The sequence below is a fragment of the Micromonospora sp. DT178 genome (assembly GCF_049841695.1).
In the GTDB taxonomy this organism is placed as follows: Bacteria; Actinomycetota; Actinomycetes; order Mycobacteriales; family Micromonosporaceae; genus Micromonospora.
The window spans coordinates 142708-200378 of sequence record NZ_JBNCKV010000013.1 but is presented as its reverse complement, the minus strand read 5'-3'; the positions used below and the strand labels follow the sequence as shown (position 1 = coordinate 200378).

Sequence of the window (57671 nt, the reverse complement as noted above, 5' to 3'; positions counted from 1 at the left end):
CCGGGACGGTCGGCCCGCCGGGGGAGCGCACGTTCTTCCTCCAGGCGCGCGGCGGTGGCCGGCTGGTCAGCGTCGCGCTGGAGAAGGTCCAGGTGTCGTTGCTGGCCGAGAAGCTCGAGGAGCTGCTCTCCGAGGCGCAGCGCCGCTTCGGCGTGGAGCTGCCCGAGCCGGTGGCCGTCGTCGGGGACAACGACCCGCTGGACACGCCGGTCGACGAGGAGTTCCGGGTCGGCACGCTCGGGCTGGCGTTCGACGTGGACACCGCGACCGTGGTGATCGAGGCCATCGCCGTGGGCGAGGCGGAGGTCGAGGTCGAGCTCGGCGAGCCCGACGACGACGAGGACGCCGAGGACGAGGACGAGGAGCCCGACGAGGACCTCGACCGGCTCCGGGTGCGGCTGACCCCCGAGGCGACCCGCCAGTTCATCGAGCGGGCCCGGCGGGTGGTCAACGCCGGTCGTCCACCCTGCCCGCTCTGCGGCCAGCCGCTGGATCCCGCCGGTCATCTCTGTCCGCGCCACAACGGTTACCACCGGTGACGTCGTCGGATCTCCAGCCCCGACAGGACGGTGAGGCCGCGCTCCGGTTGCTCCGGGACGGCCACCTGGACCTGGAGGGGCGGCTCGTCGACGCCTCCAACACGACCCTGCGGGGCATCCTGACCCTCGACGGGGTCACGGCCCGCTGCGTCTACAAGCCGGTACGCGGCGAGCGCCCGCTGTGGGACTTCCCGGACGGCACGCTGGCCGGCCGGGAGGTCTCGGCGTACGTGGTCTCCCGGGCCACCGGGTGGGACCTGGTGCCGCCGACGGTGCTGCGCGACGGCCCGTTGGGGCCGGGATCGTGTCAGCTCTGGATCGACGAGCCGGAGGAGGCCGAGCCCCTGGTCGGGTTCGTGCCGGCCGACGCGCTGCCGCCCCGCTGGTTCGCGATCGCCGCGGCCCGCGACGACGACGGCACACCGTACGTGTTGGCCCACGCCGACGATCCCAGGCTGGCGCGGCTCGCGGTGCTCGACGCGGTCATCAACAACGCGGACCGCAAGGGCGGGCACGTGCTGGTAGGTCCGGACGACCGGATCTACGGCGTCGACCACGGGGTGAGCTTCCACGTCGAGGAGAAGCTGCGCACGGTGCTCTGGGGCTGGGCCGGCCGGCGGCTGCCGGCGGACGCGGTGGAGATGCTCGACGGGCTCGCCGGCCAGCTGCCCGGGGCGCTCGGCGCCGAACTGGCCGACCACCTGACCCTCCGGGAGGTCGCCGAGGTGGTGGCCCGGGTCGACCGGCTGCGGCACACCGGCCTCTTCCCGCAGCCGTCGCAGGACTGGCCGGCGGTGCCCTGGCCCCCCATGTGAACGCGCGTCGCGCGGCCATCTGGCCCCGCCGTCGCGCCCCCCGAGGCTGTCACGATGATCACTGTGGGCCGGTCCTGCCGCGCCGCGCCGGCTGGTTAGGCTGACGGTCATGGACTCTTGGGCGGGACATGAGGTGCCGCGGCTGCCGGGCAGGGGCCAGCCGCTGTCGTTGTTCGACTCGGCGCGGCAGGGCACCCACACGAGCGATCCGGCCGGCACCGCGACCATGTACGTCTGCGGCATCACCCCGTACGACGCCACGCACCTGGGCCACGCCGCCACCATGATCACGTTCGACCTGGTGCAGCGGGTGTGGCGGGACGCCGGCCGGGACGTGCGCTACGTGCAGAACGTCACCGACATCGACGACCCGCTGCTGGAGCGGGCCGAGCGCGACGGCGAGGACTGGAAGGTCCTGGCGATGCGGGAGACCGCACTGTTCCGGGAGGACATGGAGGCGCTGCGGATCATCCCGCCGGCGCGCTACGTCGGCGCGGTGGAGTCGATCCCCGACATCGCCGACAAGGTCCTCCTGCTGCTCAAGGACGGGGCCGCGTACCGCCTGGACGACGGCACCGGCGACGTCTACTTCGACCTCGCCGCCTCCCCCCGCTTCGGCTACGAGTCCAATCTGACCCGCGAGCAGATGCTGGAGATCTTCCCCGAGCGCGGGGGCGACCCGGACCGGGCCGGCAAGCGCGACCCGCTGGACCCGCTGCTGTGGCGCGGCGCCCGCGAGGGCGAGCCGTCCTGGCCGGGCGGCGAGCTGGGAGCCGGCCGCCCCGGCTGGCACGTCGAGTGCACGGTCATCGCGCTCAACCTGCTCGGCGACCGGATCGACGTGCAGGGCGGCGGCAACGACCTGATCTTCCCCCACCACGAGTGTTCGGCCGCGCACGCCGAGCGGCTCACCGGCGCGGCACCGTTCGCCGCGCACTACGTGCACGCCGGCATGATCGGCCTCGACGGCGAGAAGATGTCGAAGTCCCGGGGCAACCTGGTCTTCGTCTCCCGGCTGCGCGCCGACCAGGTCGACTCGATGGCGGTCCGGCTGGCCCTGCTGTCCGGGCACTACCGCGCCGACCGCGCCTGGACCGACGAGCTGCTCGCGACGTCGCTGGAGCGGCTGGCCCGCTGGCGGCGGGCCGCCGCCGCGCCCGCCGGTCCGTCGGGCGACGAGTTCCTGGCCGGCGTACGGTCCCGCCTCGCCGACGACCTGGACTCGCCGGGCGCCCTGGCGCTGGCCGACGGGTGGGCCGAGGCGACCCTCGCCGGCACCGCCGAAGACCCGGCGGCCCCCGCCCTCTTCGCCGCCACCCTGGACGCCCTCCTCGGCATCCGCCTCTGACTCCACACCCGACCCTCGCCGCACGCCGGGCCGCCGCCCGCCCAGAAGGGGCGTCGGTCGGCCGCGGCGGGGGCACTGGTGGTGGAGTTCACGGCTACGATGCCTCGATGGACACCTCGGCCGCCCGCCGTCTCGATCCCGGCCGGCTCGCCGCTCTGGCCTGCGCCGCGCTCCTCACCCTCGTCGCGGGTCGGCTGCTCGTCGACGGCATCACCCTGCAGAACCGGGCCGGCGAGGAGAGCGCGGCCTCGGCGTCGCGGATCTTCGGGGGCCTGCTGCTCGCCATCATCGCCCTGAGCTGGGCCGGTGGTGTGGCCTACCGGGGTGGCGCCGCCGGGCGGCTGCCGTTCGGTCTGGTGATGTGGTTCTGCGGGGGATTCGGCCTGCTCGGGGGCTACTGGGCGAACCGGTCGGAGGTGCTGCTGTGGGTGATCGCGGCGACGTTCCCGGTCGCCGTGCTCTCGGTCGTCCTGCACGGACGGTGGCGGACCCGGCAGCTCGACCTGGAGCGACGGGCCGAGGAGCGCGCTACGGCGCTGGCCGCCCGAGGCCGACCGACGCCCGGGGTGATCATCGGCGTCGAGCAGACCGGCCGGATGTACGGCGACGATCCCGAGTTGCGGCTGAACGTCCGATTCACCGTCGACAGCCGTGAGCGGAGCGGAACCGCCAGTCGCTTCTACCCGGGGTACGACCTGCCCCGGACGGGTGACCAGGTCACGGTCCGCTACCTGCCCGAGGACCCCTCGGCCCTCGAGATCCAGGAGGACCGGCGCCCGCCGACCCTGGCACCGCCAGCGCAACCGGCGCACCGCGGGCCCGAGTTGGCGGCGGAGCTGGAGCGGCTGGCCCGGCTGCACCGGGACGGCGCCCTGACCAACGCCGAGTTCAGCGCCGCGAAGGGGCGGCTGCTGAGCTGACGGCCCGTCCCGTCAGGGTAGGCGGTCGGGTGGGGGAGTCAGCCCAGGACGAGACCGGGGTCGGGCGCCGGGTCCGGGGCGGGGGCGGGGATCTTGTACTCCTCGGTCAGCGTGGTGACCGGGCCGGGCCAGGTGGCCTGGGCGACCTCGATCGGCTTGCGGTGGCCGTCGTAGGCGACGTGCAGCAGGTGCAGCACCGGGGTGTCGGGGCGGATCTGGAGGATCTCGGCCTCCTCCCGGCTGGGCTGGCGGGCGCTGATGGTGTCGGTGGCCGAGACGTACCGCCGGCCCGTGGCCTCCTCGGCCTCCTGGTAGAGCGGCCGGCCGAACGCCTCGGCGCGCTCCAGCGAGGTGCCGGCGGCGTCGGCGGGCAGGAACCACGAGGCGCCCACCTCGACGGGGGAGTCCTCGGTGCGCACGAGGTGGCGCCGGCAGAGCAGGTCGGTGCCGTCGGCCACCCCGAACGCGTCGGCCACCTCCGGCGGGGCGGGGGCCCGGCCGACGGAGACGAGCTGCTGCCGGTACCGCGCGGCCAGGTCGGTGTGGTAGCCGCGGAAGCCGCCGTAGCGGCCCCGGGAGAGCCGGTTGAGCCGCCGCCGGGTGCCTCGGACGTACGTCCCGGAGCCGGGCTTGGTGATCAGGATGCCCTCGACCCGCAGCTGGTCGACGGCGCGCTGCACGGTCTGCTTCGCCACGCCGAACATCTCGGCGATGGCCGGGATGGACGGCAGCCGCTCGCCCGGAGCCCAGTCGCCGCGGCGGATCTGGGCCTTGAGCTGCGCGGCGATCTGCCGGTGCGGGAACTCGGCCGCCCCCGGATTGATCTGCATGCCCGCCTCCTCGATGACAGCTAGGTTCCTAGGATGCCCTAGAGGTGGTGACCGCGCCAGACCGGACACGCCAAAACACCGGCCCCGGACGACACGCGTCCGGGGCCGGTGGGGCAGGCAGGAGTGCTACCAGGAACCGGCGGTGGGGCCGGCGGAGCCGCCGCGGCGGCGCAGGTACTTCTCGAACTCCTGGGCGATCTCGTCACCCGTCAGCGGGGTGATGCCCGCGTCACCGACGCGTTCCTCCAGCTCGCGCACGTACTCGCCGAGCTCGGCGTCCTGCTCGGCGGCGCTGCGCACCCGCTGCTCCCACTCGGCGGCCTCCTCGGCCAGGTCGGCCATGGGAACCGGCAGGTCGAGCACCTCCTCGACGCGGTGCAGCAGGGCGAGGGTGGCCTTCGGGCAGGGCGGGTTGTTGGCGTAGTGCGGCACGTGCACCCAGAAGGAGACGGCGTCGACCTCGGCCTTGTTGCAGGCGTCGTGCAGCACGCCGACGATCCCGGTCGGCCCGTCGTAGCGGGTGGGGGTGAGCTGGTAGCGCTGGGCGGCCTCCGCGTCGGAGGCACTGCCGCTGATGGGCAGCGGCCGGGTGTACGGCACATCGGCCAGCAGCGCGCCGAGCACGACCACCCGCTCGACCTCCAGGCTGTGGCAGATCTCCAGCACCTGCTCGCAGAAGGTGCGCCACCGCATGCTCGGCTCGATGCCCCGGATCAGCACGACGTCGCGTTCGGTGCCCTCGGGGCTGGCCACCATGAAGCGCGTCGTCGGCCACTCCACCCGGCGGGTCTCGCCCTCGGCCATGGTGATGGTGGGGCGGCTGACCTGGAAGTCGTAGAAGTCCTCCGGGTCCAGCTCGGTGACCTGCCGGGCCTGCCACACCTGCTCCAGGTGCTCGACGGCGGCGGTCGAGGCGTCGGCGGCGTCGTTCCAGCCCTCGAACGCGGCGATCGCCACGGGGGACCGCAGCACCGGCAGTCCGTCGAACTCGGTCATGCCGTCACCTCACCCTGCTCGTCGGGGGCGGCGCCGGGACCCGACCCGGTCGTCCGCCCGCCGGGCGTGGTGCTGTCGCTGTAGTCCTTCACGTCCGTCAGCCTACGTGTCGGGGCGGGATGCGGCCCGTCGGCCGCGCCGGTCGGGCCCAGCGACGGCCGCTCATACCGCGATGAACCGGACAGCGTGATCCCGCTGACACAATGTGGGAAGGCACGTGCGGGGTAATCGATCGGGCGGCGACGGCACTAACCTGATTCCGTGCGGACCTCATTGCTCGACGTACTGGCAGACCGGATTCTCATCGCCGACGGCGCCATGGGCACGATGCTGCAGGCGGCCGACCTCACCCTGGACGACTTCGAGGGCTACGAGGGCTGCAACGAGGTCCTCAACGCCACCCGGCCGGACGTGGTGCGCGGGGTGCACGAGGCGTACCTGGCCGCCGGGGCGGACTGCGTCGAGACAAACACCTTCGGGGCCAACCTGGCCAACCTGGGTGAGTACGACATCCAGCACCGCATCCGCGAGCTCTCCGAGGCCGGGGCCCGCCTCGCCCGGGAGGCCGCCGACGCGTACGCCACCCCCGAGCGGCCCCGCTTCGTGCTGGGCTCGATCGGCCCGGGCACCAAGCTGCCCACCCTCGGGCACGCCGACTACGCGACCCTGCGCGACGCGTACCAGGAGAACGCCGAGGGCCTGATCGAGGGCGGGTCGGACGCGCTGATCGTGGAGACCTGCCAGGACCTGCTCCAGGTCAAGGCGGCCGTCGTCGGCTCGAAGCGGGCCATGGCCCGGCTCGGCCGGACGGTGCCGATCATCTGCCACGTCGCCGTGGAGACCACCGGCACCATGCTGGTGGGCAGCGAGATCGGGGCGGCGCTGGCGGCCATCGAGCCGTTGGGGGTCGACCTGATCGGGCTGAACTGCTCGACCGGGCCGGCCGAGATGGGCGAGCACCTGCGCTACCTCTCCCGGCACTCCCGGATCCCGCTGTCGGTGATGCCGAACGCGGGCCTGCCGGTGTTGACCGCCGACGGGGCGTACTTCCCGCTGACCCCGGTGGAGCTGGCCGACGCGCTGGAGCGGTTCGTCACCGAGTACGGCGTCTCGCTGGTGGGCGGCTGCTGCGGCACCACCCCCGAACACATCCGGGTCCTCTCCGAGCGCCTGCACGGCACGCGCCCGGCGCCCCGCGAGCCGCGGCACGAGGCCGGCGTCTCGTCGGTCTACCACCCGGTGCCGTTCGCCCAGGACGCCTCCCTGCTGATGGTGGGGGAGCGGACCAACGCCAACGGCTCCAAGGCGTTCCGCGAGGCCATGCTCGCCGGCGACTGGCGTGCCTGCGTGGAGATCGCCCGTAGCCAGGCCCGCGACGGCTCGCACCTGCTGGACCTCTGTGTCGACTACGTCGGGCGCGACGGCACGCAGGACATGCGGGAGCTCGCGGGCCGCTTCGCCACCGCCTCCACCCTGCCGATCATGCTGGACTCGACCGAGCCGCCGGTGATCGAGGCGGGGCTGGAGATGCTCGGCGGCCGGTGCGTGGTCAACTCGGTCAACTTCGAGGACGGGGACGGCCCGAATTCCCGCTACGCCCGGGTGATGCCCATCGTCCGCGAGCACGGCGCCGCCGTGGTGGCGCTGCTCATCGACGAGGAGGGGCAGGCGCGGACCGCCGACTGGAAGGTGCGGATCGCGGGGCGGCTGATCGACGACCTCACCGGGCGGTGGGGGATGGACCGCTCGGACATCCTGATCGACGCGCTGACGTTCCCGATCGCCACCGGCCAGGAGGAGACCCGGCGCGACGGCATCGAGACCATCGAGGCGATCCGGGAGATCGCCCGCCGCTATCCGGGGGTCAACTTCACCCTCGGCATCTCCAACGTCTCGTTCGGGCTCAACCCGGCGGCCCGGCAGGTGCTCAACTCGGTCTTCCTGCACGAGTGCCGCGAGGCCGGCCTGACCAGCGCCATCGTGCACGCCAGCAAGATCCTGCCGTTCAACAAGATCCCCGACGAGCAGCGGGAGGTGGCGCTGGACCTCGTCTACGACCGGCGTCGCGAGGGCTACGACCCGGTGCAGAAGTTCATCGAGATCTTCGAGGGCGTGGACGCCGCGTCGGCGCGGGCCGGGCGGGCGGAGGAGTTGGCCGCGCTGCCGCTGGAGGAGCGGCTGAAGCGGCGGATCATCGACGGCGAGCGCAACGGCCTGGAGGCCGACCTGGACGCGGCGATGGCGCAGGGGCGCAGCCCGCTGTCCATCATCAACGACATCCTGCTCGACGGCATGAAGGTCGTCGGCGAGCTGTTCGGCTCCGGTCAGATGCAGCTGCCGTTCGTGCTCCAGTCCGCCGAGGTGATGAAGACCGCCGTGGCGTACCTGGAGCCGCACATGGAGACCGCCGAGGACGGCGGCAAGGGCCGCATCGTGCTGGCCACGGTGCGCGGGGACGTGCACGACATCGGCAAGAACCTGGTGGACATCATCCTGTCCAACAACGGCTACGAGGTCGTCAACATCGGCATCAAGCAGCCGATCAACGCGATCCTGGAGGCCGCCGAACAGCACCGGGCCGACGCGATCGGCATGTCCGGGCTGCTGGTCAAGAGCACCGTGATCATGAAGGAGAACCTCGCCGAGATGGCGTCGCGCGGGGTCGCGGAGCGCTGGCCGGTGCTGCTGGGCGGGGCGGCGCTGACGCGGGCGTACGTCGAGGACGACCTGCGGGCGATGTTCCCCGGCCAGGTGCACTACGCCCGGGACGCCTTCGAGGGACTGTCGCTGATGGACCGGGTGATGACGGCGAAGCGCGGTGGGGCGCCGGTGATCGACCCGGAGCGGGAGGCGGCGCTGGCGGCCCGGCGGGCGCGCCGCGAGCGGCAGCGGGCGATCGTCAGTGAGTCGCTGCCGGAGCTGAACGACGCCTCGGTCCGCTCCGACGTGGCCACCGACGTGGCGGTGCCCGCCCCGCCGTTCCTGGGCACCCGGGTGGTCAAGGGCGTGCCGCTGGCCGACTACGCGGCGCTGCTCGACGAGCGGGCCACCTTCCTCGGGCAGTGGGGCCTGCGGGGGGCCCGCAGCGGGCAGGGCCCGTCCTACGAGGAGCTGGTGGAGACCGAGGGCCGGCCCCGGCTGCGCTACTGGCTGGACCGGCTGATCGCCGACCAGGTGCTGGAGGCGGCCGTGGTGTACGGCTACTTCCCGGCGTACGCCGAGGGCAACGACCTGGTGGTGCTGGACGAGAACGGGCACTCCGAGCGGGCGCGGTTCTCCTTCCCCCGGCAGCGGCAGGAGCGGCGGCTCTGCCTGGCCGACTTCTTCCGTCCGCGCGGCGACGAGCTGGACGTGGTGGCGTTGCAGCTGGTCACCGTCGGGCAGCCGATCAGCGAGTACACGGCGAAGATGTTCGCCCGCAACGAGTACCGCGACTACCTGGAGGTGCACGGGCTGTCCGTGCAGCTCACCGAGGCCCTCGCGGAGTACTGGCACCGGCGGATCCGCGCCGAGCTGACCCTGCCGGGCGGCCGTACGGTGGCCGACGACGATCCGGCGGACCTGGCGGGTCTGCTGCGCACCGACTACCGGGGCTGCCGGTACGCGTTCGGCTACCCGGCCTGCCCGGACCTGGAGGACCGGGCGAAGATCGTGGAGCTGCTGGGCGCGGAGCGGATCGGCGTGCAGCTGTCGGAGGAGTTCCAGCTGATGCCGGAGCAGGCGACGGACGCGATCGTGGTGCACCACCCGGAGGCGAGCTACTTCAACGCCAAGTGACGCCGGCCGCCCGGGCCCAGATCGCACCCTGGGTCCCGCCCATTACCGTGCGGACCACTCCGCTGCCTGTCGGCAGTCTGCCACGCCTGGCATCTCCTGTTGCTGTCCACAGCAACGGCTGAGACGAGGACCGCAGCCAGCGACCGAACCCGAACCATCGCCCGAGGTCGCGTAGGTGGACGGACGTTGCCAGACGGAGCGCCTAGCACTTACGAATGAGGGGTCGGAAGGCGCCGATGCCGGGTCTGGACTTGGCGGATAAGTGCCATGTCCATGGAACGATCGTGGCGTGACGGTCGTGCAGCTGCCCGAGGGTTCATGGTGGGACTGGGATCTGCTTGGGTGGAACGGTTCGGAGCTGAGCATCGCCGCCGGGCACGACCTGACGTACCACCACGGCGTGGAGCTGGTCTTCACCGATGTCCACTACCTCGCCTGTCCGACCCGGTTCTCTGATCCACAGTTCCGTGAGCCGACCTCGGACGAGTATGAGACCGTGCGTGCATTCGTCGGGGAGGTGCCGCCCGCGGTTGTGGCGTTCGACGTTGAAGCCGTGGTCGGTTGGAAAGTCCTGCCTTGTGTTGTTGCGGCAGCCTCCGTCAGGATCGTGACGGGGCTCGTCTACCGCTACTGGCGAGAGGACCTCAAGGAGGGGGAGCGGTTGGCCTCCTTTCTACGACGGCCCGACGGCGGTCAGTGACGGGAGCACAGCAGCGAAGTACTGCACCCGCCTCATCCACAGGCAACCGGGCCAGACCGGGCCCTGCCGGTCGACCACGTCGTCCGGGGCGTCCACACCGCCTCCGCGTGGACTTCACCGCCCCTTGACCACTTGATCTCTCCATCCGAGCATCTGGATGGCGAGCTGGGTTGCGGGCTCTCAGGACAATGTTGGCATGAGTCAATCTATGAGGCGCCTGACCGGAGTTGTCGGGCAGGTCGGACGCCCCCGCTGCCACTGCGCTCTTGACGATTATTTGCACCGCTCCTGGGCGACCTTGGGCAACCGTGGGCCCGGTGGGTGACGGTCGTGGTCGCTACACGTGTGGAATCAGCCTGGTGGCTCGTCTCGTCCTCCCCGTTGACGCCTCATATCCCAGAATGGACATCCCGGGACTCTGAATGGAATCATCAAACATCTTGGCAATCGTGGCGATAGCGACTGCGGTGCTGTCTGCGGTCTACAGCTACCGCCTGTCGCGGCGGGCTCATCACATCTCCACCTACTACGGCGTCATCGGTCTCTTCAGGGAGCTGGATAAGATCTTCATAGAATATCCCGACATTCGGCCGTATTTCTATGACGGGAAGCCTCCCGATGTCGACGATTCAAATCGCCACAGAGTCCGCGCTGCGGCGGAACTGGTCCTGGATACGTTTGAGTGGATCTGGCATCGGCGGAAGGACTTGAACGCCAAGGGCGAAGAGGGCTGGAGGGCGTACATCGTGGACACCTTTTCTTCCAGTCCGGCACTGCAGCAGCACTACGTGAGATCCGCGTCCTGGTATCCAGGGATCACCCGTTTGATCGCTGATCATGCGATTGTCCTGAAGGCTGGAGCGGTCGACTCAGGCGATGTGAGCGTCGGTGAACGTGGCGGCCGGGGCCGCTTCGAGGGTACGCATCAGGGAGTGTCCATCGAGGGGAACGGCGGATGACGCTCACCCATGACCGCCGCGATCGCGGCGTACGGCCGGTGGGTGTCGTCGCTGGGCCGGTGCTGGCGCTCGACGTCGAGGTTCGTCATCGGCCCGAGCTGGTACCTCCCGTGCGGATGGGCTGACTTTGCATGGGCGATGAACTCGGGCACCATGTCGATTCCCATCGCATCTCACCGAGCCATCATCACAATCCCCACCTGGAGTACCAGCGGCCGCATCGATTGCGGCGGTGCGTCGTCGCCGCTCGGCAGCAGGTGCGTCGGAACCCCCAGGTTGAACCAGAGCCGCGGCGTGGGGGCAAGGAGTCGTCCTGGACATACGGGTACCGCAGAATGGCGACGTGAAGACCGAGCGCCGTCGCCGCGGTCCGGATGGAGTTGGTGGACGACCTGGAAGGGCTGCCCGGCAGTTCCGACGGCTGTCTTCTTGCTCTGAGCTTGGAAGTTCCGGTCGGCCTCTGTGCCGGAGACGTCTGGTGGGTTGAGGGCGAGGTGCTGTACGTCCGGCGAGGGGACGCGCCGGCTGTGGCCCATCGAGGTCGCCTCGAATGGCGTCGGAAGTGGTAGCGCGGGGGCCTGCGGCATCGCCGTGAGCGGGGACATCGTCCTCCTCGACGCCCCAGCCCACGCCGGACCTCGACCTCTCGGACGCAGCGATGGATGCTGGTCGTCATTGCGCAGATCGTCTGCGTGGCCGTCCATGTGCACGCCCGGCGGCCACGAGGCGTGGCCGTCCGCGTCTGTGACACCGACCCGGCCGCCGCGGCGACGCCCCACCGCATCGTCCGCTTCCGCAGCACTGCGGCTTCGTTTCGTTCCTGCCATCTGTCGATCCGTCCGAGGCCGGGAGGCCTGCACAGGATCCGGGGCAGTTCACCCTGGTCGGGCCCGGGCGCGGGCCGATGGATCGTGACGCGCCCGTCGCGCAGGGGCGGGTCGGTCAAGGTGTTGACACCGGCGAGGAAGGTGCTCCAGAGTTACTGGACTAGTCCAGTATTCGCACGGTACTCCACACGAAGGTGGATCGAATGGCCACAAGATCGAGATCGAGGGCCGCGCTGTCGCTGCTGACGGTGGTGACGTTGGCGGCCGGCCTGCTGGCCCAGGAATCCGAGGACGTCCAGGCAGCCGGCTTCGAGGCGGCCGGCGAGCGGGCGGCCGGCGAGCGGGCGGCTCACGGCCAGTCCGGCCCCCGCGATGACCTGACCCTGCCCGACGGCTACGCCGATCGAGTGAACCACGCGCTGGAGCAGGGATCCGACCACTGGGGCGAGAAGTTGCTCGGCCTGCCCGACGGTCCGACCCTGGCCAACGTCAAGCCGCTGCTGGTGCCGGCCAACCACGGTGGCACGACGGACGCCGCCTCGCCCTGGTACTACCTGCCCTTCACCTACCCGGCGCCGGACCCCACTCGGTGGGCCGAGGAGCGGGACTTCTCGCTGCACGTCGCCGACGGCAGCGAGCTGATGTCGCAATGGTCGGACTCGCGGGCGACCCAGCGCGTCCGCTTCTTCGTCGGCGCGGACGGGGCCGAGCGCTACGGCCAGGCCGAGGCGAGGTCGGGTGCCCCCCGCCTGACCGGCGGATACCTACCGATCCTCGCCAACTCGTATCGTGACGCCGCCGGGGTCCGCTACGAGCGCGAGTCGTTCGTCACCGAGCTGACCCCGGGTGGCCCGGCAGTCAGCATGCTCCGGTTCGTCGTCAGCGGGCCGGCGAAGGCGCGCCCGAGGCTGCGGCTGAACGTGAGCCGCGACAAGGTGGCGGACGTCGTCGCCACGCCCGGACGGCTGACCCTCGACGGGAAGACCGTGGTCGCGTACAGCGGTGCGGCGACCTGGTCCGCGCCCGACCTGAGCTTCACGCCCGACCTGAGCCGCGGGAAGGCCGAGTTCTATCTGGTCGTGCCGAACGAGCCGGCCGAGCTGCCCGCCGACCGTCCGTCGGCCAAGCTCTACGACGCCGCGAAGTCCCGCACCGGCGCCTACTGGACGGCGCAGCTCAACGCCGGCGCCAAGGTCCGGCTCCCGGAGCGGTACGCCGCGGACGCCATGCGCAGCACGCTGCTGAACAACCTGGTGATGGGCTTCAACCTGACCGTCGGGAACGGCTACGAGTCGCTGGACAAGTCCTTCGCCTGGGTGCCGGAGATCGCGGCGACGGTCACCTCGCTCGGGGACTTCGGCTACCAGGACAAGGCGCGCGCGAACCTCACCGAGATGCTGCGACGCGGCCAGGGCAGCTTCTTCGTGTCCTGGGAGCGCGGGATCAAGCTGCAGACGGTGGCGACGTACTACCTGCAGAGCAACGACGGGTCGTTGCTGCTGGAGAACCTGCCGACGTTCCGTGACTGGCTCGCCGACTTCAAGCGGCAACGCGTCGCGGACCCGAACGGTCTGCTGGCCAAGACCCGCTACGCCTCCGACATTCCCGAGCCGGTCTACGGCCTGCACCACCAGTCGGAGGTCTGGCGCGGGCTGCGCGACGTCGGTGTCGCGTTGCGGCTGATGGGCCGTGCCGACGAGGCGAAGCCGTTCCTCGACGAGGCGGCCGGTCTGCGCGCGGCATTGCTGGGCGCGGTGGAGAAGTCGAAGACGGTGCTGCCGGACGGTTCGGTGTTCGTGCCGATCGCGCTGCTGGATCCGGCGTCGTCGAAGCCGTACGACAAGGTCACCACCGACTTCCTCGGCAGCTACTGGAACCTGATCATGCCGTACGCACTCGCGACCGGGCTGTTCGAGCCGGGTAGCGCGACGGCGACCGGACTACGGGACTACCTCTACAAGCACGGGTCGCTGTTCCTCGGCCTCACCAGGTTCAACCTGTCGACCGCCGATCCCGGTGTCTGCCAGAACATCCGGCACAACCAGTGGCCGGCGGCGCCCGGATACAAGTCCAGCGGCATCGACCAGCAGTACGGCTACTCGCTGATGCGGTTCCTGGCCGACAACGCCGAGTCCGATCGCCTCGACCTGAGCTTCTACGGGATGCTCGCGCACAACTTCACGCCGCACACCTTCGTCGGCGGTGAGGGCGCCACGATCTCGCCGTGCCCGCAGTTCGGTGAGTACTACCGGTCGCAGTACTGGCCGCCGCTGTCGCCGAACAACGCCACCTACCTTGAGGCGGTGCGCGGCCTGCTGGTCAGCGAGGACCTGAACGCCGACGGCGTGCCGACCCGGCTGCACCTGGCGCCGGCCACGCCGCGGCCCTGGCTCGCGGACGGGGAGCGGATCGAGGTCGCCGACCTGCCGACGTCCTTCGGCCCCGTCGGGTTCGCCTCCTCGTCGGAGCTGACGGACGGCCGGCTGACCGTGCGGGTCGACCCACCGCGCGCGGCCACCGGACGGGCGCCGCTGACGGACGTGGTGCTGCACCTGCGTGCGCCGCGCGGTCACCGGCTGACCGGGGTCACCGTCGACGGCCGCCCGGTGACGTTTGACGCCGAGCGCGAGCTGGTCGACCTCGGCCGGCCGACGACGGCGGTCACGGTCCGGGCGACCTACCGGGCGGTGAAGGTGGCCGACGCGCCGGGCGCGGAGGCCACGAAGGTGACGACCCCGCGTACGTTGCTGGAGCCGGGTGAGACGTTTGCGCTGGACCTGGAGGTCGAGGCGCTCGGGCAGGGCACGGTCGGCGGCACCGTCGAGGTCGGCGTTCCGGCCGGGTGGACGGCGCGCGACCCGAAGCTGCCGTTCCGCGTGAGCAGCAACCAGAGACTGGCCTGGTTCGAGCTCGCGACCTCGGTCCGGATCCCCACCGATGCGGCGCCCGGGAGCTACCGGATCGACGTGGTCACCCGTCCGTCCGGTGGTACGGCGCGGACCACCTCGTTGTCGGTCCGGGTCGCCCGACCGGATCCGGCGGACTACGCCGCGCTGGTGAAGCGGGACGCGCCGGTGGGCTACTGGCGGCTCGGCGACGCCCAGGGCCAGCCGGTGGTCGATGCCTCCGGCAACGGAAACGCTGGTGCCTACCGTGGCAGCGTCGGCCGGTCCCAGCCAGGGGCGATCGCCGACTCCGCCGACACCGCGGTCCGGCTGGACGACGGCTACGCCGAGATTCCGGACAGCGCCTCGCTCAGCGTCACCGGTGCCTACACGTTGGAGGCGTGGGTCAAGGACGCGGCGGGTGGACCGCAGGGCATCGTCGAGAAGTACGACGGCGGCGACTGCCTGCCGTCGCGCAACGGCTACGCCCTGCGCCTGGTCAACGGCAACAAACTGCAGGCGCTCACGATCGCCGACGAGGCGCAGTCCGGCGCGTCCAGCCCTCGCAGCGTCCAGCAGGTGCGATGGCACCACGTGGTGGCAGCGTATGACGGGACGACGCTGCGGACCTACCTCGACGGGCAGCTGCAGACGTCCACCCCGGTGGCCAAGGCGCCGACCGACGGCAGGGGCAGCCTCAAGCTGGGCGCCCGTGGAGACGACGCGGCGGACCGCTTCTTCGGCGACCTCGACGAGGTCGCGATCTACCACAAGGCCCTGACTCCGGGTCAGATCGACTCGCACTACGTCAAGGGTGTGCTCGGCAACCCCGGCCCGTCGCCCAGTGCGCAGCGCTCGGGTGGGAGTGCGGTGCAGGGCAGCTCAGCGCCGGCTCCGGCGGTTTCGGCAGCCGGGCAGCCGTCGACGAGCAGGCAGCCGGCGGTCACCGCCCAGTCCTCCTACGCGGCGCAGGTGCTGGCCGACAAGCCGGTCGGCTACTGGCGGCTGGGTGAGCGATCCGGCACGAGCGCCGAGGACTCCTCCGGCACCGGCAACCGTGGCGCGTACGCGGACGCGGTGGCACTGGGCCGCCCGGGCGCGCTGACGGGCGATCCGGACACCGCCGCCGAGCTGACCGGCGGCCACGTCGCCGTACCGGACTCGGCCCCGGTGAGCGTCAGTGGCTCGTTCACCCTCGAGGCGTGGGTGAATCTCAATGACGTCTGCGGTCAGTACGGCGTGGTCGAGAAGTACGACGCGCCCGCCTACAACGGCTACGCGCTGCGCGTCCTGCCCGGAGGCAGGATCAGCGCCCTCACGTTGGGCGCAGCCGGGCAGCTGGCGTCGGTCGAAGGGCAGACGGTGGTCACGCCGGACAAGTGGCATCACGTGGCCGTGGTCTACGACGGGTCGACCCTGACGGTCTACCTCGACGGACGACCCGACGGCTCGGCCGCCACGAAGGTGAGCCCGACCGACGGGGCGGGAAGCCTCAAGCTGGGGGCCCGTGGTGACGACGCCGGTGCCAGGCTCGCCGGGCTGCTCGACGAGGTCGCCGTCTACGACCATGCCCTCACCGCCGACGAGGTCGCACGACACCACTCGGCCGGCACGACGGGCTGACCCCCGACGCCACGTGTGAGGCGTGGCGCGGACATGAGGGCGGCCACCGCACGATCGTCGACGGTCCGTGAGGACCACCGGAGATCGTGCGGTGGCCGCGGCGTAGACCCTGGCCGGTGGCACGTCATCCGCGACAAGGAGGCGTGTCACCGGCCGTCCCGTGCGCGTGGAGCCGGGCCGCACCGCGACGGCGACCGTGCGGAGGCTGCTGTCGACGGGTGGAACGCACGACGTGTTGGTCCCTGGCCGACCGCGGGCCCGGCGACCCCGGCGGGCTCCGGCGGGCGCACGCGTCGCGGAGGTCGTGCCCGTGGTGGTGGCCGTGGCCGCCGACCGGGTCGTCGGGGTGCACCGCGATCCGCAGGCGATGCGGCGGCTGTCGCGCCCGGTCGTGGGGGACGCCGACGGCGTGTGGGTGCCTGGTTGGTGGAGCAGTTCGGCCACCCCGACTGCGTCCTGATCGCCGACGAGGCCGGCCTGCTGAGGGGTGTGCAGTCAGTCGGGGTGCGGCGGCAGCACAGCGGCACTGCCGGGCGCATCGAGAACGCCCAGGCCGGACCGTTCCTGACCTCCGCCTCGCCCCTGGGCCGCGGCCGGCCGACCGCCGGCTCCACCTACCCGGGACGACCTGGTGTGCCCGGCCGGCCCCGAGCCGCGGAGCGGCCGGCGTCCACGACGGGGCGACCGCTGCCGGGAACCGGCCCGGCGATATCACTGCGGCGCTGGCCCGCGGCGTCCCCGCACAGGGATGACCGGCGACGACGTCCACGGCGCCGGGGCTGGGCTCCGGGCCGAGCAGGAGCGTCGCGGCCCGGGTCGGCTCCGTGCGGTCGGCTGCGGCCGGCGTCGTACCGTCGACGCCGGCCGCACCGCGCTGTACGAAGATCGACTGGGTGGTGGCGGCCCCGTGCGAGTCGACGACCACGCCGGCTCACCGCTGAGGGGTGGCCGCGCGGCTGCGGACCCGGCGGCGCGGAAGGACCGGCACCCGAGCTCACCGGACCCACGTAGCCGCGTCGAGCAGCGCCCTGCTCGTGGTGCTGGTGTCCGAGCCCGGATCAGATGAAGATCGTGCGGGCCGGGTCGAGGAAGTCGGTCGCGATGACCTGGGCGGCGCCGTACGGCATGGTGTCGAAGCCCTTGTAGTTGTGCCAGGCCTTGATCTGCCCGTCGGTCTGGATCAGCGCGATCTCGGAGCGGCCGTCGTCGTTGAGATCCATGAACCGCACCCTCGCGGGGTCGGTGAACCCGGCCGCGATGACGACGGTGTAGCCGTACGGCGAGGCGGCGAAGCCGAGGTCGTTGTGCCAGGCCTTGATCTGGCCGTCGGTCTGGATCAGGGCGATCTCGGACCGGCCGTCATCGTCCAGGTCGGTGAACACGGTCCGGGCCGGGTCGGTGAATCCGGTCGCGATGACGACGGAGTTCCCGTACGGCGAGGCGGCGAAGCCGAGGTCGTTGTGCCAGGCCCTGATCTGGCCGTCGGCCTGGATCTGGATCAGCTCGGACCTCCCGTCGTTGTCCAGGTCGGCGAAGCGCACCCGGGCCGGGTCGGTGAATCCGGTCGCGATGACGACGGAGTTCCCGTACGGCGAGGCGGCGAAGCCGAGGTCGTTGTGCCAGGCCCTGATCTGGCCGTCGGCCTGGATCTGGATCAGCTCGGACCTCCCGTCGTCGTCGAGGTCGGCGAAGCGCACCCGGGCCGGGTCGGTGAAGGAGGTCCCGATGACCGCGGCGGCGCCGTACGGCATGGCGTCGAAGCCCTTGTAGTTGTGCCAGGCCTTGATCTGCCCGTCGGCCTGGACCAGGGCGATCTCGGCGCGGCCGTTGCCGTCGAGCGAGGACTTGCGGCTGCCGCCCTGCACCGGTAGGCCGTTGACCCAGCGGAGGTTGATCGAGTACATGTGCCTGCTGCCGTCGGCGACCGCCGCGTGCATCACGACCTTGTCGCCGCCGCCCAGCCCGTCCTGGGCCGTCACGACGTCCGCGCCACCCGGACCGCAGAGTCCCGTGTTGGCCTGGGTCATGAAGGCGTTCGGCGCCGGCGTCCAGGGGCCGGTGACCGTCGGCGCCGTGGCGTACGACGTGTAGTAGCCGCAGCTGGCGAAGGACCCACCGGAGTAGAAGAGCACCATCTTGTCGTCACGCTGGACCAGGTCCGGCGCCTCGATGATCTGGCCTGCCGCGACGGTCAGCATTGCCGTCGTCGGACCGACCAGGGTGGTGCCGTTGTTGGTGACTTGGCTGACCCAGAGCGTGGACGGCCGGTTGATGGCGTTGCCGTCGTTCTTCCAGGTGAGGTAGCGCGTTCCGTTCCGCGCGACGAAGGTGTTCGCGTCGATCGCGCCGCCCTGGCTGAGGGGGCAGATGAGCGGCCCCGATCCGTAGGGCACGAACCCCCCGAGCGGCGAGGACGCGAGCGCCACGCCGATGCACTGACGGCCAGAGGCGGCGTCCTGGGCCGTGTAGGTGAGGGTCAGACTGCCGTCAGGGTTGGGGTGCACGTCGGGTGCCCAGGTCCTGCCGGCGACGGCCCAGCTGCCGGGTCCGCCCGGCATCGCGTCACCGAGGACCTGCCACGGCCCGTCGATGGTGGGCGCGCTGGCCACCGGGAGGTGCCTGAAGTCGTTGGTGGCGTAGGCGTACCAGGTCTGGCCGATGCGGACCACGTCCGGGTCCGCGAACCCTTGTGCGATGAGCTTTCTGGGGCCTTCGGCTACGGCGGTGACGGCGCTCGGGCCCGCCGCGACCGGCGCGGCCGGCACGACGAGGGCGACGGAGGCAAGCGCTGCGAGCATGGCCGCGTGGGCCTGGCCGCGGCGGATGGGCGGGATACGCATGGCGATCTCCCTTCGGGGTCGGCCGTCGATGTCCGCGGCACGACCAGATACCGGCCTAGGCCAGTATCGTGAAGTCCGACCGAGTTGATGTCAATGGCTCGCTACGCGCAGCGACCCGGACCAGCACTGTCGTACGCCGGTAGGGGGTTGACGTGGCCGGGTGTGGCATGGATCCTCGTTATCGGTATAGACCGGTCGGCCACAACCGATCCCAGCGCGGATGCCAGCCCGGCCCGGACGACCCTCCGGGAGCCCCTTTCGCGCGGCCGTCGGCTCCGACCCCGACGGCCGGCCTCGTCCCTGCTGACTCGACCAGACCGGCGGTCGCCATGTCGGTCGGTCCTCGCGGTGGTCCGCTCACCGCACGCCACGCCGGACCCTCACGGAACCACGGCTGGCCCATATCGAATGAGTGGAGGTTCGATGTTTCTGTTGCGCTCGTTTCGCGGCTGTCGCCGCACCGGCGTGTTGGCCGGATCGGTCGTGCTCGCCGTTGGCCTGGTGAACCCCGTGCCGGCTCGGGGGGAGACCAAGGCTCCTGATCGGGTGGGCGTGGCGCGCGTCCTTCCGACGCCGCAGCGCGTGCAGGCGCGAGCGGGATCGGTCGTCCTGCCCGACCACGTCGACGTCGTCGCGGGTGCGGCCGCGGATCCGGCCGCCCGGCAGTCTCTCGTGGACGTGCTCGGCGCGCGCGGGGTCACCGCCAGGGTCGTCGGAAGCGCGGACATGTCGACACCGCGTCCGGTGATCCTCCTCGGCGGACCGAACGAGACGTCGGCCAGCGTCGCCGCGCTGACTGCTCTCGGGGTGCAGGGGCCAGCGGGGCTGCCCGGTGAGGGGTACGTGCTGGCGGCCGGGCACGATCGGCTCGGGCGACCGCGGATCGTCCTCGCGGGGGTGGACGGCGCGGGCACCTTCTACGCGGTCCAGTCGTTGCGTCAGCTGCTCGTGTCGCGAGGCGCCCGGGTGGCCGTCGACGGCGTGGCGGTGCGCGACTGGCCGGGTTACCGGATCCGTGGGGGCATGGAGTCGTTCTACGGACCCGTGTGGTCGCAGGAGGACCGGCGCTCGCAGATCGAGTTCCTGGCCCGGCACAAGATGAACCAGTTCTTCTACGGGCCGGCGGACGACCTGCGTACCGGATCGCACTGGGACTCGCTGTACGACGAGGCGGAACTGGGCCGGCTGAAGGAGATCCTCGACCTGGCGACGTCCCGTCATGTCGACTTCGTGTACCGGATCTCGCCGGAGGCGCCCCTGGCGCCCGGCCGCGGGATCTGCCACGTACGCGACGCCGATCGGGCCAAACTGCTGGCGCGCCTGGCGCAGCTGTGGGAGATCGGGGTCCGCAGCTACGTCATCGCCTGGGACGACGTGTCCGGAAACTTCGCGTGCCAGGAGGACCGGGACGCCTACCAGGGCGATCCGTCGCCGCTCGCGGCGGCCCAGGCCGGGGTCACCAACCTGGTCCAACGCGAGTTCATCGAGAAGCGCCCCGGCGCCAGCCGCATGGTGACGGTGCCGACGGAGTACTGGGGCATGACGCCCACGCCGTACAAGAACCGGTTCGACGAGTTGCTCAGCACCGAGGTCGACCTCTACTGGACGGGCTCGGAGGTGGTCTCGCCGCGCATCACCGAGGACGACCTGCGGGCCGCTCAGGACGTCTGGCCGCGGCACCGGATCATGATCTGGGACAACTACCCGGTCAACGACTACAGCCCCAACAGACTCCTGCTGGGCCCACTGGTGAACCGCGACGCCGGCATGGCGGACGACGTCCTGGGCATCTCGTTCAACGGACTCGTCCAGCATCAGGAGGCCTCGCAGATCCCACTCGGCACGCAGGCCGACTACGCCTGGAACCCCGGGGCCTACGACGCCGAGCGCTCATGGACGCGGACTCTCGAGACCATCGGCGGCGACGCGTACGAGCAGCTGCGGCTCTTCGCGGAGAACAACAAGGCCAGCGCCCTGGACAACACCGCGCGGCCCCAGTTCGCCGCGCTCGTCAACCGGCTCATCGCCGACTACTCGGCGGGCCGAGCGGTGGACGCCCAACTCGACCGGCTCGACCGCGAGCTGCGCCGTCTGGAGGAACTCCCCACCACGCTGCGGGCGCAACTCGACAACCCTCTGCTGCTCAAGCAGATCGAGCCCTGGCTGGACCGGGTCGGCACAACCGGTCAGGCGGGCCGGGCGGCGCTGGCGATCCTGCGGGCGCAGGACCGGGGGAACGGCGAGGCCGCCTGGCTGGCCCGGCGGGAGCAGGCGCGTGCCCGCGGCATCCTCGACAGGACATCGCACCAGATCAGCCCCGGCCCGGTCGACGAGCTGCTCAGCTTCGCGGCCGCGCAGAGCGACGGCTACATCGGTGACCGCTGGTACGGCGACCTCGGGGCCCCCACGGGCCTACCGGCTGCCGCCCAGGGGTCCGCGCTGGGCAACCTGACCGACCGGCGCGACGACACGGCCTACGTCGCGGCCAGCAAGCCGCAGGACGGCGACGCGATCACGGTTGCGATCACCAAGCCGCACCGGCTGTCGGCGGTGACCGTGGTGCAGGACGCGACCGCTCCCGCCGACGGCGTGATCCAGGCGCTGGTCGACGGCGCCTGGGTGGATCTCGGACCGCTCGCTGACGGGTTCACCAAGGTGCCGGCGGCGGACCTTCCGGCCGGCGCGGTGCGGATCCGGTGGGCGTCGGGCAGCGCGGCCCCGCGCGTCTACGAGATCGTCCCGCACTACTCCGACGTGTTCAGCGGTGCCGTCTCGGTCGATCCGCCCGGGTCGCTGATCGCGCCGGGGGAGACGAAGCGGTTCCAGGTCGCCGTCGAGGTGTTCGCGGATCACCGGCTCAGTGGACGGGTGACCGCCACCGGCCCGGACGGCTGGACCCTCGACCCGGCGACGCAGGTGTTCCGTGCCCGGCCGGATGGCCGGACCATCGTCGCGAGCGTGCCGGTGAAGGTGAGCGTCCCGGCCGGCGCGGAGCCGGGGCGCCACCAGGTCACGGTGGCCTTCAACGAGGACGGCGCACCCCCGGTGAAGGTGTCGCTGCCGATCCTGGTCGGGCAGCAGAGCTACCCGAACCTCGTGACCGGGGCGGACCCGGCCGGCTACTGGCGCCTCGGCGACCCGGTTGGCTCCAGCACCGCGGTGGACAGCTCCGCCAGCGGACGGAACGGGACCTACCTCGCCGGCGCCCAGCCGGTCGCCGAGGGCGCGATCACCAGTGACCGGGCGGCGGACCTCTCCGCCGGCTACATCGAGGCGCCGCGAGGCCCGCGGACCGACCTTCAGGGCGCCTTCACGTTGGAGGCGTGGGTGAAGCTCGACAGGCTCGCCCCGGCGCCGGGGCAGGCGGTCATCGAGAGCTACTCCGGGCCGGCGGTCAACGGGTACGCCCTGCGGGTGACCGACGGCGTCCTGCAGGCGTGGTCGCTCGGCGCCGCCGGGAAGGGGCACGGCCTCGTGACCGGCCGTACCCGGCTGACGGTCGACGAGTGGCACCACGTCGCCGCCGTCTTCGACGGGTCGCGACTGACCGTGTACCTCGACGGCGTCGCGGACAACAGCGTCGCGACGTCGGTGCCGCCCGGCAGCGGTACGGCGAGCGTCAAGCTCGGTGGCCGTGGGGACGACACGTCCCAGCGGTTGCAGGGCGACCTCGACGAGGCGGCGATCTACGATCGTGCCCTGACGGCAGCCGAAATCGAGGCGCACCACCTCACCGGTCTGCGCTGACCGGCCCTGCGGATGCGCGTCAGCCGCCCTGGGACGGGGGGCTGACGTGCATCTGGATGGCGTACCGGTCGCCGCGGTAGAGCGAGCGGCCGTACTCCACGACCTTGCCCATGTTGTCGACCGAGATGCGCTCTATCAGGAACGCCGGGGTCTCCTCGCCGACTTCGAGCCGTTTCGCCTCGGTGTCGGTCAGCCGGGCGATGGTGACGGTCTGCCGCGCCGATTCGAGCCGCACCCCGAAGACGTGGCCCAGAACCTCGTACAGCGAGTCGTCGCGCTCCATCACCTTCAGCAGGCTGGGGAACCGTGCCGCGGCGAGGTTCGTCCGCTCCAACGCCATCGGGATGCCGTCCGCCGTGCGGATCCGCTCGATGTAGTGGGTCGGGTCGCCCGGGGCGATGTCGAGGTTGGCGGCGACCTGGCGGGCGGCCGGGCGGGTGCGGGCGCGGTACGACTTGGCACCCGGTGTCATGCCGCGCATCCGCATGTCCTCGCTGAACGAGCGGAAGATCTCCGAGTGGGTCAGCGTGGGGTGCTGCACGAAGGTCCCACGCCCGGGCACGCGCCGGACCATTCCCTTCGACTCCAGCGCGTCGATGGAGCCCCGGACGGTCATCCGGGCGACTCCGAACCGTTCGGCGAGGACCCGCTCCGAGGGGAGCAGCGCACCGTCCCGCGAGTTCAGGACCATGGCGGTGAGGACGTCCCTGATGTGCTCGCCCTTGCCGCCGTTGCGCTCCGCCGGCAGGGACTCAAGGGCCCCGTCGCTCGGCTCATGTCGCGTCCTTGGCACGAACCAGTTCTCCTTCCTACGCAATTCAAGCCATCGTACGGGCAAACGCCCGGACGGCTGGTGAGGTCGGCGTAACCGTTGACCTCCGGTCTATACCAGTATTAGCCTCGGCTGGTCCGCCACGTCCAGCGGGGTGGCGGCCACGACGATCGGAGATGCGATGCCCAGAAGACGCGGTGTGCTGGGGGCGGCAGCGCTGCTCGCCATCACCCTTACTGCGTGTGCGCCAGGCAGCGGGGGCGGCGGCGACGACGCCGTCAACCTGAAGGTCTGGGGCTGGCGGCAGGAGGATGTCGCGGCATACAACAAGATCTTCCAGATCTACGAGAAGGCCCACCCGGGCGTGACGGTGGAGTACCTGCCCTACAAGAACACCGAGTACGACACGATCCTCAAGACCGGCCTCACCGACTCCAGCGGCCCCGACGTCGCGCAGCTGCGCTCCTACGGGCTGCTCCAGCCGCTGGTCGCCGCCGGCAGCCTGGTGCCCCTCGACGACCAGGTCGACAAGCTCGGCGGCTTCCCGAAGCCGGTCCTCGACGGCGCGAAGGGCGAGAAGGACGGGCGCGTCTACGGCGTTCCGTTCGCGCTCCAGACCCTGCACGTCATCTACAACAAGAAGATCTTCGCCGACAACGGCATCGCCGCCCCCACCACGTGGGCGGACATGATCGCGGGCTTCGACAAGCTCAAGAAGGCCGGCGTCACCCCGCTGGCGAACACCGTCACCGACAAGTGGATGCTCCCGATCGAGCAGGAGATCTTCGGCGCCACGACGTACGGCGGCCCCGACTACCTGACCAGGATGCTCGACGGCTCGGCGAAGTTCACCGGCACGCCCTGGGTGAACTCCCTCGAGGCGTGGAAGAGCACCCAGAAGTACTGGCCGGCGCAGGCGTCCGGGGTGAGCTACGCGGACGCGCAGGCACTCTTCACCTCCGGCCGGGCCGCCGCGTTCCCCGGCGGCGTGTGGGAGATCGCCGGGTTCAAGAAGGCCAATCCGCAGCTGGACCTGGGCATCTTCAACGTGCCGCCCGCGCCCGGCGCGGCGGTCGACAAGACGCTGGTTCCCGGCTACGTCGACGGGTCGTTCGGCGTCTCGGCGAAGTCGCCCCGGCGGGACGCGGCTCTGGAACTCGTGCGGTGGATGGCGACCGAGGAGTTCGGCCGCGCCCTGGCCACCGAGCTCCACCAGATCTCCGCGGTGCCGGGCGTCCAGCCGCAGGACGAACTGCTGGCCCAGGCACTCCGGGAATACCAGGCGAACCCGAGTCCGTACGTCACCTACGCGTACTTCTCCGGCGGCACACCCACCGCCTGGGACCTCGCCTCCGAGGCGTTCTCCGACTACGTCCTCGGTCGACGCAGCGCCGCTGACACGGCCGCCCACGTCCAACGAGGGGTCGATCAGTGGTTCCGGCCCAAGAACTGACGGTCCGTCCTGCCCGGCGGTCACGCCGCCGGGCGGGACGGGTCTCGGCAGGGTGGATCACGACCTTCTGCCTGCCGGCCCTCGCGCTCTACGGCCTCTTCGTCGTGGTGCCGCTCGTCACCGCCTTCTACTACGGGCTGTTCCACTGGGACGGCACCCGGCAGGGGGAGTTCGTCGGGATCGGCAACTACCAGGAGGTTCTCGCCCGCTATCCGTTACGCGACGAGATCCCCGCCGCGCTGGGGCACAACGTCCTCTTCTTCGTCGGCACCATGGCGATCCAGAACACCGTCGGACTGGGCCTGGCGGTGCTCCTGCACCGCAATCCCTGGGGCAAGCGGCTGTTCCAGACGCTCTTCTCGCTTCCCTACCTGATTAGCCCGCTGATCGTCGGGTACATCTGGTCGCTCCTGCTGAGCCCCACCTTCGGCCCGATCAACTTCGCGCTCCGCGCGGTCGGCCTGGACGCGTGGGCGCGTCCGTGGCTCGGTGAGCCGGACCTCGCCCTGCCCGTACTGATCCTCGTCAACGCCTGGCAGTGGATCGGCGGACCGATGCTCATCTTCGGCGCCGCCCTGGGCGGCATCCCCCAGGAGCTGGAGGAGGCGGCCGCGATGGACGGCGCGTCCGCGACCCGGGCGTTCTGGAGCATCCGGTTCCCGCTCCTGATGCCGGCGGTCGGCGTGATCACCGTGCTGACGTTCATCGGGTGCTTCAACATCTTCGACCTCGTCTACGCGCTGGGCGGCTCCGACGGCGGACCCGGCGGCGCGATGGACGTACTGGGCCTGCTCTACTACCGGACCGCCTTCCAGGGCGGCAGCAACGCGATCGGAGAGTCTTCGGCGTTGGCCATGCTCATCTTCGTGTTCATCTTCGGGGTCTCCCTGGCCCTGGAGCGGGTGCTGCGCCGCCGGGAGGTCCACTAGATGACGACCCTGCGCGCCGCCCCCCGCACGGCACAAAAAGCCAGGGGCGATATTGAACCTCCGCGTGGCACCCGCCAGCGTTCGCTGCTGCGCACCGCCGGCGGCCAGTTCGTCCTGTGGGCCTACGCCGCGATCGCCTTCGGCCCGCTGCTGCTGGTGCTGATCGGATCGCTGCGGAGCAACGCGGAGATCCTCCAGGCACCGGTCGGGCTGCCCAGCTCGTTCGACCTGAGCAACTACACCCGGGCCTGGCAGACCGCGTCGATCTCGACGTACTTCGTCAACTCCCTGACCGTCACCTGCGCCTCGGTGGCGCTGTGCGTCAGCGTGTCGGCGATGGCCGCCTACGCCCTGTCCAGGTGGAAGTTCCGGGGCCGCGCCCTGCTGGCGGCGTTCTTCCTGTCCGGGTTGATGATCCCCGCGAAGCTCGGCCTGCTGCCGGTGTTCTACATGTTCCAGTCGATGGGTCTGATCGACAGCCGGATCGGGTTGGTGCTGCTCTACGCGGCGAGCGGAATCCCGTTCTCGATCTTCGTGATCATGGGCTTCATGCGGGGACTACCCGGTGAGCTGGAGGAGGCCGCGCGCATCGACGGGGCACACGAGGGCCGGCTGTTCGTGTCGGTCGTCCTGCCCCTGATGCGGCCGGCGCTCGCGGTCGCCACGGTCTTCCAGTTCGCGCCGACCTGGAACGACTTCTTCTATCCGTTGGTGCTGCTGCGCAGCGGGGACAAGTACACCGTCCCGGTCGGGCTGACCCGGTTCTTCGGCGAGTTCGCCGCCGACCGCGGCACCCTCTTCGCCGGACTCGTGATCGCCCTGGTGCCGCTGGCCGTGGTGTTCGCCCTCGCGACCAAGCAGATCGTCGCGGGCCTGACCGCAGGGATGTCACGTTGACGACGACGATCACCATCGACGGCGGCAAGTCGGAGCTCCGGCTGCTGCTACGTGCCGCGGCGGGCCGCCAGCTCGGCGTCGGCCCGGGCTTCTCCTACCAGCCCCACGAGGACGGCGTCGACCGGATCCTGGCCGCGGTTCGTGGCGCCGCGGCGACGATCTCCCTTCCCGAACAGGTGGCGGGCGTGGTGGCCGGCCTGACCGGCGTGCCGGGGGAGTCGGCGGAACGCCGACGCCTCGCCCTCGCCCTCGAACGGCAGTTCGGCGGTCCGGCCGTGGTCGTGGAGGACAGCATCCTCGCGCACGCCGGCGCTCTCGGCGGCCCCGGCGTACTGCTGTGTGTCGGGACCGGAACGACCGTGCTCGCCGTGGACGCCGACGGCGACCACGCCCGGCTCGACGGATGGGGTCCCCACCTCGGTGACCGGGGCAGCGCGTACGCCATCGGGCTGGCCGGAATGCGCGCCGCGACCGCGTCGTACGACCGGGTGGGGCCGGCCACCGTGCTGGTCGACCGCCTCGTCGCGGCGCTCGGCGGCGTCGACCTGGCCGCGCTGCAGCGGTACTACCGGGACCCGGCCATGATCTCGCGTACGGCGGCCTTCGCCCGCGAGGTGCTCGACGCGGCCGCCGGGGCCGACCCGGTGGCGGGCCGGATCTGCGCCGGGGCCGCGGCCGACCTCGCCGACGCGGCACAGGCGGCAACCGACCGGCTCGGTCTCGGCGGGGCAGCCCGCCGGGTGTCCTTCAGCGGACGGCTGCTGACGCCGGGCAACCCTCTTCACCAGGCGCTGTCGGCCGAACTCGAGGCCAGAGGGCTGCCCCTGGTGACGCCCAGAGCGGAGCCGCTCGACGGCGGTCCGGCGCTCCTGAGCGGTGCCGCCCCCTACGCGCGCCTGCTGGCGCGCCAGGGCGGCGCCGCGTGAGGGCCGGGCACGGGGTGGCGCGACTCGAGGTTGTGCCCGGGGAACCCATGGGTGGGTACGCCGACCGCTCGGACGGCGTGCGGAGCGTGCTCGACCCGCTGGAGGTCCATGTCGTGACCTTCGCCGACGAGGGCCACCGGTTCGCCCTGGTGGTCGCGGACCTCATCTGCGTCAACGTCGACGTCGTCGACCGGATCCGGGCCGCCATGCGGGACGTCGGCGTGCAGTCCTGCTGGGTCGCCGCCACCCACACCCACGCGAGCCCCGAGGCGGGCTGCAGTCCCGGCGGCGACGCCACGCCACGGCACGTCGCCGACCGGCTCGAAGCCGCGTCCCTCGTGGCCGCGCGGTCTGCCGTGGCGTCCGAGCGTGCCGCCCGACTCGGCTCCGCCCGCACGCTGGTTCCCCAACTGGCCGGTCACCGTAACGTCGCTGATCCGGCTCCCCTGGACATTCCCGTCGACACCATCGTGGTCACCGCGGGTACCGAAGTGGTGGGGCTGGTCGTGGTCTCACCGGTCCACCCGACCATCCTTCCCGCCGACAACAACCATGTGAGCGCGGACCTCAACGGCGGCATCCGCCGGGCGCTGGCCACGCCGGACCGGTGGGTGGTCGTCGCCACCGGAGCGGCCGGCGACATCAGCACCCGGCACACCCGTCAGGGGCGGGGGCTCGACGAGGCGGACCGGCTCGGCGCCTGGCTGGCCGACCGGGTCGAACCGGTGTCGCCGCGCGCCGGCGAGGGTGCCGCGCCGCCGGTACGCCCTCCGGTTGTGCGGACGGTGACGCTCGCGCCGAAGCAGCCGGCGGAACTCGACGTCGCCGCGCGTCAGACCCCGCCGCCGGGGGGCGGGAACGAACGCATCCACCGGGTCATGCAGCAGGGGCTGCGGATCGCGGCGGAACAGGCCGCCCGGCAGCGCACGGAACCGTACGTGATCGACGTGGAGGCGGTGGACCTCGACGGCGTCACGGTCGTGGCCGTTCCCGGCGAACTGTTCCTGGAACTGGGCGAGACGATCCGTGCCGCGGCGCCGGACCCGGCACGGGACGTCGTGGTCCTCGGCTACGCGAACGGCTACCTCGGCTACCTACCCACCCGTGACACGCAACCCTGCTACGAAACCTACGCCAGTCCGGTCACCTCGGGCAGCGGCGAGATCGTCGTCGAGGCCGCCGTGGCGGCCGCCACGGCGGCCGTCGGCAACCGGGACCACTCCAGGAGGATCAATGCCTGAGCCTGCCTACGCCAACATCGCCCGGACCGCACTCGAACAGGTCCTGTCAACGCAGCTCGACGCCATCGAGGCAGCGGCCGGGCTCGTCGCCGACGCCATCGCCGCCGGTGGTGTCCTGCAGGCGTTCGGGACCGGCCACTCGCGGATCGTCACCCTCGAACTCGCGGGGCGTGCCGGCGGGCTCGCCGCCGTCAGCATGCTGGCGGTCAAGGATCTCGTGATGTTCGGTGGCGCCGAGCCGGGGCCGATCCTCGATCCGACGTACGAGCGCGAGCCCGGCCTCGCCGAGCGGATCTACCAGCTCGCCGCACCCTCCGCGCACGATGCCTTCCTGATCGTCTCGAACTCCGGAATCAACGCCGCCGTCACCGAGATGGCGGTGCTGGCCCGCGAGCGCTCCCATCCGATCGTGGCGGTCACCTCACTGGCACACACCCGCTCGGACGGTGCCCGTGCGACCCAGGGACCGCATCTCGCCGACCTGGCGGATGTGGTGATCGACAACCGGGCGCCGGCGGGGGACGCGGCACTGGAGATCACCCCAGGAGTTCGGATCGGGGCGGTCTCGTCGTTCACCGGAGTCCTCATCGCGCAGCTACTCACCGAACTGGTCTGCCGCCGGTTGCTGGGCCGCGACATCGACCCGCCCGTGCACGTATCCGCGAACCTCGCGCGGGGCGACGCGCACAACCGCGTCCTCTACGAGCGGTACCGCGATCGGGTTCGCCCGATCGAACCCTGATCAGCCGGGACGAAGGCTCCCGGGCATGAGCCTCCTGGTCGAGTTGGCCCTTCAGCGGGTCGTCGACCGGCTCGGTGAGCCGGCGGATCGGTGTGAGTGGGTGCTCGCCCGGGCGTGGGATGCGGTTGCGGCACGACGGCCGTCGCGACCGCACTCCACGCTCGGCCGGCCAGCGGTCGGGCTCGGCGGTTCGGCCGGCCGTAGGAGGAAACCTTCAGATCTCAGATCAAAGGACGTAGACATCTTTCATGTTTTATCGATGTCCCGCTATATTGCCGAGCAGTGTCGATCTCTCCCGATGACGAGGTGCACATGTTCGACAACCCGACGCTTCGGCGGCGTACCCTGTTGGCTGCCGTCGCCGGCGCCGCGGCCGTCCCCATCGTCGCCGGCCCCGCATGGGCGGCGTTGCCGAAGGTCTACATCGACCCGGGCCACGGCGGCACCGACCCCGGCGCGGTCGGCAACGGGCTGCAGGAGAAGGCCCTGACGCTCGACATCTCCCTGCAACTGCGCAACATCCTGCTGGCCAACTGGGGCGTCGACGTCCGCATGTCCCGGACGACCGACATCACCCGCAGCCTGGCGTACCGCACGGACGACGCCAACGCGTGGGGCGCGAACCTGCTCGTGAGCGTGCACATCAACTCCGGCGGCGGCACCGGCTTCGAGAGCTACCGGTACCCGACGGCGGGCGCGGCCACCGTCAACCTGCACAACGCGCTGCACCCGAGGGTGATCGGCGCCATGCGGACGATCGGCGGGGTCACCGACCGAGGGCTGAAGACCGCGAACTTCCACATGCTGCGCGAGGCGGCCATGCCCGCGGTGCTGACCGAGAACCTCTTCATCGACAGCGTCGCCGACTCGAACCTGCTCAAGCGGGCGGACTTCATCACCGCCGTCGCCCGTGGGCACGCCGAGGGCATCGCCGCCTACCTCGGCCTCGGCACCACCAACCCGCCGCCCACGGGCGGCACCATCGTGGACAACGCCACGGCGGGACGGTTCACGGCGAGCACCAACTGGGGCACCTCCTCGTACTCGGCCCAGCGCTACGGGGCCGACTACCGCTTCGCCAATCCGACGCCCGCCAGCGACGCCGCCTGGTTCAAGGTGAACATCCCGACGGCCGGCGACTACCGGATCGAGGTACGCCACCCGGCCGACCCCGGTTACAACAGCGCGGCCCCGCACGTCGTCGTCACCGCCTCGGGCAACCGCACGGTCAACGTGGACCAGCGCTCCAGCGGCGGCGTGTGGCGCTCGCTGGGCACCTTCGGACTGGCCGCCGGTGACCGCAACCTGGTCGCGGTGAGCCGGTGGACCAGCACCCCCGGCTACGTGGTGGCCGACGCCGTCCGGGTCACCAAGGTCTGATTGCACCGCCTGGGGGCGGACCGGGATCGGGTGACCACAGGATCCCGGTCCGCTCGCACGTCAGTGCCAGTTGTGGAACTCGAGCACCTGGCAGACCAGGACCGCGCCGCCGGTACGGGCCGACAGCTCCTCGGCGCGCAGCGCGACCGTACCGAGCGGACGACAGCCTCCGCGCCGCCGAGGGCGGGCATCGACGCGGACGCCGGGCCGGCGATCGACGGGCGTCACCCGGGCCGCCGATGACACGCCCGAGACCGACATGTGGCGTGTGACAACGACGCCAACCCTATATATGGTGTCGGCGCAGCTGGTTCGGCCGCTCATCCGGAGCGGTCGAGGCAAGAGGGAACCCGGTGGGAATCCGGGACTGCCCCGCAGCGGTGAGTGGGAACGACCGCCGTCATCAGCACTGGGCCGCCAGCGGCCTGGGAAGCGACGGCCAGTAGGAGACCGGCGAGCCCGGTCGCGCCCGCGAGTCCGAAGACCTGCCAGTGCGCCGTACGCCCGCATCCGGGTGTGCGGCGGTCCGAGGCCTCGTGGGACGGCCGACGCCATCCCGACGCGTGCCTGCGCGCGTCGTCGTCGGTGTCCGCTCCCCGCGTGCCCAGGAGTTCCGTCTGGGATCAAGGCTCGCGAGGAGTGAGTGGTGACAGTCACCGAGGTTGTTCCGGCCGACGGCACGGCGGTCGACGATGCGGCCGTGGCGGGCCAGCGGCGGCCGCAGATGCGGGTCCGCAAGCGCGACGGCGGCACCGAGGTGGTCGACGTCAACAGGATCGTCCGCGCGGTCGAGCGGTGGGCCGACGACCTCGCCGACGTCGACCCGCTGCGGGTGGCGACCCGGACGATCAGCGGCCTGTACGACGGGGCGACGACGGCCGAACTGGACCGGCTGTCCATCCAGACCGCCGCGGAGATGATCGGTGAGGAGCCGCAGTACTCGCGGCTGGCGGCCCGCCTGCTGGCCGGGTACGTCGACAAGGAGGTCCGCCGGCAGGGCATCGGCTCCTTCAGCGAGGCGATCCGGCGCGGCCACGCCGAGGGCCTGATCGGCGACGACACCGCGGCGTTCGTCGCGGCCCACGCGAGCGCCTTCGACGCCGCCGTCGACCCGCGCGGCGACCTGCGCTTCGAGTACTTCGGGCTGCGTACGGTCTACGACCGGTACCTGCTTCGCCACCCGACGAGCCGGCTGGTGCTGGAGACCCCGCAGTACTGGCTGCTGCGCGTGTCCTGCGGCCTGTCGCAGGCACCGGACGAGGCGATCGAGTTCTACCGGCTGATGTCGAGCCTGGCGTACCTGCCGAGTTCGCCGACGTTGTTCAACTCCGGCACCCGGCACACCCAGATGTCCTCCTGCTACCTGGTCGACTCCCCGCGCGACGAGCTCGACTCCATCTACCAGCGGTACGCGCAGGTGGCGAACCTGTCGAAGTTCGCCGGCGGGATCGGCATCGCGTTCTCGCGGGTCCGCTCGCGGGGCGCGCTGATCAGGGGCACCAACGGGCAGTCCAACGGGATCGTGCCGTGGCTGCGGACGTTGGACGCCTCGGTGGCGGCGGTCAACCAGGGTGGTCGGCGCAAGGGCGCGGCCTGCGTCTACCTGGAGCCGTGGCACCCGGACGTCGAGGAGTTCCTCCAGCTGCGGGACAACACCGGTGAGGACGCCCGGCGCACCCACAACCTGAACCTGGCCAACTGGATCCCGGACGAGTTCATGCGGCGGGTGGAGTCCGACGGGGTGTGGTCGCTGTTCGACCCTGACGTGGTGCCGGAGCTGCCGGACCTGTGGGGGGAGGAGTTCGACGCGGCGTACCGGGCCGCCGAGGAGCAGGGCCGCTACGTGCGGCAGGTCCCGGCGCGGGAGCTGTACGGGCGGATGATGCGCGCCCTCGCACAGACCGGCAACGGGTGGATGACGTTCAAGGACGCCGCGAACCGGCTGTGCAACCAGACCGCCGAGGCGGGCAACGTGGTGCACCTGTCCAACCTGTGCACCGAGATCGTCGAGGTCTCCAGCGACGCCGAGACCGCCGTGTGCAACCTCGGGTCGGTCAACCTCGCCGCCCACCTGGGCGCGGACGGCATCGACTGGGAGCGGCTGCGCGCCACCGTCCGCACCGCCGTGACGTACCTCGACCGGGTCATCGACATCAACTACTACCCGACGGCGCAGGCGGCGGCGAGCAATCCCCGCTGGCGTCCCGTCGGGCTCGGCCTGATGGGCCTGCAGGACGTGTTCTTCGCGCTGCGGCTGCCGTTCGACTCCCCGGCCGCCCGGGAGCTGTCCACCCGGATCAGCGAGGAGCTGTACCTGACCGCCCTGGAGACCTCCGCCGACCTGGCGCGACGCGCGGGCGCCCACCCGGCGTACGGGCAGACCCGGGCGGCGCGCGGGCAGCTGCAACCCGACCTGTGGGGCGTGACGGGGACCCAGACGGCGAGGTGGAGCGCGCTGCGGGAGCGGGTCGCCGCGTACGGGCTGCGCAACTCGCTGCTGGTGGCGATCGCGCCGACCGCCACCATCGCCTCGATCGCCGGTTGTTACGAGTGCATCGAGCCGCAGGTGTCCAACCTGTTCAAGCGCGAGACCCTGTCGGGGGAGTTCCTCCAGGTCAACACCGCCCTCGTGCGGGAGTTGAAGGCGCGTGGCCTGTGGACGGAGCGGATCCGCTCGGCGATCAAGCGCGCCGAGGGCTCCGTGCAGGACGTCGTGGAACTGCCGGCCGAGGTGCGGGAGCTGTTCCGTACCGCGTGGGAGCTGCCGCAGCGGGCGCTGATCGACCTGGCCGCGGCCCGCGCCCCGTACATCGACCAGTCGCAGTCGCTGAACCTGTTCCTGGCCGCGCCGACGATCGGCAAGCTCTCCTCGATGTACCTGTATGCCTGGAAGGCCGGGCTGAAGACGACGTACTACCTGCGTTCGCGGCCGGCCACCCGGATCCAGCAGGCCACCGTCGCGCCCGTCGGGCCGGCCCGCGCCACCGGCGTCGTCGCGGCGGTGGCGACCGTCGACGAGGCGCTGGCCTGCTCCCTGGAGAACCCCGAGTCGTGCGAGGCCTGCCAGTGACCACCACGACCACCAGCGAACCGAGGACCACACACATGCTGCTCGACCCGGGGATGGACCTCACCCTCCGCCCGATGCGCTACCCGCACTTCTTCGACCGCTTCCGCGACGCCATCCGCAACACCTGGACGGTGGAGGAGGTCGACCTGCACGCCGACCTCGCCGACCTCGACCGGCTCTCCCCGGCCGAGCGGCACCTGGTCAGCCGCCTCGTCGCGTTCTTCGCCACCGGCGACACCATCGTCGCCAACAACCTCGTGCTCAACCTGTACCAGCACGTCAACTCGCCGGAGGGCCGGCTCTACCTGTCGCGGCAGCTGTTCGAGGAGGCCGTGCACGTCCAGTTCTACCTCAACCTGCTCGACACCTACGTGCCCGACGAGACCGAACGCTTCGCCGCGTTCGCCGCCATCGAGAACATCCCGTCGATCCGGCGCAAGGCGGAGTTCTGCTTCCGCTGGATCGACTCGCTGGGCGAGTTGCGGCAGCTGCGCACCCGACAGGACCGGCGGGCCTTCCTGCTCAACCTGATCTGCTTCGCCGCCTGCATCGAGGGGCTGTTCTTCTACGGCGCCTTCGCCTACGTCTACTTCCTGCGCTCCCGGGGGCTGCTGCACGGCCTGGCGTCGGGCACCAACTGGGTGTTCCGCGACGAGTCCATGCACATGGCCTTCGCCTTCGACGTGGTGGAGACCGTGCGCGGGGAGGAGCCGGACCTGTTCGACGACGAACTGGCCGGTCAGGTGCGGCAGATGCTCGCCGAGGCCGTCGAGTGCGAGGTCCAGTTCGCCGAGGACCTGCTCGGCCAGGGTGTGCCCGGGCTGTCCCTGACCGACATGCGCGAGTATCTGCAACACGTCGCCGACCGGCGGCTCGCGCAGCTCGGCATCCCCGCCCACTACGGCTCGACCAACCCGTTCGCGTTCATGGAGTTGCAGGACGTCCAGGAGCTGTCGAACTTCTTCGAGCGGCGCGTGTCGGCGTACCAGGTCGGGGTGAGCGGCACGGTGGCCTTCGACGACGACTTCTAGTACGGCGGCCGCCGCGGATCACGTCGCCTCCATCGAGAGGTCGAAGGCGGCGTCGCGGACGTCGGCGACCGGGTGCCCGCGCAGCAGGTGCAGCAGGTCCCGCCAGGGTGCGGACCAGCCGTACGCCCGGCCGGCGCCGGCCAGGGCCACCGCGAACAGGCCCGTGGTGGCCTCGCCCCGGGCGGCGAGGGAGCGGGCCGTGGCGAGCACCGCCTCGGCGTCGAGGGCCGTCGGGGAGGTGGTGCGCCCGCCGAGGAGGTGGGCGAGCCGGGCGGCGAGTGCCGGCCGGCCCGCCACCAGTTCCGCGATCGTGAGGATCTCGGCGGTGAGCTGCCCGGATGCCGCGTCGCCGAGCGGCAGCACGCTGGTCAGCAGGGTGCCCGCCTGGGCGACGTACGCGCGGTGCCGGCCCAACTCGTCCGCCGCCCGCCGGACCGGCGCCGGGTCGCGCTGTGGCCCGAGGGCGCGGGACACCGCGGCCACGACGGCGTCGATCCGGCGCCTGGCCGGGCGGTCCCCGGTGGGGCCACCGGGGTTCGCGTCGGCGTCGTCGATGCGCACGAGGTCGCGCAGGGCGGCGGCGAGCACATCCTGCTCGGGGCGGTCCGGGTGGCGCAGCACCGCGTCCACCATGGGGTGTACCCGCTGCCAGTCGTACTGCCCGCCCAGGTCGGTGAGCGCCGCCAGGATCAGGTCGGTGAGGTCGGGTGCCCAGGGCAACCAGTGCACGAGCTGGGGCCAGGCGAGCCGCCCGACCTCACGGTCGGGGCTCGCGCAGGCCCGGGCGACGAGGGCGGCGTAGCGGGGGCGCTCCGGTGCCGCGACCCCGTCGGGCGGGGTCGCCAGCACGGTCAGCGACTCCTCCCGGCTCCCGACGACCGCCTCCTCGAGGATCGGCCAGCTCTCCGGCGCGTGCAGCCGCTGCCGGGCGGCGGCGACGATCGCCGCCCGTACGTCGCGGTGCTGGCCGGGCTGCCGCCACGCCGACACCAGTACGGCCATCGCCTCCGGCGGACCGAAGCGGCCGAGCAACCGGACCGCCTGCTTGCGGCTGGTCACCTTGCCCCGCCCCAGGGCGACGTCGGACAGCGGGGCCACCAGGTCGGCCGGGCGGGTGAAGCGGACGGCGCGGGTGGCGGCGTACAGGGCGACCCTGGCCCGCTCGTCGTCGGCGTGGGACAGCAGCAACGGCAGTGCCTGGTCGGGCCGGTCGGTCCACGGCAGCGCCTCCAGGGCCGCCTCGGCCAGGGTGACGTTCGGCGAGTCGACGTGGCGCAGCACCAGCTCGCGCCCGGCGTCGGGCACCGGCGCGGCGGCCCGCACGGCGGCGGCCCGGTGGTGCAGCGGGGTGCCGGCGTCGGCGGCGAGCCGCGCCTGCAGCCGTACGAACGCCTCCTGCTGGTGGGGCGTCCACCGCTCGGCGTGCACGGGCCGGCCCGGGATCCAGCGGGTGCCGGCGGTGAGGAACGCGCCCTTCGGCGGGTGCCGCAGCACCCGGTCGAGCAGGTCGGTGCGTCGGGCGCTGACGGTCCGCCACACCGTGGGCAGGGTGATGGTCGAGCTGTCGGAGTGCAGCACGTACGCCACCCGCTGCGCCCGGGTGCCCGGGTCGGCCAGCCACAGCTCGACGGCCTCCCGCACGACGGCGGCGACGGTGCCGGGGGTCGTCGCCCGGCGCAGCAGCTCCTGGAGTTCGGGCACGTGCCAGGCCCGCCGCCCCAGGGCCCGGGTCACCGCGAACAACGCGGTGAACTGGCCCCGGGCCATACCGGCCTCGACCCATCCGCGCAGCCGGGCGAAGACGAGCGTCTCCTGGCCGCGGCGCAGCGTCTCGTCGAACCGCCCGAGCGGCGGCAGCCGGTGCCCGCCGAAGAGCCGGTCGAGGGTGTCCAGCGCCCAGCGCAGCAGGGCCGGTTCGTCGACGTGCCGACCCAGCACGCGGGCGGCGAGGGTGCCGAGCGCGGCGAGGGTGCGCGTCGACGCGTCGCGGGTGGTCGTGGCGTCGGCGGTGATCCGGGTCAGCACCTCGACGGCGTCCGCGCGCAGCAACGGGGCCAGGTTCGCCAGCTCCGCCAGCGCCACGGCCCGGACCGGGTCCTGCTCGTTGCGCAGCCGATCCAGCCTGGTCAGGACCTCGGCCGCCGCCGCGGGGTCGCGGCTGCGCCGGGCGGCGGCCAGGAGCAGTTCGTACGCGACGGCCCGGTCGCGCGCGTCGGCGGCGCGCAGGGCGGGGGTGAGCGCCGCCGACGCCGCCGGCCAGGGCAGCAGGGCGCTCCACGAGCGCACCTGCGCCTCGTCGTGGCGGACGTCGTCGAGGGCGAGCACCCGGCGTGCCTCCCGCTCCCGCCAGGCGTGCGGCAGCACCTCCATCAGCGGCGCGTCGGGGATCCGGGCGGCCGTGTCGACGTCGGCGAACACCGCGTCGTACAGGCCGCCCCGCCGGGACGGGGGCAGCGCCGCCAACAGCCGGTCCAGTGAGTTGTTGCGGCCGCGTACCCGCCGGCCGAGCGCGACCAGGTCCGCCTCCGGCAGCCGGACGAGCCGACGCAGCAGCGTCGGGGGCAGCCACTGGTAGCCCACCCAGTCCGCGCGCGACGGCGCGGTCAGCAGGGCCAGCACCCGGCGCGGCGCGGGCGCGGCGAGCGGCCCGTAGTCCGCCAGGTCGCCGGGGAGGTACCCGGTGGGCGCGTACCGTTCGAGCAGCGTCAGCGCGCGTTCCGGTCGACGCCGACCGGCGAGCAGGACCCGAGCGCCGTGCGTCGACCACCAGTGGTCCCGCTCGCCGGGGTGGATGTCCGGCAGCGTCGACTCCGCGTGGTCGAGCACCACGTCGCCGTGGCGACGGGCCAGGCAGACCGAGTTCGACAACGCGTGTTCGACGACCGGCAGCAGCCGGCGGACGGTGTCCGCCCCGCAGGCGGGCAGCAGGGCGACCGCCTCGACGGCACCGAAGCGCCCCAGCACGCCGTCGACCAGGCCGTCGGCGACCGCCGGCCGACGTAGGTGCCGCAGCGACCGGTAGACCAGGTGACGCAGGTCGGCCGGCGCGTCCCGGACGAATGCGCGCAGGTCGTCGCCGGCGAGCCAGCCGGCGCGCAGGCCCGCCTTCACGGCGACCGCCCGGATCGTGCCGTGCGGGTCGCCGAGCGCCGCCCGCACCGCCGCGTGGTCGCCGACGATCCCGGCGGCGGTGACGGCCAGGAACCGGTGGTACGACGACGCCTCGCCGCGCAGCTCCGCGAGGATCTCCGGCAGCTCACCCCTGCCGGCCGCCTCGCGGGCCCGGCGGGCGAGCGTCGCCATCCGCTCCCGGTGGGCGAGCGCGTCCAGGTCGCCGAGCAGCCGTCGTGTTGATCTCCGCACGTCGCTCATTGTGTCGGTCGGGGGGCCGTTCCGCCGACCCGTTTCCCTCCGGCGCCTGCCGGCGGCGGCGCGACGGCGCGCAGCGAGGTGGTCGTGGCGACCGCGACGCCGACCGCCGCGAGCAGCACCAGCGACGCGAGGCTGGGCAGCGCGGCGGTAGCCGGAGCGGCGAGCGCCACCACCAGCAGTCCGAGCATCCGACGCCGGCAGAACCGGCCCGTCGCGCGTCTCCAGATCAGTTGGTCGCCGGCGAGGAAGACGAACACGCCGCCGTGCAGGGCGGCGTGTCCCAGCGACGCCAGCGGCGCGCCCGGCCGCTGCGCCACCTGCGCCAGCGTCGTCGTCAGGCCGAGGGCGACCAGGATCAGACCGGCGACGGTCAGCAGGTGCAGGTAGGTGTAGGCGTCCCGGGCCAGCGCCGCCCCGCGTGGGCCGGTCGACACCTGCGACAGCCGCCGGTCGAGGACGCGGTCGGTGCCGACGTACGTCCACCACAGGGCGGCGAGCAGGGTGACGATCAACGCGACGGTGACCAGGGACGCCGCCGAGATCGACGTGTCGGCCAGTGCGACGCCGGTGGAGATGAAGCCCTCCCCGAGGGCGACGAGCACGACGAGGTTGTACCGGTGCGTCCACTGCTCGATGGAGCGGATCCCCCAGTCCCGTGCGCCGGTCAGGTAGCCGCCCGCCAGGTCCACCACCACCGCGGCCGTCCAGCACGCCGCGCTGAGCGGCGAGATGGGCTGGCCGATCGGGGGAAAGGTCAGCGTCGCGCCCACCAGCAGCGCCAGCGCCGCGGCGGTGGGTACGGCGGCCCGGGTCGCCTGGGCCCGCAGCGCCGGATCGCCCCACGCGACCCGGAAGAACGAGGCGAGGTGCAGCACCCGCAGCGCCACGTAGCAGGTCACCACGATCAGCGGGCCGGGCAGTCCACCGGGTACGCGGCTGAACGCCTGCGGGATGGCGACGCCGAGCACGAAGGCCGACGCGCCCGCCGCCAGCACCGTCGCCCGCACCAGGGGGGTGAAACGGGGCGCCACGCTCTCCAGCCAGGCGTACAGACACCAGGACCACCACAGCAGGGCCAGGACACCGAGGCCCTGCGCCAGCCCCGCCGGGGACGGCTGGCGGGTCACCAGGACGGTGATCTGGATGAACGCGTACACGACGATCAGGTCGAGGAAGAGCTGGTGCGGGCGGACCACCGCCGCCCGCCGCACCGTGCCGGCGATCGCCTCGTGCAGCCGGCGGTGCCGACGCGCGAAGACGGTACGGTCGGCGACCATGGCGGCGCCCAGGCAGGCGGCGAGCACCGCCAGCGATCCCAGCGCCGGCGCGTGCAGGGCCACCGGTGCGGCGGCGAGCAGCAGCCCGATGCCGAGCACCACGCTGCGCCCCACCAGGTTGAACCCGCGCTTCTCGAAGGCCAGCAGCCCGAGCAGGTAGAGCAGCGCCCCGCCGTGCAGGGCGAGCACGCTGCCCGTGCCCCAGCGGCCTGCGGTGCTCACCTCCGTCGCGCTCAGGGCGTGTTTGAGGCCGAGCGCGAGCAGGATCAGGCCGCCGACCATCGGCAGGTGCAGCAGCGCGTAGCCGTCGCGGCCCACCAGCGACGTGACGCCGCCGGGCAGACGCCGCAGCGACTGTTCGGCGGCGAACCGGGCGAGGTCGAAGTAGGTCCACCACAGCATGATCACCACGACGACGCCGAGGGCCGATCCCATGAGCACCGACCAGGTGATCGGCCGATCGCCCACCAGGCCCCGGCTGGTGCCGATCGAGATGATCGTCTCGCCCAGGGCGACGAGCACGATCAGGCTGTGCCGTTCCGCCCAGTGGCCGACGGACCCGAGCTGCCAGTCGCCCGAGCCGAGCCCCGCCAGGCCGGCGTAGTCGACAGCGGTGGCCACGGTGAACAGCACCACCTGCGCGAGGTGCACCGGCGGCCAGTCCGGCAGCAGCGCCGGCAGGGACGCGGCGGCCAGCAGCAGCGGCGAGGTGACGCACAGCGGCAACCACGCGCGCCGGGCGAACAGGGGCCGGTCGCCGGCGTTCAGCCCGGCGAGGGTGGTGACCGCCACCGGCACGAGGCGCACCAGGACGAACGCGACGGCGAAGACGAGGGGACCCCACAGGCCACCCGGCCGGTCCGCGAACGCCACCGGCAGGGCGACACCGACCACGAAGATGCCGGCCGCCGCCCCGAAGACGACCAACGGCATGATCCCCCGGTCGAAGCGCACCGTGTTGCCGAACCAGGCGTACGACGCCCAGCACCGCCACAGCAGCGCGACCACCAGGAACCCCTCGAACAGCCCGACGGGGTGGAAGTTCGCCGACATCAGCTCGGTGACGTTGAAGAACGCGTAGACGAAGACCAGGTCGAGGAACAGTTCCAGGCGGGTCACCCCACCCGGACCGGGCTGGATCCGCCCGGACACCGCGGCGCGGATCCGCCCCGTCCCCGACGCCCTCATCGCCACCCGACCACTCTCCCAACCGGCGGGCGGGCGCCACGCGGGATCGCCGAAGCCGAGCCGGGGGCGTCGGGAGTCGTCGGGCGTACCGCCGACCGCCCGGGGGCGGGCGCCTTGCCGGCGTCTGCCATGCTCGGGCCGGTGACGACCGGTCGCCCCAGCACTCCCCGCACCCACCGCCGCGTCCGCAGCCGCCGCACCCGGATCGTGCTCGTCTCCGGCGCGGTCGCGGTGGTCCTCGCCGTCGCCGTGTTCGTCGTCGCGGTGGTCGTGCCGCTGGTGCGGCCGGCGGGTCCACGCCCGTTGTTCCAGCTTCCCGTCGCGTGCGGGGAGACGTGGCAGCTGGGCACCTATCCCGGTCACGACGACTACGACGTCGACCTGTTCCCGACCGAGGGCAGGGCGTGGGGGCGGCCGGTGCTCGCGTCCTACGCGGGGGAGGTCACCGTGGCGGGGATCAACGGGTCGCTGGGTGGCCGTACGCCCGACGACCCGGACGGACCGCGGGGCCGCGGCGGCGGCTACTGGGTGAAGATCGACCACGGCGGCAAGTGGGAGACGCAGTACCTGCACCTGCTCGAACCGCCGCTGGTCCGGGTCGGTCAGCGGGTCGCCCAGGGTGAGCAGATCGGGCGGGTGGGCAGCACCGGCAACTCCGGGGCGCCGCACCTGCACTACGAGCAGCGCCGGGGCTGGGAGAAGGTCGAGGCGTACTTCGACGGGGTGCCGTCGGGCATCACCCACGACGACACCGAGTACACGGTCAAGCGCAAGAGCAACAACTGCGTGCCCGGATGACCGCCGCCGGTCGCCGGCGGGAGGTCAGTGGCCGCGGTTGCCGGCGGCGTCCGTGTCGTAGGTGTCGTGGTGGGGGAACTCGTTGACGTAGCGCTGCCGACCCAGCGGCGTGAGGTCCAGGAAGTTGTACGTGTTCAGCAGCGGGTCGAGGCCGCGGCCGTACACGGAGTAGGTGTGCAGGATCCGGTCGCCGTCGCGGACGAAGACGCTCAGGCCGTGGCTCTCGCCCCGCAGGTGGTGGGTGAGGCCCTGCGCCGCCAGGGTCTCGGCGTCCTTGTAGTTGTATTCCACCGGGGCGACGGCCGGGTCCATGGTGACGTGGAAGTCGTAGTTGAAGTCGCTGCCGTGCGAGGAGTACCAGGGAAAGCGCCAGCCCATCCGGCTCTTGAACGCCGCGATGGTCGAGAACGGCGCGCGGGCGACCACGGCGAGCGTCGTGTCACTGGCGTGCAGATGGGTGAGGTGCCCGAAGTTGTCGACCAGCAGGGAGCAGCTCGTGCATCCCTCGGCCCATTCCGGGTCGAACATGAAATGGTAGACGATCAACTGTCGTCGTCCCTCGAACATGTCGGCCAGCCGGACGGGGCCGGCGGGTCCGGTGAAGGAGTAGTCCTTCTCGATGGCGACCGCCGGCAGTTGGCGCCGGAGCGCGGTGGCCCGGTCCCGCAGGCGGGTGATCTCCTTCTCGTGGTCGAGCAGCTCCTTGCGGGCGTCGATCCACTCGTCCCGGGACACGACCTTCGGTTCAATCATCGAGGACACGCCTTTCCGCTGGAGCGCCTGGCCCATTCTTGTCGGGCGGCACGGAACGACACCAGCCTCCGCCCGGTGCCTTGGGATTCCCATTTCCGGATTCCGTTCCGGCGATTCCGCCGGCCGGTCGGGGACGATGTGCAGGTCGGCCGGTCCGCCCTCGACGCCCGGCCGTCCCGCGTGCCGGGAAACGGAACCGGCGTGAGCCGGTGAAGTGCGCACTCTCGAAGAAGGCCCGTGTCGCTCCTGGCGCTCGGGTGCGACGACGGGAGCCGCCCGCACCCGGCCCTCCCGCGGTCGGGGGCGACGCCTCGCCGCCCCCGGCGATACGGTGTGGCGCGTGTCCGAGTCGAACATCGGGGCGTTGCGGGCCGTCACGGTCGACGGAGTGGCCCTGGCCTACCGCGTCGCCGGCGACCCGACCGACCCACCCATGGTGCTGCTGCACGGCCTCGGCGAGGACGAACGCGACTGGCACGGCGTCCTGGCCGCGCTCGCCGCCCGGCACCGGGTGTACGCGCTGGACCTGCGCGGCCACGGCCGCAGCGACCACCCCGGCCGGTACTCGCTCGAGTCGATGCGCGACGACCTCGTCGGGTTCCTCGACGCGGTCGAGGTCGAGCGGTGCGTGGTGATCGGCCACTCCATGGGTGGGGCCGTGGCGATCCTGCTCGCCGAGGCCGCCCCGCACCGACTGACCCATCTGATCCTGGAGGACGTGGCGGCACCCCGACCGGGCGCCCTCGAACGGCCGCCCCTGCCCCCGCCGGACGCGCCCACGCCGTTCGACTTCGCCGCCGTCAACGCCATCCGTGCCCAGCTCAACGACCCCGACCCGGCCTGGTGGGACCGCACCGACGCCGTCGACGTGCCGACCCTGGTGGTGGGCGGCGGCCCGGACAGCCCCATCCCGCAGCAGTTGCTCGCCGAGATGGTCGACCGGATGCCCGACGCCACCCTCGTCACGATCCCGGCCGGGCACGACGTGCACGCCAGCCGGCCGGCGGAGTTCCTGGCCGCGGTCGACGGCTTCCTCGCCGCCCGCGCCCGGCACTGAACCGCCCGACCCGGAGCGCCCGACCGCCCGGGCGGCAGCCGGCGAGCCGTCCGGCGCCGCCCCCGCCGGACCGGCACGGCGACCGCACTAGTCTTGCCCGGCGGGTCCGGGTCGAAGGGAGCAGGTCAGATGGGGGAGCGGTCGGTGCGGGAGGCCGCGGCGCTGTTGGCGCAGGCTCGGCGCGTCGTGGTCTTCACCGGCGCGGGCGTCTCCGCGGAGAGCGGTGTGCCGACCTTCCGCGACGCCCTGACCGGCCTGTGGCGCAGCTTCGACGCGCAGCGGCTCGCCACGCCGGAGGCATTCGGCGACGATCCCGCGCTGGTCTGGGGCTGGTACGAGTGGCGCCGCGCCACCGTGCGACGGGCCCGCCCGAACGCGGCTCACGTGGCCGTGGCCGCGATCGAGGCACGCGTCCCCGGCACGGTCGTCGTCACGCAGAACGTCGACGACCTGCACGAGCGCGCCGGCTCGGTCGCGCCGATCCACCTGCACGGCAGCCTCTTCGCGCCGCGCTGCTCGGCCTGCGCCCGTCCGGCGCCGGTGCCGGATGAGGCCGCGGAGGAGCCGGGTGAGGGCCGGCGCGTGCCCCCGCCCCGGTGCGCGCGCTGCGCGGGCCCCGTCCGACCCGGGGTGGTGTGGTTCGGTGAGGCGTTGCCGACCGCCGCGTTGGAGGCCGCCGTGGAGGCGGCGTCCACGTGCGACCTGTTCGTGACCGTGGGCACCTCGGGCCTGGTGTATCCCGCCGCCGAGATCCCGCAGGTGGCTGCCCGCTTCGGCGCCACCGTGCTTCAGGTCAACCCGCAGGAGACGCCCCTGGACGCCGTGGCGGACGTGAACCTGCGCGGCCCGGCCGCCCAGGTGCTTCCCGCCCTCGTGCACGCCGCCTGGGGTGCCGACCCGGCGTGACGACGCGCGGGAGCGTCCGGTGCGGCAGACCGCCCGGCCGGCGCCCGCCGGGTCAGGAGGGCCGGCGCATCCCGAGCTGGTCCAGCCAGCCGTCCACGTCGAATCCCTGGGCCTCGGCCCGGTCGAGCCACTCGGCGGCGCGGGCCGGGTCGGTGGGCACTCCGGAGCCGAGCAGGTACATCACCCCGAGGGTGGCCGTGGCCCGCGGGTTCCCGGCGTTCGCCGCCCGCTCGTACCAGCTGGCGGCGACGGCCTCGTCCCGGGGGAACCCCCGCCCGCTGGCGTACCCGGCCGCGACGTTGTAGAGGGCGCGGGGGTGCTCGCGCTCGGCGGCGCGCAGCAGCCACTGCCGCGCCGCCGCCTCGTCGCGCGCCACCATGTCCCCGGTGTCGTGCAGCACGTGCAGCTCGAACATCGCGTCGGCGTTGCCGGCCTCGGCGGCCTGCCGGTGGTAGGCGACCGCCGCCTCGCCCTCGCCCAGCAGGTAGTGCACGATGCCGGACCAGTAGCGCGCCTCCCCGGTCGGGTCGTCGGCGCGCAGCGGCTCCAGCAACGTCAGCGCGTACCGCCCGACCCGGTCCACGGCCTCCCGGCCTACGGCGGCGAACAGGTACGCGCCCTGGCGGTTGCCGTGCCCGGCGGCCTCGGCGAAGCAGCGCAGGGCCGCGTCCAGGACGTCGTTCCCGCTGGTGGGGAACGGGTGCGGCGAGGGCCATGCCGGCGGCTGCGCGACCGGCAGGTCGAGCAGCCGGCGTCCCAGGGGCACCCACACGTCGGTCCGGCCGGCCCGCGCGGCGGCCAGGTAGCCCCGGAGCAGCACCTCGTACGCCTGGACCGGCAGGATCCCGATCATCACGTCCCCGCGGACGATCCGGCCGTCGATCTCCCGGCACAGTCCTTCGAGGTGCGCGGCGTCGAGCGGGTCGGCGGCCATCATCCGCTCGGCCTCGGCGAGCAACATGTCACCGGGGGCGGACGGGGCGGTGGCAGGGTTCAAGGTCACGTCGACACCCTACTGTCGGCGTCCACGCGTCCGCCGCACCCGTCCCGGGTGCCTGCCCGGGCGGGATCTGTCACACAACCGTCATCCGCCCGAAGCATGACCGCGCATCCCGGCCGGCAGGTTGGGCTGAACGGGAGCGCACGCCCGCGTGGGCGACGGCGCCGCACGGATGCGGTGGAAGGAGGGGACCGCCACGATGAGCGTCGTCCGGAGTGACGAGCACACGACGCTGGTCTGCGACGTCTGCGGCGAGACGGTCGTCGAGGCGGCGGGCGACCCGACCGGAATGGTCTGGGAGCTGGTGTCCGACCACGACTGGACCGGCTCGCCCCTCGCCGACGGTCCGCACCGCTGCGCCCACTGCACCCTGCTGGCGGGTTCCGGTGACGCGACCACGGCCGGCCCGGGCGGGATCCTCGGCATCGACCATCGCGGGGACGCGACCGTCATCACCTGCGCGGGGGACATCGACGTCGAGGGCGCGGGCACCCTGCGTGCGGCCCTGCGGCACGCCGCCGACATGGGCGGACACATCGTCGTCGACCTGACCAACGTCCGCCTGATCGACTCCACCGGGCTGGGGCTGCTCGTCGGCGCCCACCGTGACTGCGCCGCACGGGGCGCCACGCTGAGCCTCGCCGCGCCGTCGCCGTTCCTGCGGATCGTCCTGCGGACCCTGCGCCTGGACGAGGTGCTCACCGCGTACGACAGCCGCGCCGAAGCGGTCGCCAGGGTGACGGGCGCCGGCTGGACCGCGGCGCCCGGACGCCGGCCCTGAATCCGGCTGCCGGACGCCTCGGTCACACCCGGCTCCACCGCTGGTTGGCGCCGCCGTGGCAGGACCAGAGGATGACGGCGGTGCCGTTGGCGGTGCCGCCGTTGTCGACGTCCAGGCACAGGGACGGGAAGCGGACGTTGCCGACCGTGCCGTTGCCGTGGAACGTCCACTGCTGGTTCGTGCCGCCGTTGCAGTCCCAGATCTGCACCCGCGTGCCGTTGGCGGCCGTCGTCGGGACGTCCAGGCACTTGCCGAGGACGCGCAGCGTCTGGCCGCTGCGGGTGAACTGCTGGTTGGCGTTGCCGTGACAGTCCCAGACCAGCGTGCGGGTGCCGTTGGCGGTGTTGGCGTCGTCGACGTCGAGGCAGCGCCCTGCTGACTCGCTGCGCAGCCGGAACGTGGTCGGGGGCGGCGGGTCGGTGGTGCCGCCACCGCTGACCCGGTACACCACCGTGCCGTGCGCGGGAACGCTCGCGGAGATCGTCCCGGTGGTGGTGGAGGTGGTGTCGCTCCACGCGTCGCGCAGGGTGAACGAGGTGCCGGTCTTGCCGACCGCCGCCGTCGTGGTGGACACCGTCGTGGTGGAGCTGCCCTGGTTGAACAGGGCGACCGCGACGTCACCGTCGGCCAGCCGCTTCGCCAGGACCCGCCGGGTGCCGTCGTCGGACACCTGGACCGCCTGGAGTCCGAGCGGGTCCTGGTTGACCGCGACCAGGTTCTGGTTCCGCAGGATGGCCAGTGTGGCCGCACCGGCCGAGCGCAGGTCGTTGCCCATCATGAGCGGCGCCGCCATGATCGACCAGAGCGCGAAGTGGCTGCGCATCTCGGTGTCGGTCATGCCGCCGTTGCCGACCTCCAGCATGTCCGGGTCGTTGAAGCCGCCCGGTGCGGCGTACCCGGCCAGCGGCACGGTGACGTCGACGATGTTCTGGACCCCCATCGGGTAGCCGTTGCTCTGGCCGGTGTTCCACGCGTTCGTGATGTCCTCGGTGGTCCGCCAGAGGTTCGCCACGTCGCTCCAGTCGCGCTGCGGCCCGGTCTTCTCGTGGATGCTGTTCGGGTTGATGCTGTAGACGATCGGTCGGCCGGTGGCGGCCAGTGCGTCGCGCATGATGCCGAACCGGGCGACCTGGTCGTTGATGGTCCCGGTCGGCGAGCACCAGTCGTACTTCAGGTAGTCCACGCCCCAGGCGGCGAACTGCCGGGCGTCCTGGTACTCGTGGCCGAGGCTGCCGGTGGAGCCGGGGAAGGCGTCGAAGTACTGGGCACAGGTCTGCTCCAGCGGCGCCTGGTAGATGCCGAACAGCAGGCCCCGCGAGTGCAGGTGGTCGCCGAGCGCCTTCATCCCGCTGGGGAAGCGTTGTGGATGCGCCCGGAGGTTGCCCTGCGCGTCGCGGTTCGGGTCGAACCAGCAGTCGTCGACGACGACGTACCTGTATCCCAGGTCGCGCAGCCCGTTGGCGACGATGGCGTCGGCCGTCTGGCGGATGAGCGTCTCGTTGATGTCGCAGCCGAACGTGTTCCAGGTGTTCCAGCCCATCGGCGGCGTCCGGGCGACGCCGTTGTCCAGCGCCTGCGCCGGACGGGGTGTGACGACCCCGTCGGCAAGGGTCGTCGCGAGGGCCACCGCCAGGACGCCCAGGGCAGCCGTCAACCTTCGCTTCGGCGTACGCACGTGTCTCCTCCTCGGTCGGCGGATCGAGCGGCGCCGGGATGCGTCGGAGAGAGGGCGGCCCGCGCGGCCGGGCCCTGCCCACGCCGGCGCTGACGACGCGAGTGCGGCGGTCGGTTCCTGCGCGGTGGCTGCCGGGCGACGACGCGCCGATGGCGCATATGTTATCGCTGACATCGGTTTGTGTAAATGCCATGGGGCCGGCCGCCCTCGACCGGTCGACGGCTCGGTGCGGCGCCCGGTCCGCTGTCGCTCGCCAGCGAGGTCAGGCGCGTCGCCGGCGCGTGACGGCTGGCGGGAGGCCCGTGGCGCGGGGAACGAGCGTTCCGCCGATCTTCCCCGTTACGGAGCCGTTGCGCGGAGATATCTTGACGATATTGGATGTGAGCGTTAACACTAGGCCCGTCGTCGTGCGGAGGTGGGCATGAGCAGTGTGGACGGTGGCGGGGACCGGTACGTGGTCGGAGTCGACTACGGCACCCTCTCCGGGCGGGCCCTGGTGGTCAGGGTTCGCGACGGTGCGGAGGTCGGGGGCGCGGTGCACGAGTACCGCCACGGCGTCATCGAGTCCGCGCTCCCCGGCGGCGGCCCCGCGCTGCCCCCGGACTGGGCCCTGCAGGACCCGGAGGACTACCGCGACGTCCTGCGCCACGCCGTCCCCGCCGCCGTGGCCGACGCCGGGGTGGATCCGTCCCTGGTCATCGGGATCGGCACCGACTTCACCGCCTGCACCGTCCTGCCGGCGCTCGCCGACGGCACCCCGCTGTGCGAGATCCCGGAGCTGCGCCACCGGCCGCACGCCTGGGTGAAGCTGTGGAAGCACCACGCCGCCCAGTCGCACGCCGACCGGATCAACGCGCTGGCCCACGAGCGGGGCGAGCCCTGGCTCGGCCGCTACGGAGGGAAGATCTCCGCCGAGTGGCAGTTCGCGAAGGCGCTGCAGATCCTGGAGGAGGACCCGGAGATCTACCGGCGCGCCGAGCGTTTCATCGAGGCGGCCGACTGGATCGTCTGGCAGCTCACCGGCGAGGAGACCCGCAACGTCTGCACCGCGGGCTACAAGGGCATCCGGCAGGACGGTCGGTACCCGTCGGCGGACTACCTCGGCGCGCTCAACCCGGGCCTGGCCGACTTCGTGACCAAGCTGGACGGTCCGCTGCTGCCCCTGGGCGACCGGGCCGGCAGCCTCAGTGCCCGCGCCGCCGCCTGGACCGGGCTGCCGGCGGGCATCGCCGTCGCGGTCGGCAACGTCGACGCGCACGTCACCGCCGCCGCCGCCCGGGCACTGGAGCCCGGCCGGCTGGTGGCCATCATGGGCACGTCCACCTGCCACGTCCTCAACGGCACCCACCCGGCCGACGTGCCGGGCATGTGTGGCGTCGTCGACGGCGGCATCAGCGCCGGCGCCTGGGGCTACGAGGCCGGCCAGAGCGGTGTGGGCGACATCTTCGGCTGGTTCGTCAGGCACGCCGCCCCCGCCGGGACGGACTCGCACGAGCGGCTGACCGAGTTGGCCGCCGCCCAGCCGGTCGGCGCCCACGGCCTGGTGGCGCTGGACTGGTGGAACGGCAACCGTTCGCTTCTGGTCAACCACGACCTCAGCGGGCTGATCGTCGGGCTGACGCTGGCCACCCGGCCGCAGGACGTCTACCGGGCGCTGTTGGAGTCCACGGCGTTCGGGACCCGGATGATCGTCGAGGCCTTCGTCTCGGCCGGGGTGCCGGTGACCGACCTCGTCGCCGCCGGTGGTCTCACCTCGAACCGGCTGCTGATGCAGATCTACGCCGATGTCATGAACCGCCCGCTGAGCGTCATCGGCTCCGCCCAGGGCCCGGCACTGGGATCGGCGATCCACGCGGCCGTCGCCGCCGGGGCGTATCCCACGGTCCGCGAGGCGTCGGCGGCGATGGGCCGGGTCGACGAGGGCGTCTACCAGCCGGACCCGCACAACGTGCGGGTGTACGACGCCCTCTACGCCGAGTACCGCGCGCTGCACGACCACTTCGGCCGCGGCGCCGACGACGTGATGCTCCGCCTGCGGGCGATCCGGAACGCGGCCGTCGACGCGGCCGTGGCGCAGCCCGACTCGGTTCTGGAGGTGGTCGGATGAACAGCGAGGTGGCCCGGCAGGTGGGCGCGCTGCGGGAGACCGTGGCCCGCCTGCACGGTGAGCTGACCCGCTACCAGTTGGTGGCGTGGACCTCCGGCAACGTCTCGGCGCGGGTTCCCGGTCAGGACCTCCTGGTGATCAAGCCCAGCGGCGTCGACTACGACGACCTGGCGGCGGACACCATGGTCGTCTGCGACCTGAACGGGACCGTCGTCGACGGAGGCGGGGCCCCGTCCAGCGACACCGCGGCGCACGCCTACGTCTACCGCGCCATGCCGGAGGTCGGCGGCGTCGTGCACACGCACAGCAGTTACGCCACCGCCTGGGCGGCCCGGGGCGAGGCGATCCCGTGCTGGTTGACCGCCCAGGCCGACGAGTTCGGCGGGGAGATCCCGGTGGGGCCGTTCGCGCTGATCGGCGGGGACGACATCGGCAAGGGGATCGTCAGCACCCTCTCCGGGCACCGCTCACCCGCGGTGCTCATGCGCAACCACGGGGTCTTCACGATCGGCAGGGACGCCCGGGCGGCGGTGAAGGCCGCGGTGATGTGCGAGGACGTCGCCCGCACCGCCCACCTGGCGCGCGCGGTCGGGCACCCGCTGCGGATCGCCCAGCCCGACATCGACTCGCTGCACGACCGGTACCAGAACGCCTACGGCCAACGGCCGGTCACCGGCTGACGAACCTCCTGACGACACCACCCCTCCCGCACCGCACACGCCACCACACCCGGACGCGCGCCCGCAGGCCAGTGTCCGGCCCACCATCCCGAGGAGAACCGATGAGAACCAGGAGAACGGCACGCACCGTCATCGCGGTCGTCGCCACCGTGCTGCTCGCGGGCAGCGCGACGGCCTGCGGCAACAGCGACACCGGCGCCGGCGGCGACAGCGGCGGCGGTGACAAGGTCGTACTGGGCTTCTCCCAGGTCGGCGCGGAGAGCGGCTGGCGGACGGCGAACACCACCTCGATCAAGGAGGCCGCCGCCGCGGCGGGCATCGAGCTCAAGTTCGACGACGCGCAGCAGAAGCAGGAGAACCAGATCAAGGCGATCCGGAACTTCATCCAGCAGAAGGTCGACGTCATCGCCTTCTCGCCGGTCGTCGAGTCCGGCTGGGACACCGTCCTGAAGGAGGCGAAGGACGCCGGCATCCCGGTCATCCTGACCGACCGGTCCGTCGACTCGGCCGACAAGTCGCTCTACAAGACCTTCCTCGGCTCGGACTTCGTCAAGGAGGGCCGCCTGGCCGGTGAGTGGCTGGTGGAGCAGACCAAGGGCGCCAGCGGCCCGGTGAACATCGTCGAGTTGCAGGGCACCACCGGCTCGGCGCCGGCCAACGACCGCAAGGAAGGCTTCGCCAAGGCGATCGCCGCCAACCCGAACCTGAAGATCGTCGCCTCCCAGTCGGGTGACTTCAAGCGGGCCGACGGCAAGCAGGTGATGGAGCAGTTCCTCAAGGCGAACCCCGACATCGACGTGCTCTTCGCGCACAACGACGACATGGGACTGGGCGCGCTGGAGGCGATCACCGCCGCCGGCAAGACGCCCGGCAAGGACATCCTCATCATCACCATCGACGCGGTGAAGGACGGCATGCAGGCCCTCGCCGACGGCAGGTTCAACTTCATCGCGGAGTGCAGCCCGCTGCTCGGCCCGCAGCTGATGGACCTGGCGAAGAAGGTCCACGCCGGCGAGGAGGTGCCGGTCCGGATCGAGACCGAGGAGACCACCTTCACGCAGGAGCAGGCCAAGGCCGCCTTGCCCGACCGCAAGTACTGATCGACGCCGGGGTCGCCGTCCGGGCACGGCGACCCCGACCAGTCGCTCGCTCCTGTCCTGCCGACACCATCCAGAAGAGGTCCGATGGGATGACGGATAGCCGTCCGGTCCTGACCATGACCGGGATCAGCAAGACCTTTCCCGGGGTACGCGCGCTGCACGATGTCGACTTCCGGCTGTTCCCCGGCGAGGTCCACGCTCTGATGGGCGAGAACGGCGCCGGCAAGTCGACCCTGATCAAGGTGTTGACCGGCGTCCACGGCATCGACGACGGCACCGTCACCCTCGACGGCGAGCAGGTCGCGTTCCGCGGCCCGATGCAGGCGGCCGCCTCCGGCGTCAGCACCGTCTACCAGGAGGTCAACCTCTGCACCAACCTGTCCGTGGCGGAGAACATCTTCATCGGCCGGGAGCCGCGCCGCCTCGGTGCCATCCGGTGGGGTGAGGTGCGCAGGCGGGCGCGGGAACTCCTGGCCCGGCTGGACCTCGACATCGACGTCACCGCACAACTGGGAACGTACTCGCTGGCGGTGCAGCAGATGGTCGCCATCGCCCGGGCCATCGACGTACGGGCCCGGGTGCTGATCCTCGACGAGCCGACGTCCAGCCTGGACGCCGGCGAGGTCGCGCAGTTGTTCCGGATCATGCGGCAGCTGCGTGACGAGGGCATGGCGATCCTCTTCGTCACCCACTTCCTCGACCAGGTGTACGGCATCGCCGACCGCATCACGGTGCTGCGCAACGGCACGCTCGTGGGGGAGTACCGGACCGGGGAACTGCCCCAGTTCAGCCTCGTCGAGAAGATGATCGGCAAGGAGCTCGACGTGCTGGAGCGCCTCGACGAGCAGCAGCGCCGGGCGGCCGTCGTCCGGTCCGACGAGCCCCCGTTGGTGGAGGCGTCGGGCCTCGGCCGCCGGGGCGCGGTCGCTCCGTTCGACCTGCGGATCCACGCCGGCGAGGTGGTCGGGCTCGCCGGCCTGCTCGGCTCCGGGCGCACCGAGGTGGCGCGGTTGCTGTTCGGCGCCGACCGGGCCGACCACGGCAGGGTCGTCGTCGACGGCGGCGCGACGACGTTGCGCAATCCCGTCCAGGCCATCGACCGCGGCGTCGGGTTCTGCTCGGAGAACCGCCGCGCGGAGGGCATCGTGCCCGAGCTGTCGGTGCGGGAGAACATGATCCTCGCGATGCAGGCCGCGCGCGGCTGGCTGCGACCGGTTCCCCGCCGACGCCAGGACGAGCTGGTTGAGAGGTACGTCAAGGCGCTCAGCATCCGGCCGGCGAACCCGGACCTGCCCGTGCGTAACCTCTCCGGTGGCAACCAGCAGAAGGTGCTCCTGGCGCGCTGGCTCATCACCGAGCCGCGCCTGCTGATCCTCGACGAGCCCACGCGCGGGATCGACATCGGCGCGAAGGCCGAGATCCAGAAGCTGGTGGTGCAGCTCTCCGACGGCGGTATGGCGGTGCTGTTCATCTCCGCCGAGTTGGAGGAGGTGCTGCGGCTGAGCCACCGCGTCGCCGTGATGCGTGACCGGGCGATGGTGGCCCACCTCGACAACGACGGCACCCTCGACGCCGACCGCGTCATGCAGACCATCGCGAGTGGCACCGGCGGCGCGGAGGCCCACGGATGAACACCGTCGCCGGCCGCCTCCGGCCGCTGGCCGGCCACCGGCTGTTCTGGCCCGCGCTGGTGCTGGCGGTCATGATCGCCGCCAACACGATCCACCGACCCGGCTTCCTCGCCATCGAGGTCAAGAACGGGCACCTCTACGGCACCCCGGTCGACATCCTCCGGCTGAGCGCCCCGCTGATCCTTGTCGCGCTGGGCATGACCCTGGTGATCGCCACCGGCGGGATCGACCTGTCCGTCGGCTCGCTCTGCGCGACGAGCGGCGCCATCGCCTGTCTCCACATCAGCCAGGCGTCCGACCAGGACAGCCCGTCCACCGTGTTCACCGCGCTGGCGCTGGCCTTCGGCGCCGCGCTTGTGCTCGGCGCCTGGAACGGGGTGCTGGTCGCCGTCATCGGCATCCAGCCCATCATCGCCACGCTGATCCTGATGGTGGCCGGCCGGGGGCTCGCGCAGCTGGTCACCGAGGGGCAGATCATCACGATCAACTCCGGTCCGTACCGCGCGATCGGGCTCGGGCACTTCCTGACCCTCCCGCTGGCCGTCTTCATCGCCCTGGCAGCGGCCCTGCTCATCGCCGCGTTCACCCGTCGCACCGCGCTCGGCCTGATCGTCGAGTCGGTCGGTGGCAACGCCGAGGCGAGCCGGCTGGCCGGCATCCGCTCCAGCCGCGTCATCTTCCTGGTGTACGTGGTCAGCGCCGCCTGCGCCGCGGTCGCCGGGTTCATGATGACCGCCAACGTCTCCAGCGCCGACGGTAACGCCGCCGGCCTCTGGGTGGAGCTCGACGCGATCCTCGCGGTGGTCATCGGCGGCACGTCCCTCGCCGGCGGCCGGTTCTCCCTCGGCGGCACCATCCTCGGCGCGCTGATCATCCAGACCCTCACCACCACGGTCTACGCGATGAACATCTCGCCACAGACGTCGCTGCTGTTCAAGGCGGTCGTGGTCATCGCCGTCTGCCTCATCCAGTCGCCGGCGTTCCGGGCCAGGTTCAGCCGCCGCCGGGGCGGGGCCACGCCCGGGCCGACGGTGCCACGGCGGGAGAAGGCGCAGGTGCCGTCATGAGCAGTACGTCTCTGACCACCGCCCGTGGCCGGCGTCCCCGCGTGCCCCGACGGCACGTCCCGGTCCTGGCCACCCTCGCCCTGCTGCTGGTCATGTACGGCGTCGGCGTGTCCCAGTACCGGGCGTTCTCCAACGCGCAGGTGGTCCTCAACGTCTTCATCGACAACGGCTTCCTGCTGGTCGTCGCGGTCGGCATGACTTTCGTGATCCTCACCGGTGGCATCGACCTGTCGGTCGGCTCCGTCGTCGCGATGACCGCCATGGTGTCGGCGTCACTGCTGCAGAACGGGGTGCCCGCGGCCCTGGTGCTGCCCGTCGCGCTGCTGATCGGCCCGACACTCGGGTTCCTGATGGGCTGCGCCATCCACTTCTTCGAGATCCAGCCGTTCATCGTCACCCTCGCCGGGATGTTCTTCGCCCGCGGCATGTGCACGTTCATCAGCGACGCGTCCATCCCCATCACCGACGGCTTCTGGACGGCGGTCTCCCAGGAGCGCATCGGCGACCCGCGCGGCAACTTCGTGTCGGTCGTCGTGCTGATCGCGTTCGCGGTGGTGCTGGTCGCCGCGTACGTGCTGGCGTACACCCGCTTCGGCCGCAACGTGTACGCGATCGGCGGCAACCCCCAGTCGGCGCTGTTGATGGGCCTTCCGGTCGGCCGAACCCGGATCGCCGTCTACACGGTCAGCGGGCTCTGCTCGGCCGTCGGCGGCATCCTGCTGTCGTTCTACACGCTCTCCGGCGCACCGCTGATCGCCGTCGGCATGGAGCTGGACGTGATCGCGGCGGTCGTCATCGGCGGCACCGTGCTCACCGGCGGGTCCGGCTACGTGTTCGGCACCGTGCTGGGTGTGCTGGTGCTGGGCGTGATCCAGACCCTGATCACCTTCGACGGGAGCCTGAACTCCTGGTGGACGAGGATCGTGATCGGTGGCCTGCTCTTCGCCTTCATCCTCCTCCAGCGTCTCATCGGCATCCGCCTCAAGTGACCGCCCATCTCGCGGAAGGCAACGCATGGCAACGCACCCGCAACCCGAGGTCTGGTTCCTCACCGGAAGCCAGGGCCTGTACGGCGAGGAGACCCTCCGGCAGGTCGCCGACCAGTCCCGGCAGATCGCCGCGCAGCTCGACGACTCGCCGGGGATCCCGGTCCGGGTGGTCTGGAAGCCGGTCCTGACCTCCAGCGCCGACATCCTCCGGGCCTGCCGGGACGCGGCAGCGCAGGGAGCCGTCGGGGTGATCGCCTGGATGCACACCTTCTCGCCGGCCAAGATGTGGATCGCCGGCCTGGACGCCCTGCGGACGCCGCTGCTGCACCTGCACACCCAGGCCAACGTCCTCCTGCCGTGGGACGAGATCGACATGGACTTCATGAACCTCAACCAGGCCGCGCACGGCGACCGCGAGTTCGGCTTCATCCAGACCCGGCTCGGCGTGGCCCGCAAGACCGTCGCGGGGCACGTGAGCGACCCGCGGGTGATCGCCCGGGTCGGCGCCTGGGCGCGCGCGGCGCTGGGATACTCGGCGATGCGGTCGCTGCGGCTGGCCCGCTTCGGCGACAACATGCGCGACGTCGCCGTGACCGAGGGCGACAAGGTCGAGGCGGAGCTGCGGTTCGGCGTCTCGGTCAACACCTACGGCGTCAACGACCTCGTGGCGGTCGTCGACCAGGTGGCCGAGGCGCGGGTCGACGAGCTGGTCAAGGAGTACGACGACACGTACCGGGTCGACCAGCGGCTGCGGCCCGGCGGGGCGCGGCACGACGCCCTGCGGTACGCCGCGCGCCTGGAACTGGGCCTGCGCTCGTTCCTCGACGAGGGCGGCTTCCGGGCCTTCACCACGAACTTCGAGGACCTCGGCGGTCTGCGCCAACTGCCCGGCATCGCGGTGCAGCGGCTGATGGCCGACGGTTACGGCTTCGGCGGCGAGGGCGACTGGAAGACCTCCGTCCTGGTCCGCACGCTCAAGGCGATGGCGGTCGGCGTCCCGGGCGGGACCTCGTTCATGGAGGACTACACCTACGACCTCACCCCGGGCGACGAGCTGGTGCTCGGCGCGCACATGCTCGAGGTCTGCCCGACGATCGCCGGCGACACCCCGACCGTGGAGATCCACCCGTTGAGCATCGGTGGCCGGGAGGACCCGGTGCGCCTGGTGTTCAGCGCCGCCGCGGGCCCGGCGGTGGTGCTCGGCATGGCGGACCTGGGGGACCGTTTCCGCCTGGTGGCCAACGAGGTGGACGTGGTGGCGCCGCCGCGCCCGCTGCGGAGGCTGCCGGTGGCCCGGGCCGTCTGGCGGCCCCGCCCGCACCTGGCGGGCTCGGCGGAGGCGTGGATCACCGCCGGCGCGCCCCACCACACCGTGCTGTCGCAGGCCGTGGGGGTCGAGGAGCTGCACGACCTGGCCCAGATGACCCGTACCGAACTGGTGGTCATCGACGCCGGCACCCAGCCTCGCCGCTTCGCCGACGAGATCCGCTGGAACCAGGCGTACTACCGCCTCGCCCGGGGGTTCTGAACCGAATCGGATCGACGAGATCGGTGGTCCCGGTTCCTGTCGTCTCTCGAAGGAGGATCATGGTTGGCATCGGTGGATCCACCCGGGTCGCGTCACGGCGCCGGGGGTCGTTGATCCGGCTCGCCGCCGTCGCGGTGGCGCTGCTGGTGGGCGGCGGGCTCGCCGCGGTGTCTCCGTCGCCGGCGTCGGCGGCGACGGTGGACACGAATGCGTGGTACGTGTTGGTGAACCGCAACAGCGGCAAGGCGTTGGACCTGTACGACAGGGCCACGGGCGACGGTGCGCGGATCACCCAGTGGTCGCGTAACGACGGGAACTGGCAGCAGTGGCAGTTCGTCGACTCCGGTGGCGGCTACTACCGGTTGAGGTCGCGGCATTCGGGCAAGGTGCTCGACGTCTACAACTTCTCCACCGCCAATGGCGCGAGCATCGTGCAGTGGGCCGATCACAACGGAACCAACCAGCAGTTCCGGCTGGCCGATTCGGCGGGTGGGTACGTGCGGTTGGTCAACCGG

The 57671-nt window shown here is 72.0% G+C and carries 41 protein-coding genes and 1 riboswitch (2 of these 42 only partly in view); of the genes, 30 read left to right on the top strand and 11 right to left on the bottom strand.

The genetic code is table 11. From position 1 onward, the window contains the following. From ACLQ22_RS22975 to ACLQ22_RS22960, 4 genes are all read left to right on the top strand, one after another. Positions 1 to 539: the 3' portion of a DUF3090 domain-containing protein gene (locus tag ACLQ22_RS22975; RefSeq protein WP_425694134.1), read on the top strand. 46 nt of this gene lie to the left of the window's left edge; the window shows 539 of its 585 coding nt (coding positions 47-585); its start codon lies off the left edge, out of view; it ends in the stop codon at positions 537 to 539. After that, the gene (locus ACLQ22_RS22970) at positions 536 to 1354 is read left to right on the top strand and encodes an SCO1664 family protein (protein WP_425694133.1); all 819 of its coding nucleotides are present in this window, start codon (positions 536 to 538) and stop codon (positions 1352 to 1354) included. The genes ACLQ22_RS22975 and ACLQ22_RS22970 overlap by 4 nt, the downstream gene beginning before the upstream one ends. A gap of 109 nt (positions 1355 to 1463) precedes the next feature. Next, entirely contained in the window at positions 1464 to 2702 is a 1239-nt protein-coding gene (gene mshC, locus ACLQ22_RS22965) for a cysteine--1-D-myo-inosityl 2-amino-2-deoxy-alpha-D-glucopyranoside ligase (protein ID WP_425694132.1), read from the top strand. A gap of 107 nt (positions 2703 to 2809) precedes the next feature. After that, the gene (locus ACLQ22_RS22960; RefSeq protein WP_425694131.1) at positions 2810 to 3622 is read left to right on the top strand and encodes a DUF3592 domain-containing protein; all 813 of its coding nucleotides are present in this window, start codon (positions 2810 to 2812) and stop codon (positions 3620 to 3622) included. Positions 3623 to 3660: 38 nt separating this feature from the next. Here the strand turns inward: ACLQ22_RS22960 and ACLQ22_RS22955 are convergent, their stop codons facing one another. Both ACLQ22_RS22955 and ACLQ22_RS22950 read right to left on the bottom strand, forming a co-directional pair. Beyond that, on the bottom strand, positions 3661 to 4452 hold the full coding sequence (locus ACLQ22_RS22955; RefSeq protein ID WP_425694130.1) for a GntR family transcriptional regulator: 792 nt from the start codon (positions 4450 to 4452) through the stop codon (positions 3661 to 3663). A 126-nt stretch (positions 4453 to 4578) separates the two neighbouring features. Continuing rightward, positions 4579 to 5448, bottom strand: coding sequence for a PAC2 family protein (locus ACLQ22_RS22950; RefSeq protein ID WP_101409578.1), 870 nt, complete (start codon positions 5446 to 5448; stop codon positions 4579 to 4581). A gap of 261 nt (positions 5449 to 5709) precedes the next feature. Here ACLQ22_RS22950 and metH point away from each other — a divergent pair, with 261 nt between their 5' ends. The 3 genes from metH to ACLQ22_RS22935 all read left to right on the top strand — a co-directional run bounded on the left by metH (position 5710) and on the right by ACLQ22_RS22935 (position 10884). Then, a complete protein-coding gene (gene metH / locus ACLQ22_RS22945; protein WP_425694129.1) occupies positions 5710 to 9225 on the top strand; it encodes a methionine synthase in 3516 nt (1171 codons plus the stop codon). A 289-nt stretch (positions 9226 to 9514) separates the two neighbouring features. Beyond that, positions 9515 to 9925: a hypothetical protein gene (locus ACLQ22_RS22940; RefSeq protein WP_425694128.1), complete on the top strand. Its 411-nt coding sequence runs from the start codon at positions 9515 to 9517 to the stop codon at positions 9923 to 9925. A 440-nt stretch (positions 9926 to 10365) separates the two neighbouring features. After that, on the top strand, positions 10366 to 10884 hold the full coding sequence (locus tag ACLQ22_RS22935; RefSeq protein ID WP_425694127.1) for a hypothetical protein: 519 nt from the start codon (positions 10366 to 10368) through the stop codon (positions 10882 to 10884). On the opposite strand, the gene ACLQ22_RS22930 is transcribed toward ACLQ22_RS22935, so the two are convergent. Next, entirely contained in the window at positions 10851 to 10973 is a 123-nt protein-coding gene (locus ACLQ22_RS22930) for a hypothetical protein (protein ID WP_425694126.1), read from the bottom strand. The genes ACLQ22_RS22935 and ACLQ22_RS22930 overlap by 34 nt on opposite strands. Before the next feature lie 941 nt (positions 10974 to 11914). Between ACLQ22_RS22930 and ACLQ22_RS22925 the strand changes: the two genes are divergently transcribed. Then, positions 11915 to 16219: a LamG-like jellyroll fold domain-containing protein gene (locus tag ACLQ22_RS22925; protein ID WP_425694125.1), complete on the top strand. Its 4305-nt coding sequence runs from the start codon at positions 11915 to 11917 to the stop codon at positions 16217 to 16219. 1058 nt (positions 16220 to 17277) lie between these two features. Here the strand turns inward: ACLQ22_RS22925 and ACLQ22_RS22920 are convergent. After that, the gene (locus ACLQ22_RS22920) at positions 17278 to 19059 is read right to left on the bottom strand and encodes a family 43 glycosylhydrolase (RefSeq protein WP_425694124.1); all 1782 of its coding nucleotides are present in this window, start codon (positions 19057 to 19059) and stop codon (positions 17278 to 17280) included. Between the two features lie 87 nt (positions 19060 to 19146). On the opposite strand from ACLQ22_RS22920, the gene ACLQ22_RS22915 reads away from it, so the two are divergent. Further along, entirely contained in the window at positions 19147 to 22806 is a 3660-nt protein-coding gene (locus ACLQ22_RS22915) for a beta-N-acetylglucosaminidase domain-containing protein (protein ID WP_425694123.1), read from the top strand. Between the two features lie 19 nt (positions 22807 to 22825). Here the strand turns inward: ACLQ22_RS22915 and ACLQ22_RS22910 are convergent, their stop codons facing one another. Then, entirely contained in the window at positions 22826 to 23599 is a 774-nt protein-coding gene (locus ACLQ22_RS22910; protein WP_425694122.1) for a GntR family transcriptional regulator, read from the bottom strand. A 160-nt stretch (positions 23600 to 23759) separates the two neighbouring features. On the opposite strand from ACLQ22_RS22910, the gene ACLQ22_RS22905 reads away from it, so the two are divergent. The 7 genes from ACLQ22_RS22905 (at position 23760) to ACLQ22_RS22875 (ending at position 31146) form a co-directional block, all read left to right on the top strand. Then, on the top strand, positions 23760 to 25031 hold the full coding sequence (locus tag ACLQ22_RS22905; protein ID WP_425694121.1) for an ABC transporter substrate-binding protein: 1272 nt from the start codon (positions 23760 to 23762) through the stop codon (positions 25029 to 25031). Beyond that, complete coding sequence (locus ACLQ22_RS22900) at positions 25010 to 25960, top strand: carbohydrate ABC transporter permease (protein ID WP_357870387.1); 951 nt, start codon at positions 25010 to 25012, stop codon at positions 25958 to 25960. Before ACLQ22_RS22905 ends, ACLQ22_RS22900 begins: the two co-directional genes overlap by 22 nt. Next, positions 25961 to 26857 carry a carbohydrate ABC transporter permease gene (locus ACLQ22_RS22895; RefSeq protein ID WP_151452719.1) on the top strand — a complete coding sequence of 299 codons (897 nt, stop codon included), beginning with the start codon at positions 25961 to 25963 and terminating at the stop codon, positions 26855 to 26857. It begins immediately after the preceding gene. Further along, a complete protein-coding gene (locus ACLQ22_RS22890; protein WP_425694120.1) occupies positions 26854 to 27783 on the top strand; it encodes an N-acetylglucosamine kinase in 930 nt (309 codons plus the stop codon). Before ACLQ22_RS22895 ends, ACLQ22_RS22890 begins: the two co-directional genes overlap by 4 nt. Positions 27784 to 27830: 47 nt before the next feature. After that, positions 27831 to 29024, top strand: a complete 1194-nt coding sequence (locus tag ACLQ22_RS22885) for a hypothetical protein (protein WP_425694119.1) — start codon at positions 27831 to 27833, stop codon at positions 29022 to 29024. Continuing rightward, positions 29017 to 29766: a sugar isomerase domain-containing protein gene (locus tag ACLQ22_RS22880; RefSeq protein ID WP_425694118.1), complete on the top strand. Its 750-nt coding sequence runs from the start codon at positions 29017 to 29019 to the stop codon at positions 29764 to 29766. Before ACLQ22_RS22885 ends, ACLQ22_RS22880 begins: the two co-directional genes overlap by 8 nt. A 282-nt stretch (positions 29767 to 30048) precedes the next feature. Continuing rightward, positions 30049 to 31146 (top strand): N-acetylmuramoyl-L-alanine amidase, encoded by a 1098-nt coding sequence (locus ACLQ22_RS22875; protein WP_425694117.1) that lies wholly within the window; start codon positions 30049 to 30051, stop codon positions 31144 to 31146. A 60-nt stretch (positions 31147 to 31206) separates the two neighbouring features. On the opposite strand, the gene ACLQ22_RS22870 is transcribed toward ACLQ22_RS22875, so the two are convergent. Next, entirely contained in the window at positions 31207 to 31374 is a 168-nt protein-coding gene (locus ACLQ22_RS22870) for a hypothetical protein (protein WP_425694116.1), read from the bottom strand. 63 nt (positions 31375 to 31437) lie between these two features. Further along, a riboswitch (cobalamin riboswitch) is annotated at positions 31438 to 31652 on the top strand. Between the two features lie 218 nt (positions 31653 to 31870). On the opposite strand from ACLQ22_RS22870, the gene ACLQ22_RS22865 reads away from it, so the two are divergent. Together ACLQ22_RS22865 and ACLQ22_RS22860 are read left to right on the top strand one after the other, a co-directional pair. Continuing rightward, positions 31871 to 34216, top strand: coding sequence for a ribonucleoside-diphosphate reductase subunit alpha (locus tag ACLQ22_RS22865; protein WP_425694143.1), 2346 nt, complete (start codon positions 31871 to 31873; stop codon positions 34214 to 34216). A 35-nt stretch (positions 34217 to 34251) separates the two neighbouring features. After that, a complete protein-coding gene (locus tag ACLQ22_RS22860) occupies positions 34252 to 35247 on the top strand; it encodes a ribonucleotide-diphosphate reductase subunit beta (RefSeq protein ID WP_416608456.1) in 996 nt (331 codons plus the stop codon). A gap of 18 nt (positions 35248 to 35265) precedes the next feature. Here the strand turns inward: ACLQ22_RS22860 and ACLQ22_RS22855 are convergent, their stop codons facing one another. Then, entirely contained in the window at positions 35266 to 38610 is a 3345-nt protein-coding gene (locus tag ACLQ22_RS22855; RefSeq protein ID WP_425694115.1) for a hypothetical protein, read from the bottom strand. 5 nt (positions 38611 to 38615) lie between these two features. Next, the gene (locus tag ACLQ22_RS22850; protein ID WP_425694142.1) at positions 38616 to 41084 is read right to left on the bottom strand and encodes a low temperature requirement protein A; all 2469 of its coding nucleotides are present in this window, start codon (positions 41082 to 41084) and stop codon (positions 38616 to 38618) included. Between the two features lie 141 nt (positions 41085 to 41225). On the opposite strand from ACLQ22_RS22850, the gene ACLQ22_RS22845 reads away from it, so the two are divergent. Continuing rightward, positions 41226 to 41882, top strand: coding sequence for a M23 family metallopeptidase (locus ACLQ22_RS22845; protein ID WP_425694114.1), 657 nt, complete (start codon positions 41226 to 41228; stop codon positions 41880 to 41882). 24 nt (positions 41883 to 41906) lie between these two features. Here the strand turns inward: ACLQ22_RS22845 and ACLQ22_RS22840 are convergent, their stop codons facing one another. After that, the gene (locus ACLQ22_RS22840; protein WP_425694113.1) at positions 41907 to 42635 is read right to left on the bottom strand and encodes a DUF899 domain-containing protein; all 729 of its coding nucleotides are present in this window, start codon (positions 42633 to 42635) and stop codon (positions 41907 to 41909) included. 433 nt (positions 42636 to 43068) lie between these two features. Between ACLQ22_RS22840 and ACLQ22_RS22835 the strand changes: the two genes are divergently transcribed. Continuing rightward, positions 43069 to 43692: an alpha/beta fold hydrolase gene (locus tag ACLQ22_RS22835; protein WP_425694141.1), complete on the top strand. Its 624-nt coding sequence runs from the start codon at positions 43069 to 43071 to the stop codon at positions 43690 to 43692. 129 nt (positions 43693 to 43821) lie between these two features. Next, positions 43822 to 44598, top strand: coding sequence for an SIR2 family NAD-dependent protein deacylase (locus ACLQ22_RS22830; RefSeq protein ID WP_425694112.1), 777 nt, complete (start codon positions 43822 to 43824; stop codon positions 44596 to 44598). Between the two features lie 52 nt (positions 44599 to 44650). On the opposite strand, the gene ACLQ22_RS22825 is transcribed toward ACLQ22_RS22830, so the two are convergent. Beyond that, a complete protein-coding gene (locus ACLQ22_RS22825) occupies positions 44651 to 45601 on the bottom strand; it encodes a tetratricopeptide repeat protein (RefSeq protein WP_425694111.1) in 951 nt (316 codons plus the stop codon). Between the two features lie 196 nt (positions 45602 to 45797). On the opposite strand from ACLQ22_RS22825, the gene ACLQ22_RS22820 reads away from it, so the two are divergent. Beyond that, positions 45798 to 46379 carry an STAS domain-containing protein gene (locus ACLQ22_RS22820; protein WP_425694110.1) on the top strand — a complete coding sequence of 194 codons (582 nt, stop codon included), beginning with the start codon at positions 45798 to 45800 and terminating at the stop codon, positions 46377 to 46379. A gap of 22 nt (positions 46380 to 46401) precedes the next feature. On the opposite strand, the gene ACLQ22_RS22815 is transcribed toward ACLQ22_RS22820, so the two are convergent. Next, complete coding sequence (locus ACLQ22_RS22815) at positions 46402 to 47919, bottom strand: glycoside hydrolase family 27 protein (RefSeq protein WP_425694140.1); 1518 nt, start codon at positions 47917 to 47919, stop codon at positions 46402 to 46404. Between the two features lie 556 nt (positions 47920 to 48475). Between ACLQ22_RS22815 and araB the strand changes: the two genes are divergently transcribed. The 8 genes from araB to ACLQ22_RS22775 form a co-directional block, all read left to right on the top strand. Beyond that, entirely contained in the window at positions 48476 to 50161 is a 1686-nt protein-coding gene (araB, locus tag ACLQ22_RS22810) for a ribulokinase (RefSeq protein WP_425694109.1), read from the top strand. After that, positions 50158 to 50841, top strand: coding sequence for an L-ribulose-5-phosphate 4-epimerase (locus ACLQ22_RS22805; RefSeq protein WP_425694108.1), 684 nt, complete (start codon positions 50158 to 50160; stop codon positions 50839 to 50841). The genes araB and ACLQ22_RS22805 overlap by 4 nt, the downstream gene beginning before the upstream one ends. A gap of 101 nt (positions 50842 to 50942) precedes the next feature. Next, positions 50943 to 51941, top strand: a complete 999-nt coding sequence (locus ACLQ22_RS22800) for an ABC transporter substrate-binding protein (protein ID WP_425694107.1) — start codon at positions 50943 to 50945, stop codon at positions 51939 to 51941. Between the two features lie 89 nt (positions 51942 to 52030). Next, positions 52031 to 53572: a sugar ABC transporter ATP-binding protein gene (locus ACLQ22_RS22795; RefSeq protein WP_425694106.1), complete on the top strand. Its 1542-nt coding sequence runs from the start codon at positions 52031 to 52033 to the stop codon at positions 53570 to 53572. Continuing rightward, the gene (locus ACLQ22_RS22790; protein ID WP_425694105.1) at positions 53569 to 54639 is read left to right on the top strand and encodes an ABC transporter permease; all 1071 of its coding nucleotides are present in this window, start codon (positions 53569 to 53571) and stop codon (positions 54637 to 54639) included. The genes ACLQ22_RS22795 and ACLQ22_RS22790 overlap by 4 nt, the downstream gene beginning before the upstream one ends. Continuing rightward, a complete protein-coding gene (gene yjfF / locus ACLQ22_RS22785; protein WP_425694104.1) occupies positions 54636 to 55628 on the top strand; it encodes a galactofuranose ABC transporter, permease protein YjfF in 993 nt (330 codons plus the stop codon). The genes ACLQ22_RS22790 and yjfF overlap by 4 nt, the downstream gene beginning before the upstream one ends. Positions 55629 to 55653: 25 nt before the next feature. Beyond that, positions 55654 to 57156: an L-arabinose isomerase gene (gene araA / locus ACLQ22_RS22780; RefSeq protein WP_425694103.1), complete on the top strand. Its 1503-nt coding sequence runs from the start codon at positions 55654 to 55656 to the stop codon at positions 57154 to 57156. A gap of 59 nt (positions 57157 to 57215) precedes the next feature. After that, a protein-coding gene (locus ACLQ22_RS22775) for an RICIN domain-containing protein (protein ID WP_425694102.1) crosses the window boundary here: on the top strand, positions 57216 to 57671 show its 5' portion. 1629 nt of this gene lie beyond the right edge of the window; the window shows 456 of its 2085 coding nt (coding positions 1-456); its start codon is at positions 57216 to 57218; its stop codon lies off the right edge, out of view.

What these genes read in the sequence shown, in the direction of transcription:
- mshC (WP_425694132.1), top strand. Translation starts at nt 1,464, where the DNA reads ATGGACTCTTGGGCGGGACATGAGGTGCCGCGGCTGCCGGGCAGGGGC.
- ACLQ22_RS22960 (WP_425694131.1), top strand. Translation starts at nt 2,810, where the DNA reads ATGGACACCTCGGCCGCCCGCCGTCTCGATCCCGGCCGGCTCGCCGCT.
- ACLQ22_RS22955 (WP_425694130.1), bottom strand. Translation starts at nt 4,452, where the DNA reads ATGCAGATCAATCCGGGGGCGGCCGAGTTCCCGCACCGGCAGATCGCC.
- ACLQ22_RS22950 (WP_101409578.1), bottom strand. Translation starts at nt 5,448, where the DNA reads ATGACCGAGTTCGACGGACTGCCGGTGCTGCGGTCCCCCGTGGCGATC.
- ACLQ22_RS22930 (WP_425694126.1), bottom strand. Translation starts at nt 10,973, where the DNA reads ATGACGAACCTCGACGTCGAGCGCCAGCACCGGCCCAGCGACGACACC.
- ACLQ22_RS22925 (WP_425694125.1), top strand. Translation starts at nt 11,915, where the DNA reads ATGGCCACAAGATCGAGATCGAGGGCCGCGCTGTCGCTGCTGACGGTG.
- ACLQ22_RS22920 (WP_425694124.1), bottom strand. Translation starts at nt 19,059, where the DNA reads ATGCGTATCCCGCCCATCCGCCGCGGCCAGGCCCACGCGGCCATGCTC.
- ACLQ22_RS22915 (WP_425694123.1), top strand. Translation starts at nt 19,147, where the DNA reads ATGTCAATGGCTCGCTACGCGCAGCGACCCGGACCAGCACTGTCGTAC.
- ACLQ22_RS22905 (WP_425694121.1), top strand. Translation starts at nt 23,760, where the DNA reads ATGCCCAGAAGACGCGGTGTGCTGGGGGCGGCAGCGCTGCTCGCCATC.
- ACLQ22_RS22895 (WP_151452719.1), top strand. Translation starts at nt 25,961, where the DNA reads ATGACGACCCTGCGCGCCGCCCCCCGCACGGCACAAAAAGCCAGGGGC.
- ACLQ22_RS22885 (WP_425694119.1), top strand. Translation starts at nt 27,831, where the DNA reads ATGGGTGGGTACGCCGACCGCTCGGACGGCGTGCGGAGCGTGCTCGAC.
- ACLQ22_RS22880 (WP_425694118.1), top strand. Translation starts at nt 29,017, where the DNA reads ATGCCTGAGCCTGCCTACGCCAACATCGCCCGGACCGCACTCGAACAG.
- ACLQ22_RS22865 (WP_425694143.1), top strand. Translation starts at nt 31,871, where the DNA reads ATGCGGGTCCGCAAGCGCGACGGCGGCACCGAGGTGGTCGACGTCAAC.
- ACLQ22_RS22860 (WP_416608456.1), top strand. Translation starts at nt 34,252, where the DNA reads ATGCTGCTCGACCCGGGGATGGACCTCACCCTCCGCCCGATGCGCTAC.
- ACLQ22_RS22850 (WP_425694142.1), bottom strand. Translation starts at nt 41,084, where the DNA reads ATGAGGGCGTCGGGGACGGGGCGGATCCGCGCCGCGGTGTCCGGGCGG.
- ACLQ22_RS22840 (WP_425694113.1), bottom strand. Translation starts at nt 42,635, where the DNA reads ATGATTGAACCGAAGGTCGTGTCCCGGGACGAGTGGATCGACGCCCGC.
- ACLQ22_RS22835 (WP_425694141.1), top strand. Translation starts at nt 43,069, where the DNA reads ATGGTGCTGCTGCACGGCCTCGGCGAGGACGAACGCGACTGGCACGGC.
- ACLQ22_RS22830 (WP_425694112.1), top strand. Translation starts at nt 43,822, where the DNA reads ATGGGGGAGCGGTCGGTGCGGGAGGCCGCGGCGCTGTTGGCGCAGGCT.
- ACLQ22_RS22820 (WP_425694110.1), top strand. Translation starts at nt 45,798, where the DNA reads ATGAGCGTCGTCCGGAGTGACGAGCACACGACGCTGGTCTGCGACGTC.
- ACLQ22_RS22815 (WP_425694140.1), bottom strand. Translation starts at nt 47,919, where the DNA reads ATGGGCTGGAACACCTGGAACACGTTCGGCTGCGACATCAACGAGACG.
- araB (WP_425694109.1), top strand. Translation starts at nt 48,476, where the DNA reads ATGAGCAGTGTGGACGGTGGCGGGGACCGGTACGTGGTCGGAGTCGAC.
- ACLQ22_RS22805 (WP_425694108.1), top strand. Translation starts at nt 50,158, where the DNA reads ATGAACAGCGAGGTGGCCCGGCAGGTGGGCGCGCTGCGGGAGACCGTG.
- ACLQ22_RS22800 (WP_425694107.1), top strand. Translation starts at nt 50,943, where the DNA reads ATGAGAACCAGGAGAACGGCACGCACCGTCATCGCGGTCGTCGCCACC.
- ACLQ22_RS22795 (WP_425694106.1), top strand. Translation starts at nt 52,031, where the DNA reads ATGACGGATAGCCGTCCGGTCCTGACCATGACCGGGATCAGCAAGACC.
- ACLQ22_RS22790 (WP_425694105.1), top strand. Translation starts at nt 53,569, where the DNA reads ATGAACACCGTCGCCGGCCGCCTCCGGCCGCTGGCCGGCCACCGGCTG.
- yjfF (WP_425694104.1), top strand. Translation starts at nt 54,636, where the DNA reads ATGAGCAGTACGTCTCTGACCACCGCCCGTGGCCGGCGTCCCCGCGTG.
- araA (WP_425694103.1), top strand. Translation starts at nt 55,654, where the DNA reads ATGGCAACGCACCCGCAACCCGAGGTCTGGTTCCTCACCGGAAGCCAG.